Below are 57,671 nucleotides of genomic sequence, written 5' to 3'. Positions count from 1 at the left end.
AGCCTGGGCTTACGAATCCCTGAACTTTGGTGGCTACTGGGCATGGGACCCCGTAGAAAATGCTTCACTTGTCCCATGGATGGTATTAGTGGCAGGTGTTCATACACTGCTCATTTACCGACATACAGGTAATGCTTTACGGACAACGAACCTCTTTTTAATTCTGGCCTTTGTCCTGGTTCTATATTCCACTTATCTCACACGTAGTGGCGACTTGCAGGATACTTCAGTACATGCCTTCACGGGAGAAGGCATTACCAAATGGCACCTGCGGGGGTTGTTGCTGGTATTTCTGCTTCCTTCCTTTATACTTTTTTTCAACAGGTATAAACGAATTCCTTTTATTGCGAAAGAAGAGGAAGGTTCTTCCAGGGAATTCTGGATGTTCATTGGCTCGCTGGTCTTATTTCTTTCAGCTATTGTGATCATTGCCATGACCTCCATTCCGGTGTTTAACAAGATAGCTGGTTTATTTACCGGTAATGCAAAGACGTTTAAAGCTTTTGCTGTGGGAGAAGATGCCGCTTTTGCCTACAACCGCATCCAGATCTTTGTTGCGATTATCATTGGCTCACTTACAGCCATCGGTATGTATTTGAAATACAAGACCACAGGTAAGCCCTTTTTCAAAAAGATGGTTGTTCCTGCAGTAATCGGGTTGGTAGCAGGTGGATTGATCCTGGCATTTGGCAATATCGATTACAGGGAACATGGCATTGGCTATCTCGGAGCCATCTGGCTGGCTTTACTCGCTTCTGTTTATTCATTGATAGCCAACGGCAGTTATATTTTTACCGGTCAAAAAGGGGTGCTTAAAAAGGCCGGAGGCGCTATTGCCCACGTGGGCTTTGCCATGATGCTTACCGGTATCCTCATCTCTTCATCCAAAAAAGAGGTCATATCTCATAACACTACCGGCATCTTCCTGAACTTTGGTGAGGGAAGTAAAGAAAAACCAGGAGAAAACCTCACGCTGATCAAAGGTGTGCCCACAAAGATGGGAGAGTTCACTGTAACTTATGACAAGGACTCTGCGCATCCTAAAAAACCATTGTGGTTCTATCATCTGAAGTTTGAAAAAGATGGCAGGGAAAGCTTCTCTCTTGCGCCTAATGCATTCGTTAACTATAAGGGTAACGAAGGGCTGATGGCGAATCCTGATGCCAAGCATTACCTCACACACGACATATTTACCTATATCACATCCCTTCCGGATCCTTCAAAGGCAAATGAGGATACAACTTCATTCAAATCAAGAGAAGTGGCAATAGGAGATACTGTTTTTTATTCTAAAGGCTTTGCAGTACTGGAGGATGTTTCTTCTATTAAAAATATTCCAGGGGTAGAATTTGGAGCTAATGACAGCGCTTCCGTAGCAACCATTAAGGTGATCTCCAAGACCTCTTCCATTTTTACAGTAAAACCTACAGTCATCAACCTGAAAGGAACCGTTTTTACCCAACCGGATACGGTACTCCAGGAAAGCCTGGTGATGCAGTTGCAGAAGGTTGACGGTAAAAAGATCACACTGGGATTGAAAGAGTCGGATGCCATTATGCAATATGTTACACTTAAGGCCTATAAATTTCCTTTTATCAACCTTCTTTGGCTGGGAACCGTGCTTATGGTCCTGGGTTTTATGATCAGCATGGCCTGGGGCATCCAGAATAACCGGAAAAAACCTACCGGGAAGGAAAAAGGGGTAAAGATGGCAGGGGTACAGGAGCAGGCATTTGAGGCGTAAACCTCCATGAACGCATCATTCAATGCGAAAAAGATTATTCAAACTTCCAGGCTGATTACAGGGAAATTTAGCCTTTTTTAAACAGCGTTTCTTTTAACTTGCTTGTCTGTTTTAAAAGGCAAAATTCATTTGTATATTTAAATATGCCCCGGATCTTCTCCATACTCATTTTTTTTATCCTGGTAGGCACAACACAGGTTTGCAGGGCTCAGGAGGATTCCACTCATCCCAATCCTTCCAAGTGGGGCGCCAATGATACCATTATGGTTCCAGCGATCTATTACAATGGCGAGTGGATGCCTTATGGTGAAATGGATATGGTCTATATCTCCAAGCTTTCCCCTGATGACCTGGCCAAGGTATTAGCGGCGTATAACAGGTTACGAAATGCCGTATATGTTACGCTGCCTTATGCAAAATCTGCGGCCGTTATTATCAATGATGTAAATAATCAATTGGTGGGTGTGAACTCTAAAAAAGACCGGAAAGCTTATATTAAAACAAGGGAAAAAGAGTTAAAAGATAGATTTACTGAACCGCTTTCCAATCTTTCTGTATACCAGGGAAAAGTGCTCATGAAATTAATTTACCGTGAAACTGGTAATAATTGTTATGAGATCATCAAAGAATACCGTGGTGGTTTTAATGCACGGTTATACCAGACTGTTGCTTTCTTTTTTGGAAGTAGTCTAAAACAGGAATTTGATATCCAGACAAATCCTACCGATCGCCAGATCGATGCCATAGTACAGGAAATTAATGGTTCATGGTATAATAATGCTTACAAACCCGGATACCGGCCTGGGAGATAGGGTGGAAGTCAAAAGCAACATTTGCCCACAGGTCCTTTATACTATGCCGTTATTTTAGTATCAAATATGCCGCTCTAATCCAGTTCAAAGTCCTTCCTTCACCAGGATGACATCATGTTCGTTTATATATTGCGGTTAGGTTGCTACTTTGATAGGTATAGTAAAAGTAGCTTGAAGTAATAGCTTGCCTGCAACTAATAATGCTCTATGACCTAAAACCATTAATTGACCTAATGTATGATTGCACCCAATAGTCCTGCCCAGACCTAAAGAACCAGAAACGAAAAACTAAAAACCAGAAACGCTTAAACAGCATGTTTAAGGAGAAAAAACGGAATCATATAATCCGGTGGAAAATCTCCCTCAAACCTCACCTTCCAATCATAGTCATTCATGTATAGCTCCATGAACTCCTTGTCATCATCACTGAGTGGTGCCTGAACTTTAATATCCAGCTTATTCTTTAGCTTCTTTACCTTTTCGGGCTTTGGCTCTTTCAGCCTTTGATCCAGTTCCTGTTCAAAGGAAGAGAGCAATAGGGTAAACTGCTCCTGGGTAAGGGAGATACGCTTTTGCTCTTCCAGGAAATGGTACAGGGCAGTAAATACATCCCCTTTAGCCATTCCGTGCTTCAGGCAAACAATGGCTATGGTCCTTACCTGTTTAAACAACTGCCTGTACCTTCTTTTAACCGGTACAAAGTGGTAGATGATCGAAGACATGATATTGCCTGTACCAAACCTTTCTGCGCTTCTGCGGCTTCCTTCAAAGGCAGGATCACTCCAGTAGCGCTTTGAATCCACTCCGGGCAGCAGTCTTACCAGGTAGCCCCATTCAGGGTCATAATAAAAGTTCACGTTATCATCCACTGTACCTATTGCCTTGATGTAGCCTACTTGCTTTGCCATATGATATTGGTTTTATAGCTGCAAGTTTTTGAAAATCCCTCTCAGTTCAAAACCCCTATGTCCGTTTTGGCCGCTTTTGGCCGATTTGACCGGTTTTGTCCGCTTTTGGCCATATTGGCCGGTTTTGTCCGTTTTCCTCTCTAACCAATTGATCCTTACTTCTTTTTCTCTCATTGAACATTGAAAATTGAGCATTGCTCATTGAGCATTCTTCCTCCTTCAACCTAAGCCTAGACAGCTATAAACAATGCCTCTCCAACCTAACCCCACTTCATCATTCAATATTCCTTGTTCATCTGTTCGATATTCCCACCCTTCTTCCTATCTACAGTATACCAACGCTCTAGCTGCAGTATAGCTACGGTATAGATACTGCGTGATGATCACGCAGTATCTATACCGCAGATAGGGCGTAGATAGGGCGTAGATAGGGGGAAAGTCTACCTATAGCCCTAAAGTGATATGGGAAAGGGGATGTTAAAAAAGGATTAATAGGCAGCATATGAATTTTAGTAATTGAATTATTTTACTTCATGAACTTGTTTGGTAAAGATTTGAATTAACAGCTTGTTGTTTGTTTTGGTAATCTATAAACAGTCAAAAAAACAGGAAATACCAGTTTTCTTATCTTTCCGCCATGAAATTGGATGTCTTGGCGGTTGGATCTCACCCTGATGATGTGGAATTGGGATGCTCCGGAACTTTGATCAATGAAATAAAGAGAGGAAAGAAAGTAGGTATAATTGACCTGACCCAGGGAGAACTGGGAACAAGGGGAACCATAGAAACAAGGTACCAGGAAGCCGCAGATGCAGCCCGCATCATGGGCGTTTCGGCCAGGGAAAACCTGAAAATGCGTGATGGTTTCTTTGTGAATGATGAAGCACACCAGTTGGAACTGGTAAAAATGATACGTAAATACCAGCCAGAAATCGTCATTGGGAATATCCTTGAGGACAGGCACCCTGATCATGGAAAGGGTGGTTGGCTGACGTATGATGCCTGTTTCTTGTCGGGTTTGCGCCAGGTGAAAACAGAATATGAAGGGAAGGAGCAGGAAAAATGGCGTCCTAAAATGCTGCTGCATTATATACAGGATCGTTTTTATGAACCAGATATCATTATTGATGTTAGTGATGTTTGGGAACAACGCATGGAATCGATTAAAGCTTACAAAACCCAGTTTCACGATCCTGAAAGTACGGAACCCCAAAGCTATTTGTCCAAACCTGAGTTTATGGAAGCTATTGTTTCCAGGGCAAGGCTCCTGGGTAAAAGAATAGGAGTAAAATATGGGGAAGGATTTATATCCAAGAAAAGTATTGGCTTGTCTGGATTAGATGCGCTGGTCTTATATGAAACCTAAAGACTTTTGGAATATATGTTTTGAGTGTGATGGTAGCCGGGAAGATGATGATTTATCTTTAAAAATGCACTATAAATTCGGATGTAGTATTAAGATTTCTTTCTGTCATAGTGTATTTGCCATGAAGGTTTCCAGGTAAGGCCTCCATCAGAGGATGATTCCCAGCTCCAGTCGAATGAATCGGGACGAATATTGTAATAGACCATGCGCATCTGCTGTATGCCTTTTGGTTTTTGTTTTTCACCTGTTTTTAAGATCATTTTTCCTTCTTCCATTCCACCTGTCAAAGCGATGTAACCTCCTTTATCATCTACCCAGGTTTGGTTCCATTGTTTGGCAGAAGGATTGTAAACACTCCAGCTTTCTCCATGGAAATTGCTGTTGGGATCAAAAAAATTTTCGTGCACTGTGCAGTTACCAAACTTCTTTTCAATGGTATTGGTACCATGAATAGTGTCAGCCCAGGTGGCTATCCAGCTACCAATCCAAAAATCAAATTGAGAGGCTTCGGGTGCGGAACAGGGAATGGTTGAAGGATTTTGTGCCAGGACATTTGCTGCCAGCAAAGTTGAAACCATTAGTAAAAGGAATTTCATAACAGCAGTTTGTTATTCAATCTACCCAATACGATTAAGAAATAAACCGTTTATTACATGAATGGTATTAAGCCAGTTTCTTTTGCATTTTATGGTGAGCAATACCAACTTCAAAAAATTCGTTTCCAGCTATTTCATAACCACATTTTTCATAAAAACCAATTACAGGGTTTCTTGCATTCATGGTAAGAATTCTAAATCCTTTCTCCCTGGCAATGTTTTCTGCAAAGTTTATGATTTGTGCACCTATGCGTTTGCCCTGGTAGTCGGGCCTTACTGCCATTTGTCTTAATTGCACCTGTCCCTTACCGGGGGAAGTCAGGATGCAACAACCTATCAGTTCTTCTCCATCCAGGGCTGCTATCAAAATGTCATCTTTTTCTTTTTCAGGCACTATATAGTTTGCAGGAACTCCAATTGGTTCCAGTAGCGCCGTTATTCGTAATGCAACCATTTGTTGGTATTCCGCTGTGTCCTGGCTAATTATTCTGATAGTCATTTGGTTCTCGTCAAATTGCAAATGTATAGTTTTGCACAAGCTGTAACGCTCCTTGAACACGATTGCTTACCAAATTAAAACTTACTACTTATGTCATCCTTAACCGCATTTGCAGGCTCTGTGCCTGCCAATTACGATAGATACCTTGGCCCATTGTTGTTTGAACCTTATGCTTTAGACCTGGTTGAACGACTTAAAAATGATCAGTTGAAACAAGTGTTGGAAATAGCTTGTGGAACTGGAAGAGTTACCCGCCACTTAACGAAATTAGTAGAAGCGGACGGAAGGCTGGTCGCTTCTGATCTGAACCCTGATATGATAGCCCAGGCAAAAACGCAGGTATCAGATGAACGGGTGCAGTGGCAGGTGGCAGATGCACAGCAATTACCATTTGATGCGAATAGCTTTGATCATGTGATCTGCCAGTTTGGGGTCATGTTTTTCCCTGATAAATCAGATGCATTCCGGGAGACTTATAGAGTTATGCAACCTGGGGGCAAATATATTTTCAGTGTCTGGGATGACATGATTCATAATCCAAGGGTTTTCATATTGAACCAGGTTATGGATGAGCTGTTTAAAGAAGAAGCCCCGGATTTTTTAAAAAAGGGTCCCTACTCTTATTTTGATAAAGATGAGATCAAAAAAAGCCTTCAGCATGCAGGTTTTCATAATATTTCTATTGATATAGTTCCAAAGCTCACCCATTTAAATAATGTTGATGAAGTGATCATTGGATTTGTAGATGGATCTCCACTAAGTTCTTTCCTTTCCGACAAGCCACATGCCCTTCGGGACCAGGTGCGTTTAAGACTCCGGGAAAAATTAAATCAACAAATAGAACAGTATGGTTCAGCAATGCCTTTGCAAGCCCTGGTGATTGAAGCGGATAAGATAAAATGATATTGTGGTTCACTATTCCCCAATTTATGTACAGGCATTATTTTGGTAACTGTTATGGCATCAAAACCCATTTTTATGCGAATAGCAGATAAAGAGCATTTGGACTCCACAAATATAAAGGAGACAAGAAGTGAAAAATATACTGAGGCCAATGACAGTGCTACCGAAATGACGGATATGGAATCTTGCCTGAAACGACTGGAAACAAAAGGTTATACAGATCAGTTCAGGGTGGAGAAGGGGAAACTGTTGTCAATAAAGGACAGTAAAAAGAAATATAAGGCCAAGGATGTGATGGCAGCCAATTTTTTTAGGTTTGAAGGCATATCTAACCCTGATGATATGTCCGTATTATATGCCATAGAAACGGCAGATGGAAATAAAGGGACATTAGTGGATGCCTATGGTTTATATGCAGATGATGATACAGGGGAGTTTATGAAGGAAGTGGAGATCCATAAAAAAGTGACGCAGGGTAAACTTGATTAGTTTTCAGTGAGCAACAGGATAGCCATGTGTTCAGGGAATGCATGGCTATCTTTCTTTATAAGCCTCTTTCGTTTAAATATATCCGTTATTGAATTATTGTAATTCCTGAACTTTATGGTTACTTATTCGTTTCACCATAAAACCAATAAAATCAACGGTATGAAATTTTCTTTTGCCCTTTCACTGGGACTTACCATTTGTTTGTTATCATGTAATAACAATGCTAATACTGAGGAAAAGAATGCTGAGAATAAAAAGGATAGCATGCAGAAACAAATTTCAGATAGTGCCAACATCAAAGAGGAGGCTGTGGAATATACTTCCAACGGAACAAAATTAAAGGGTTATATAGCCTATGATGAATCAAAGCAGGGGAAAAGGCCAATAGTGCTTGTGGTGCCGGAATGGTGGGGGTTAACTGATTATCCAAGAATGCGTGCTAAACAGTTGGCGCAGCTGGGATACCTGGCGATGACCGCCGATATGTATGGAGATGGAAAGACAGCGGACAATCCTGAAGAAGCCCAGAAGGCAACCGCACCATTTTATAAAGATCCAAAATTGGGAAAAGAAAGGCTGGAGGCAGCCTTATCCAAAGCAAAGACCTATCCACAGGCTGACACTTCTCAAACAGCAGCTATTGGTTATTGTTTTGGAGGTTCTGTTGTTTTGAATGCTGCTAAACTGGGCTCTGATTTTGATGGGGTAGTAAGTTTTCACGGAGGTTTGGAAGGGGCTCCTGCAAGAAAAGATCTATTGAAAGCAAAGATCCTCGTATGTCATGGTGCCGCTGATAGCTTTGTTCCTCAATCACAGGTAGAGGCCTTCCGTAAAAGCATGGATTCAATAGGCGCCGATTACACTTTTAAAGCATATCCGGATGCCACACATGCTTTTACCAACCCTGAAGCCACCAAAAATGGAGAGCGGTTTAAAATGCCGATTAAATATAACGCTGCTGCGGATAGTGCTTCCTGGAATGATATGAAAGCATTTTTCGCCACAATATTTCATTGATAAATAATATCGGAAAGCTTATGTAGTGATTACAGACCATTACATAAGCTTTTCTTTTTTACCAGGTTGCTTAATAGCGTTTGCTTAAAGTATAATTGATATTATAGGTTCTTCCATTCACATTTACCTGGTCATAACCACGTAGGGTACTTCCATCGAATTGCGTAATGGTAAGATTGATATCGCCAGAAGGTATAGAAATATCAAGGCGATTATTAGAAAGTTGCCAGTTCATATTTTCAATTGGTGCATCACATCCCTGTCTTGACTGGCCATAACCACTTTGCTGGAAATTTAAAGAAATATCTCTTTGGCAGTAGCTATAGGTGCTGAAAATATCCGTTTCGGTATATCCATCATTATTCCAGTCATAAGGATAATCAGAATTGATCCCTGTGACGATCCAGGTTCCCTGGATCTGGTTGGTGTTAGTAACTGTATCCTGCTTGGTACAGTTGGTGAAAACAAATAAGGTGCTTAACAACGAAAATGTTAGTAAAATTGTATTCTTCCGCATATTCTTCCATTTAAGGCTTGGTTAAAGGATTATGACTTGCAATTAAACGGGAGGATTAATGTGACCTATTTCAACTCCTCTTTTTAACATTACTTCTTCATTTTAACACAATACCCTGCAGGTTAATTCTATTAGCTCATAGCTATATTAATTATCTCGCGCTACAGAGATGGGGTGCATTCAATAAAAAAACCCTGGTCATAGACCAGGGTCTTGATTTTATATGCAGAGGTGTATTATTTACTGGTAGTTTGTACTACATCCCAGGAACTGGTGGTTGTCTTTAAAATGATCTTTTTAGAAGCATCTTCTACCACAACAAAATATTTCACATCATCATTGTCCGTTAATTTATAAACATCTACAATAGCGTAATTGCTATAGTCTTTGTGCAGGTTGGCTTGTTGCTTTTTAGTTAACTGGTTAACGGTTAATGGTTCTGCAACTACAGTTAATTCACCTGCAGGATTAAAATAGGCATATTGTTTTTTGTCCTCCGAAGTAAATTCGGCAACATAAAATCCATTGGTCACAGACCAGGATATATTTTCTGCATCAGCAAACCTGGCTTTAAAGGATTGGATAACTGTGCTCGAAACTTTTACGTCACTGGCAAAACTATAGGTAGATCCCAGTGCAAATACTAGTGTAAGGGTGATAATGATCCGTTTCATAAAATTGAGTTTAGGTTGTTTAAAATTTGTTTGTTTAAATGTGAGACGTATTGTTCTCATATCTGGTTACAAAGTTTGTGTGGAAATAATCCGAAGTAAATAGAAGGATGGACGAAGTGTAGTTTTTTGCGGATGAAGCATGTTAATTCATTTAACAGTAAATTAGTGCTGCCGGTCATCTGTGAATATGACCATTTATAAGCCTCATCTGGGGTTGTTAAAATCTTGAGTAACTTTAAAATAAGAGCGAAATTGCAGGAACATAGATTAAGAATGCGGTTATTGGCGTATGAAGCTTTTGTTCAGTATATTTTTTTTAATTGTTGTTGCTTCTGTAAGTGCTCAATCGCTTACAGGATTTAGTGGTATTGACTGGAGGGTGGCAGCGATCGATGCACCAACACCAGATTCTTTGTCAAGGCTATTGACAATGCCCTATTCTAAAGAGATTGAAAAGGTCCGCGCTATTTTTAGTTGGGTAGCCCAACATATTTCTTATAATACATTGGTTCTTGGCAGCCAGCGCAGGAATAATTCAACCAAATATACACCAGAACCTGAAGACACGGCAATGGAATGGAAGACTGCCACAGAGATGACAGCCATTAAGGTGCTTAAAAAACGTACAGCTGTCTGTGATGGATATGCGAAATTGTTTAAAACCTTATGTGATTATGCCGGCCTGCGCTCTGAGATCATATCTGGTTATGCCCGGGCATATGGGCAAACTGATCGTAGGTTCAGGTCCAATCATTCATGGAATGCGGTGATGATTGACAGTGTGTGGCGATTGCTGGACGTAACCTGGGCAAGTGGTTATTTCACTTACTCTGATCAATATGTACAACGGATAGACGATACCTATTTCCTAACACCCCCTGAACAGTTTATTCGTGATCATTATCCAGAAGATTTAAATTGGACCCTGATAGACAACCCTCCATCAATTCCCGAGTTCCGGAAAATGCCGTTTCACTGCAAATCTTTTGTAAAGTACAGTATAGGAAGTTTTTACCCGTCAAATGGAATTCTGGAAGCATTTATGGGCGATACAATACATATAGAAATAACTGTTGGCAATAAAGCGAGGGATAAACATATTTCTCCTGATCCATTTTTTGATTCTTCCATTATCGGGCGGGTAGTTAATGCTGTCTACCTGACCGCATCTGATAGTACTGCCCATTCTTTGAAATATTCTTTCCATGTTGATTCTCCATTCGTGCAATGGATCAATGTGATGTATAACAATGATGTGATCATGCGCTACAGGTTACAATTGAAAAGCGCACTGGCTGTAAGAGCAAAAGGACAGCAAGATAATTAAATGATGCCCTGGATTTGTTGAAGCATCCTCTCATAATGTGATCCCTTCCAATACACTTTACCACAATCCTGGCATTGATAAAATTCATGGAAGAATAGTTTTGTCCGGGTAGGTAATACTTGCTCTACTTTTTCTTTTTCGATTGAATGGAGCAGGCCATTGCATAACAGACAACGAGAGAAAGCCTGCATATTTTTCTTTAATTGATACCTGTGAAACACTTCTTTGAGTTGTTCATAAGGATCCTGAGATCGAAGCCAGTATCCCCACAATACAACTTTGTGTTTTAATAAGCCTTTATCCCTTGTAAGAACAACTCTTTGTTCTTTTATAATAAAGTTGATAATGTCTTTATCCGAATAATGATTTTCATAAAGTACATCGAATCCCATGAGTCTTATGAGACGCGCCAGTTTGCCTAAATGAACATCAAGAATGAATTTATCCGGGGAATCCTGTATTTCATTAAAAGGGTATACTTCAATGTAATTTCCGTCATATAATTTTTCGGTTATAGATAAAGTATGTCCCCTGGTGGAAATTTCTTTTACCTCGGTGTGAGGTATACCAATTGATTCAATGGCGTCTTTAATAGATGGCCTACCCGTAAAAGAGTAATGAATGAGGCCTTTCTTTTCAAGTGTAGCAATAAAATCTATGAGATTTCCATGGAAATAAAAGCTGGCATTATTCATACTGCAACAAACTATGATATATGTAAGATCCTGCAAATAGTAATCCAGCAAATCCCAAAATTTTTTACCTGGGTTGGGTGTTGTTTTCGCGGTAACACCTATACGTCCTATAGGCTTATCTTTGTCGCCGTTACAATAAATTAGTATGAGTGAAGAAAAGCATTTGAATTTTATTGAAGAAATCATTGAAGAAGACCTGGAAAGCGGCAGGTATAAATCTATTGTTACCAGGTTTCCCCCTGAACCAAATGGCTACCTGCATATGGGGCATGCTACCAGCATTTGCCTGAATTTTGGCCTGACAAAGAAGTTCCCGGGGTACACCAACCTAAGATTTGATGATACCAACCCGGTGACGGAAGAAACAGAATATGTGGATAGTATCAAGGAAGACATCCGTTGGTTGGGTTTTGAATGGCAAAATGAACATTATGCTTCTGATTATTTTGATGAATTGTATGCATATGCGATAAAGCTTATTAATAAAGGACTTGCATATGTAGATGATTCCAGCTCTGAAGAAATAGCTTCCCTGAAAGGTACCCCCACTGAACCCGGGAAAAACAGCAGGTTCCGGGACCGCAGTATCGAAGAGAATTTGGATCTTTTTCAACGGATGAAAGCTGGTGAATTTCCTGATGGCAGCAAGACATTGAGAGCAAAGATCGATATGGCGCATCCTAACATGCTGATGAGGGACCCGGTATTATACCGGATTAAGCATGCCCATCACCACAGAACAGGTGATAAATGGTGCATTTACCCAATGTATGATTTTGCCCATGGTCAAAGCGACAGCATTGAAAAAGTAACCCATTCTATTTGTACACTGGAGTTTGTACCACACAGGGAGTTATATAACTGGCTGATTGAAAAACTGGAGATATATCCCTCGCATCAATATGAATTTGCCAGGCGCAATCTGACCTATACGGTAATGAGTAAAAGGAAATTGCTTCAACTGGTGAATGAAAAACATGTGGATGGCTGGGATGATCCAAGAATGCCTACCATCAGCGGGATGCGCAGGAGAGGATATACCCCCGAGGCTATTCGTGATTTTTGCGACCGTGTAGGCATAGCCAAGAGGGAAAATGTGAGTGATGTTGGCCTGCTTGAATTCTGTGTACGTGAACATTTGAATAAAATAGCATTACGACGAATGGTGGTATTTGATCCATTGAAAGTGATCATCACCAATTTTACCGGTGAAACACAATGGCTGGAAGGAGAAGATAACCCGGAAGATGAAAATAGTGGGTCAAGAAAAATTCCTTTTGGGAAAGAATTGTATATAGAAAGAGAGGATTTTATGGAAAATCCTCCCAAGAAATACTTCCGATTGTTTCCTGGGGGGATGGTGAGGTTAAAATACGCCTACATTATCCGTTGTGATGAAGTGGTAAGGGATGATACCGGAAAGGTGACAGAAGTGCATTGCAGCTATATTCCTGAAAGCCGGAGTGGGCATGATACCTCCGGTATTAATGTAAAGGGTACGCTCCATTGGGTGGAAGTAAAGAATGCTGTTACTGCAGAAGTTAGATTGTATGACCGTTTATTCAAGGTGGAGGATCCTTCCAGTGAAGAAGGCGACTTTAAAGAATATATCAATGATGATTCACTGCACACAGTGACTACAGCTTTTGCCGAACCTGCATTAAAAAATGCCCGGATCAATGATCGTTACCAGTTTCTTCGTAAAGGTTATTTTACCCTAGATAACAAGGATACGTATAGCAGGTTGGTGTTCAATAGAACAGTGAACCTGAAAGATTCATGGAAGCCTGGCCAGCCAGGAACTTCAAAAAGCTAGTCATCTAATTATCTCGAAAAATAAAAAGCACCCGGATCTCCGGGTGCTTTTTATTTTAATATTGATCACTTCTACAACTTAATCTTTTGGATTCAATGCTTCAGTAATACGATCCTGGACATCCATCAAATGTGCCCTGGTATTAGCATCTTTATAAGATGGTAAAGCTGCCTTGATTTCTGCTGAAAGCGTTCTTAACTGGGCTTTTGCTATAGAAATAGCATCAGAGGTTTTGCTGCTGGTAGCAGGTGATGAAAAACCAATAGGTGTCAGAATAAGTGATCCTCCGGACTGGTCCGGGTTAATAATCTTATTCAAACTCTCCACAAAGGATTTTTGAAGGCTCCTGCGGTAAATATCAACGGGGTGATGAACAGCTAGTTCACTCCAAATGCCCTTCCTAAGGTCCGTAAGCATATCTGTTGCTGTGTATGCATTTTTATTCTCTTCTTCAAAACGGAAAAGCTTATTGAATGTGTTATTATTTATCAGGCGACCTAATATGTTGTTTTGAACATTGCTGATGGTTGTGAGCCTGTTGCTTCCTGTATAATCAGAAATCGTATTGTCAACAATCCATTTAGGTGTTTGGAATAACTGTGACTGTAAAAACTGCATAGCTTCTTTTTGTTTACTGCGCGACACAAATTCCACGACAGTTCCCTGTTCTTCCACCATTTTAGGGGTGGTTTCTATACCGCCAATATTTTTGGCCACATGACCCATGTACCTGTTGAATTGGGTTACTACCTGGCCATATAATTCATTTAATCCTGAATAATCTTTATTAGGTTCTTTGGTCCATTCGGGTAATTGCACCACAATTCGCTTCAGGTTCTTTATTCCATAATTACTTGCGGTAATCGCATTATCACCAAGGTCTTCATTCTGGGCGCGTGGATCATCAGGATCTGTTTCTGTACCAAACCAATAGCGCTTGTCTTTTAGCTTTTCTATTGTTTTCTTGTTCATGATCGCCACTTCCTGGTCTGGTGAAACAGCAGGTGGTGTCCACCTGTAACCCCATTCAATAGCCCATTTATCATAGTCACCTATACGGGGAAATAGCCCAACTTCAGAAATATGATCTTCGGGTTGTGCCACATAGTTAAAACGGGCATAGTCCATAATAGAGGGTGTATGTCCGTTAGCTTCAACCCAGGCTTTGTTACGGAGGTTCTCAACGGGAACAGTTGAGGAGGATCCATAGTTATGACGTAAACCAAGCGTATGTCCAACTTCATGTGATGAGACAAACCGTATCAACTGACCCATTAATGAGTCAGGAAATCTCAGTGAACGTGCACGTGGATCAACGGCTGCAGTTTGCACAAAATACCAGTCACGTACCAGGTTCATAACATTGTGGTACCAGTTGATATGAGATTCCAGAATCTCACCACTTCTTGGATCATGAACGTGGGGTCCACTGGCATTGGCTACATCAGAGGGTTTGTAAACAATAGCTGAATATCCTGCACCTTCAAGGCTCCAGGAAGAATCATCAGTGGGGGGTAGTTTGGCAACGATCGCATTTTTCCATCCAGCCTTTTCAAACGCTGCATTCCAGTCATTCACACCGGCGATCAGGTAGGGTACCCATTTCCTGGGGGTAGCAGGATCAATATAATAAATGATCTGTTTTTGAGGTTCAACCAATTCCCCTCTTAAATATTTAGCTACATCTTCAGGTTTAGGTTCCAGTCTCCAACGTGTTACCATTTTAATCTCTTCCACTCCCTGGGGATTGGCATCAAAATCTGTGTAACCTGTGGCAAAAAAACCTACCCTTGGGTCAAAATAGCGGGGTTTCATAGCTATGGCAGGCAACAACACCATGGAGCTATTCAGTTCAAAAGTGGTAGGAGTGCCGGATGAAGGACCAAAGGATGCAGCCGGGGCGCTTCCAAAGGCCGGTGTTTGTGTGCGGATATAGGTCTTAACAGTCTTAATTTCTATATTCTTTGGAAAAGACCTTACATCATTGATATAAGAATTTTCTTTTTGATAGGCATTTAGGCCAAGTGCTCTTTTGGTGCGGGCATCAAAGAAAAGAACGTCATTATCGCCCATAATATAATCTGTCATTTCAATAACAGATCCTTTGGACTTCGTAACAGAATCCTGGGAAAAAGCCTTGATATCGAAAGAGGCTGCAATAGGCTGCAGGTTGGAGTTACGAACGGATTGAAACATACCGGCAGAATCTCTTCCCACTTCCTGGTACGAAATATTGCGAAGGAATATTTTGTTATTAGGACCTTTTTCAAAGGAAATCACATTGTCAGAGATCTGGTCGCCGGCATAACCAAGAAACCCTGCACGGGCACCAGCCGGTGCTTTGGATATACGGTTTACCACAAGGATCTCGCGGTTGAGTAAGGAGTCAGGAATATCAAAATAGTATTTGTCTTCCACTCTGTGCGTGGTAAACAATCCCTTGTCAGTTTTGGCTTTTGAAGTAATGACCTCGGCATAAGGTTTTGGACCTGTATTATTGGTGTTGTTCCTGCCTGAACCAGGAAAGTTACCCGGGGTTACAGTTCCTGACCCGGGACGCGAAGGGGTTTCCTGCGCAAACATTAGGGTAGATGAAAACAGTAAGCTGGTTGCAAATGCAACAGCAACGCGACGATTCATGTGCTATTTTTAATTGTTAGGTAAACGAGGCAGTCATATGAGGACGGAAATTTACAACAGTAAAAGCACTTAAAAATGCGATGACCAGGGATACTTTAACCATTATTAACAATAGTTTCAAATAAGCAGGATTGATAGGGAAGAAGTCGTATTCCATTTTGCTTTTAGTGTAATTTTCCATACGAAAAGGTTTGAAAATAAAGGAATACACTTAGTTGGATGCGATGGAAAGATTATAGGATTGATTTGGGTATACTAACTCCTGTCGAAAGAATCTAAACTTTATTATTCCTCTCTTCCTTTAGATTTGCAGCCCTTATAAATATATCCTATAATAAATGTGCAATGGAGCTTAAATACATACAACAAATTGCAGGAAAATTGAACTTGTCAGTGAAACAGGTCAATAGCATTGATCAGCTACAAAGCGAAGGAGCTACCATTCCTTTTATGGCCCGATATCGTAAAGAAGTTACCGGCAACCTGGATGAGGTAGTTATCGGTAACGTGGTGGAAGAGATCAGTTATTTCAAGGAACTGGATAAACGAAAAGAAACTGTTCTAAAGACGATAGAAGAGTTGGGCAAACTCACGCCTGAATTAAAAAAACGCATCGAGGATTGTTACAGTGCTACTGAACTGGAAGATATTTACCTTCCCTATAAGCCAAAACGCAAAACAAGGGCTTCACAGGCTATTGAAAAAGGACTTGAACCTTTAGCAAAACTCATTTTTGAACAAATGGCTTTGGATGTGGAGGCTGAAGCTTCTAAATTTATTAAGGAGGATGTAAAGGATTCAAAGGAAGCCTTGCAAGGTGCCAGGGACATCATTGCTGAATGGATCAGTGAGCATGAGCAGGCCAGGGCAAAGGTCAGGCAGCTTTTTACAGAAACAGCTGCAGTTTCTTCAAAAGTTATAACTACGAAGAAAGATGAAGAAGATGCTCAGAAATACAGGGATTACTTCGAGTGTAAAGAATCACTTTCTCAATGTCCTTCACACAGGCTATTGGCCATCAGGCGCGGAGAAAAAGAAGGTTTCCTGATGATGGATATCAGTGTTGAAAAACAATTGGCAATAGAAGAGTTGGAACGCATTTTTGTTAAAGCCTCTAATGCTGCATCAGCTGAAGTGAAAAAAGCCATAGAAGATTCTTATAACAGGTTATTAAAATCTTCCATTGAGAACGAATTCCGGTTATTAAGTAAGAATAAAGCAGATGAAGAGGCCATTCATGTGTTTACAGAAAATTTGCGCCAGTTATTATTAGCCTCACCACTGGGCTCTAAAAAAGTGTTGGCATTAGATCCTGGTTACCGTACGGGTTGTAAACTGGTTTGTTTAGATGCCCAGGGCAACCTGGTGCACAATACTGCTATTTACCCTCACCCGCCCCAAAGCCAGTGGCAGGAAAGTGTAGCTGAATTGAAGCGGCTCGTTGATAAATACCAGATCGAAGCAATAGGAATAGGCAATGGAACAGCTGGAAGGGAAACGGAACAATTGGTGCGAAGCATCGACTTTGGCAAGCATGTAATGGTATTCCAGGTGAATGAGAGCGGAGCATCTATATATTCTGCTTCAGAAGTAGCCAGGGAAGAATTTCCTGACCAGGATGTTACAGTACGGGGTGCGGTAAGTATTGGAAGAAGATTACTGGATCCTTTGAGTGAGCTGGTAAAGATCGATCCCAAATCAATAGGAGTAGGTCAATACCAGCATGACGTGAACCAGGTAAAATTAAAGCAGGCACTGGACAGGGTGGTGGAAAGTGCGGTGAACTTTGTAGGTGTGGATGTCAATACAGCTTCCAAACATTTATTACAATATGTATCCGGGATCACCTCTACACTTGCAGGGAATATTGTGCAATACCGGATGCAGCATGCAGCTTTTAAAAGCAGGGAGGAATTGAAGAAAGTTTCCTTAATGGGCCCTAAGACTTTTGAACAATGCGCAGGATTCCTGAGGATACCTGGCGCGCAAAATCCACTGGATAATTCTTCCGTGCATCCGGAAAGTTACACTGTAGTAGAACGGATGGCTAAGGATGTACAAGCCACACTGGAAGATCTTATCAAGAAATCCGAACTTAGAAAACAGATCAACCGCAAACAATATATAACTGAGACCATTGGTGAATTTACAATTGAGGACATATTGAAAGAATTGGAAAAGCCCGGGAGAGATCCCAGGGCACAGATTGAAGAATTCAGGTTCGACGAAACCATTAAATCTATAGGAGATCTTAAAATTGGAATGAAGGTTCCAGGTATAGTGACTAACATCACTAATTTCGGTGCATTCGTTGATATTGGTGTGAAACAGGATGGATTGGTTCATCTCTCGCAATTGAGCAATCGTTTTATTTCTGATCCGAATGAAGTAGTGAAACTGAATCAGAAAGTGTTTGTGACGATTACGGAAGTTGATGTAAATCGTAAGCGGATCGCATTAACTATGAAAGATGGTGACAGGCCGGAAGCACCGGGGAAAAAAGAAGGATTTGAAAGGAAGACTACACTTGTTAACAAGCCTTCACCAAAGAAGGCAGAACCATTGAACCCTTTTCAAAGCAAGCTTATGGAGCTAAAGAAAAAATTCAATGATTAAGATGGTTTTTTATTACAATGATATGCAAGAATGGCTCCCAACCGGGAGCCATACTAATTATACTGTTTACTTAGGGAATGTTTTAATTGAAAACCCGCATAATGGTAAAGGTTTTTCTCCCGGAAGGAACATCCCAGGCAACTTTTTCACCCTGCCTGAAACCCAATAAAGCAGTTCCTATAGGAGCCATAACTGAAATTTTTTTCTCTTTGATATTGGCTTGTTCGGGAATCACAACCATTAATTCCATTTGTTTTCCATCATCTTCCATGATAATTACCCTGGAATTAAGTCCTACTACATTTTCCGGGAATTGGTCAGTGGGGACAAGTTTTGCTTTTTTCAATTCAATTTCCAGCTCCTGGATATTTTGTTGATCAAAAGCAATCTTCCCATGGCTGCTCCTGATGCAGCCCATTAGTATATTATAATCATCTTTTCTGAGCAATAATTGATTTTTTACTCTTGGCATAATTGAGAATTTTATTTTAATTAAATCTTACAACTTCTTACGCTGTAAATTTTAAAGGAAAGAGATAATTGTGGTGTGTTCAGGCCCTTTCTCTTGCCTCTGTTTGTAACAGTTTGGAAAGCATTTTTTCCCAGTCCCGGGCCTTGAGTTCCAATTCGGACATTTCATAAATATGATTGGAAATGTTATCGTAAAATGAAATCTCAAAAGCATCCCTGTTTTTCCAGAACGAAAATTCCAGTGTAATGGATTGAAGAAAGGATTCGGGTTTATTGCCACCGCCAGTAAATGATACCTGGTTGTAGTTCTTTTTAACCGTACATTTTTTTACATCTTCCAGTTCTATGAGTGTATCAAGTATTTTATCTTCCCTGTATTCTATTATAAGTAATTTACGTGCGATTCCATCTACGCCAATAACCCGGCTCCCGGATACCTCCTGGCTGGAAAAATTCAAATTGTGCTCTGAAGCAATATGGCTGCAAATAGACAGGAGTGCGCCTGTTTTTTTCTTTTGATGTTGTTTACTGGTATAAATCAAAAAAAAGCTGACCGCTGCAATAATGGCAATGATGATCAATGCCACAAGTATTGTTGACATGAATAATAATTAAAAGGTTAATGAATCTGAATCCAGGCAATACACATATGCATATGCCGATAACCTTTTATTACCAGAAGTAATGATAGGGGAAAAGCAGAAGAAGACTTATAGGTTTATTGAATCCAATGCTTTCGGGAATTACAATTTTACGGGGGTCTTCCGGATGATCTACAAACGCTACTTCCTTCAGAAAATACTTTTCAAAGGGATGGTAACGGTAGGAAGAATAATGGATTCCCGTTTGCGGAATAGCCGTAAGTGAGGCAAACTGCTGTTGACTCAACCTGTCATTTCTAACGGAAGGCTGATCGCTAACCTCCTTAGATACTATTTTACCCTGTGTTACAGGGAGCACTCCTGCATTAACCTGTATAGGATTAATGACGTAAAAGGAAGCTAATAGTATATAAAGCAAAAACCGCATTGTAGCAAATGTAAGTATTTAAACAGGATGGATTTTTTTCTTATCTATTGTTAACAGATCCTTTTTATTGAAATCGTTTTTGAATTTATACATGGGATTCATAAGCAATTAATATTGCATAAGCCTTCTTTAATTTTACAGCTGCAATAGTATTAAGTGGAAGAGTCTCCTAAAATATACAGGAAAATCATTCATATTGATATGGATGCTTTTTATGCTTCTGTAGAACAGCGGGATAATCCTGAACTGAGGGGTAAGCCCATTGCTGTAGGCGGGTCTCCGCAAGGACGTGGAGGAGTTGTGGCCACGGCAAGTTACGAAGCCAGGAAATTTGGAGTGAGATCGGCCATGCCTTCAAAAACAGCTTTGCAGTTATGTCCAACTATTATTTTTGTCAAGCCACGTTTTGATGCGTATAAAGAAGTATCCAGGCAGGTTCGTGCCATATTTGAACGATATACAGACTTAATAGAGCCACTGTCTTTAGATGAAGCTTACCTGGATGTGACTATGGATAAACAAGCCATTGGTTCAGCTATTGAAATTGCAACAGCTATTAAAGCAGCCATAAAGCAGGAGTTAAAGCTGACAGCGTCTGCAGGTGTATCCATTAATAAGTTCATTGCTAAAATAGCCTCTGATATCAATAAGCCGGATGGCCTTACATTTATCGGACCCTCCAGGATTGAAAAATTTGTTTCAGAACTTGCAGTTGAAAAGTTTTATGGAGTAGGAAAAGTAACCGCAGAAAAGATGAAGAATCTGGGACTTCATACGGGCGCCGACATAAAAAAGCTTAGTGAACAGGACTTGAGAAAACATTTTGGTAAGGCAGGCGGTTTTTATTTTAAAATTGTAAGAGGCATAGATGAACGGCCTGTAGAGCCTGAACAGGAAACCAAATCAATAGGAGCAGAAGATACTTTTCCCTATGATCTGACCAGGCTGGAGGAAATGGAAGAAGCCCTGGATAAGATTACTGAAACTGTATGCAGGCGATTATCCAAAAATAATTTAAGGGGAAAGACCATAACGGTCAAGATCAAATACAGCGATTTTAAGATCATTACACGCAGCAAGTCCTTTCCAGAAAGTATTCATGATCATGTATCCATTTTCACTGCTGCAAAGGAATTACTTCAAAAAACAGATCCGGAATTTGCAAAGATCCGTTTACTGGGTATAACAATTTCAAACTTTCATTCCCATATGCCTAAACGAAATAGCAATGAGTCTTCCGGCCAGCTTTTTCTTTTTTAAATCTTGTTCTAACCTCCATGGCACACTTATGTCTTTTTTACTGAACTTTAGCAATCAGCACTTAACTTTTTACCATGCAAAAATTTTCCCGGTGTTTATTATTTACTGTGAGCATCTTAATATTATCAAAAGTGGTTACTGCCCAAAAAAATAATATTGTCTGGAAAACCGATCAGTATACAATCTATAGGGATAGTGTTGTCCAGGGTAAATTTGTTGCCAGGGCTATTTCAGAAAAAGAATTGGTATCTGACTATCAAAGCCCGGTGAATGAATTTAAGAGCCCTGCCATTACTTTTAAATTCAGCATTAATGGTAAGGATAATGAAATGAAATCTGGTGTAGACCATCATTTTGTTGTGATGCCCAAAAATGGCATAGCGGAAACGCCGCTAATAAAATTTGGTGTGCAGTTAAATGACACGACTACTGCCAAGAATTATTTGCCCCCCAATACGTCGCTCAGGATCAGGTTAGACATGCGGGAAGTGATGAATGCATTTAAATCACAAGGATATTATACAACATTCAATGGTGATAAGATCTATAAGGAAGATTTCAAAGGAGTATATGTTGCAGGCAGTACTTCGCCGCTTACCTGGGATTTTGATAATCTTGCCAATCATCCAAAATTGCAATTGCAGGACAAGGATGGTGATGGCATTTTTGAGTTGGATTTAAAACTGAATGAGCCAGGCGAAGCCAAGGGTACTGCCAGCCAATGGAAAGCTTCAAAAGATGTTTCTGCATTCCCTATGTATTCCTCTGGTTTCCCCATTTCAGACGTGTTATATAATATGGCATTGGAAGAGATGGTCAATGCAGTTGAGCCAGATAGTACGTTCAGGACTGGTAAAGAATGGGCAGGTGTGTGGACAAGGGATATCAGTTATAGTATCATATTGTCAATGGCATACCTGCAGCCCCGGGTAGCCATAAAAAGCCTGTTGCGAAAAGTATCATCCTCCAAAAAGATCATCCAGGATACTGGAACAGGTGGAGCATGGCCAGTGAGTTCAGACAGGATGATCTGGGCGGTTGCTGCATGGGAAATTTACAAGGCTACAGGGGATAAGGACTGGCTGGAACAAGCTTACCTGATAGTAAAGAATTCTATTGATGATGATCTCAATACCATTTATGATGAAAAGACCGGGATGGTAAAAGGAGAGTCCTCCTTCCTTGACTGGAGAGAGCAAACCTATCCCAAATGGATGCAGCCGGTGGACATTGCGGAGTCTGAATGCCTGGGAACAAATGCTGTCCATTACCAGGCCAATATGGTGTTAAGTAAAATGGCAACAGAATTACATAAAGGCCCGGTAGCAGAAAAATACTTTTCCATAGCACAAAAGATCAAAATGGGGATCAACCAGTATCTATGGATGCCTGGTAAAAATTACTATGGGCAATTTTTGTATGGTAGAAATAGCATGATCCTATCTCCAAGATCCGAGGCTCTTGGAGAGGCATTAACTGTTTTATTTGGGATCGCCGGAACTGACAAGGAAGGGAAAATTATTTCGAGTGCACCAGTTACAGATTTTGGTATCAGTTGTATCTATCCACAGATACCTAATATTCCCCCCTATCATAATAATGCTGTTTGGCCCTTTGTTCAGACTTACTGGTTATGGGCGAGTGCTAAAGCCGGGAACGAAAAGGCCGTGATGGAAAGCATTGCAGCCATCTACAGGCCTGCCGCATTATTTGTTACCAATAAAGAAAACTTTGTTGCTGATAATGGTGATTTTGCAGGCACCCAGATTAATTCCAGTAATATGCTCTGGAGTCTTGCAGGTAATCTTAGTATCGTACACAAGGTTCTATTCGGAATCAGGATGAACGAAGATGGTCTTGACTTTCAGCCCTTTGTGCCGGAGGTGCTTAAAGGAAAAAGAACACTGAATAATTTTAAATACAGGAGAGCTGTATTGGACATTGAAATGGAGGGATATGGAGACCAGGTAAGCCAGTTCATGATAGATGGCAAGCAATCGGCACCAAAAATTCCAACCAGCCTGGAAGGGAAGCACCAGGTAAAAATAGTACTGAAGAAAACTGCCGCAGTACATAATGACATTAATAAGGTTGCTAACTCCAACAGTTTGCCTGCCCCGGATGTAACCTATGCTGATGGAAAATTGCAATGGCAAAATGAACCTGGTGCAAAACAGTATAAAATACTAAAGAATGGTGAATTGCTGGCCTCTGTTCCAGCTTCGCAATTCCAGGTTAATGAAGGAATGTTTGCAGAATACCAGGTAATTGCAGTTGATAAAAAAGGAATTGAATCCTTTGCCAGCCAGCCCATCCCTGTGGTTGATAAAAAATATAGCAAGATCTATGAAATTGAAGATTTTGTTTCAAAATCCGGAATGGCATCAAGTGGATTTTCAGGTGCAGGGTTTGTAGAGATAAGCAAAACTAAAAATACTGAACTCAACATCCCGGTAACTATCCAGGAAAATGGTGTCTACCTTGTAGACTTCAAATATGCCAACGGTAATGGTCCTACCAATACAGAAAACAAATGTGCAATCCGGACTTTAATGGCAGAGGGTAAAAAGGTGGGAACTACCCTTTTCCCTCAAAGGGGAAAGGAAGTATGGTCTGATTGGGGCTGGAGTAATGCCATTCCAATATTCCTGGAAAAGGGAAAACATACAATTACACTGGTTTTTAAATCATGGAATGAAAATATGAATATAGAAATCAACCAGGCTATGGTAGATGTGATGAGAGTTATTAAAACCAACAGGAAGAAGATGCCATAATGGCTAAATAATTACTGATCAAGGTTAATGGTAAGTATGGCTTTTGTGGTTCATGCTGTTTTGCCCATTGTAGTTTCGAGGTATGATTTTAGTATTGTGTACATGGTACAAGAATAAGCCGGTCAATTAAAAAGGTTCATATCTTGTAACCATAACCATGCGACCCGATTTCCCCTTCAAATATTTTAAAGACGAACGTACCTCGTATGTTTACCTTATAATGTCCCTTGCAGGTGACCTCTGTTAATCTTCTTTGCAAGTGCCTCCATATTACGCTCATTTAGCTGTTTCCACCAGCAGCCTTAACCTATTTAAACGATTGCTCTATGCTAACAAAAAACGTTGTCCAACTAGACCAGGTTGGTATGAAGGATATTGACCTGGTGGGCGGAAAGAATGCTTCTCTTGGTGAAATGCTTCAAAACCTCGCAAGCCTCGGTGTAAGTATTCCTGGTGGATTTGTTATTACCGTAAATGCTTACCAGGAATTCATCAGACATAATAACCTTGATCAAAAGATCCGGGCTTTAGTAAGCCAGATTGATTACACTTCGGTGGAATCATTGCGAAGGGCAGGGTTGCAGATACGGAATGTCATACGCAATGGCCGCTTTCCCTCCGGGCTTAGCCAGGAAATCATTGATTCTTATTATGATCTTTCAAAAAAGTATGACCAGGATGGAACAGATGTGGCTGTGCGGTCTTCAGCAACAGCCGAAGATTTACCAGATGCTTCGTTTGCCGGTCAACAGGAAACTTATTTAAATGTGCGGGGACCTGCCGCATTGATGGATTCTGTGCGGAACTGTTTTGCTTCTTTATTTACAGACAGGGCCATTTCCTATAGGGAGACCTTCAGGTATGATCATTTTGACATTGGGTTATCTGTGTGTATTCAGAAAATGGTTAGAAGTGATTTGGGTGCCAGTGGGGTTGCCTTTTCAATTGATACAGAAAGTGGATTTAAAGATGTTATTGTTATTAATGGATCCTATGGCCTTGGTGAAATGGTAGTTCAGGGAAGCGTTTCTCCTGATGAATTCATTGTTTTCAAACCAACGTTAAAAACCGGTTATGCATCTATCATTGAAAAGAAACTAGGGGTAAAAGACCAGATGATGGTGTACGGTGATGATCCGGATGAAAGAGTGAAGATCATTCCAGTTGATAAGGGTGCTCAAAAACAGTTTTGCCTTACGGAAGAAAAAATACTTCAATTATCAAGGTGGGTACTGCATATTGAAAGTTATTATTCTCAATTAAAAGGGCATTGGTGTCCGATGGATATTGAATGGGCCCTGGATGGTTTATCCGGGCAATTGTTTATTGTCCAGGCCAGGCCCGAAACCATTCATTCAAGGAAAAATCATGATACTCTTACTGAGTTTGTGATGCATAATAATACTGCACCAGTTTTGGTAAGGGGTATTGCCGTTGGAGATAAGATCGCGTCAGGTAAGGTCAGAATCATGTATTCACTTGATAAAAGAGTGATGGAAGGGGAAGAGTTTAAGGAAGGCGATGTACTGGTGACAGATATGACAGATCCTGATTGGGAGCCTATCATGAAAAAGGCTTCAGCTATAGTAACAAATAAAGGTGGCAGAACCTGCCATGCAGCAATCGTGGCAAGGGAAATGGGAGTTCCAGCTATTGTTGGTTGCGGGAATGCTACCAGTATTTTAAATGATGAAGATGAAGTTACCATTTCATGTGCAGAAGGCGATGTTGGTATGGTGTACGAGGGAAAGGTGCCCTACGATGTTATTGAGACAAGGCTCACTGACCTTCCCCAGGTAAAAACACAACTGATGCTCAATGTTGCCTCTCCCTCACTGGCCTTTCGTTTTTCTCATATTCCTAATAAAGGTGTGGGACTGGCCAGGGAGGAGTTTATAATTAATAATTATATAGGCATTCACCCCTTAGCCTTATTAAAGCACCATGAGCTTAACGATAAGGAACTTTCGCAAACGATAAAAACCAGGATACGGGGTTTTGAAGACGAGGAAGATTTCTTTATTTCCAACCTGTCTTTTGGCATTGCCAAGATAGCAGGGGCATTTTATCCCAATAAAGTGATCGTTCGCTTTTCTGATTTTAAGTCAAATGAATATTATAATCTTTTGGGAGGAAAATATTTTGAGCCACAGGAAGAAAATCCTATGATAGGATGGAGAGGAGCAAGCCGGTATTATTCGGATAAGTACAAAGCAGCATTTGGATTGGAATGTAAGGCTATCAAAAAGGCGAGGGAAGAAATGGGTTTGACAAACATAGTAGTGATGATACCTTTTTGCCGCACGGTAGAAGAATTGATAAAAGTGAAGGAAGTGATGGCTGAATATGACCTTGTTCCGGGAAATGATGGGCTTGAGCTCTATCTTATGGCAGAAATTCCATCTAATATTATCCTTGCAAAAGAGTTCGCCGCTCATATTGATGGATTTTCAATAGGATCCAATGACCTTACCCAATTAACCCTGGGGCTGGACAGGGATTCCGCATTGGTTGCTCATTTATATGATGAAAGAAACAGGGCAGTTAAATCCATGCTTTCTCAATTGATTATTACTGCACAGGAATGTGGTGTCAAGGTGGGTATCTGTGGCCAGGGACCTTCTGATCATCCTGATTTTGCACAATTCCTTGTTGAAATGGGAATAGATTCTATTTCCGTAACTCCTGATTCAGTAATTAAGACCATGAAAGCTATTCATGCTATTGAACAGCAAACAACCAAAAGAAAAGAATTGATTTCTTCATCTGAAGAATTGATCAGTTAAAAGCTAAGTAAAAAAAAGAGGCTGTTTGCCGGCATGAAAAACGGTGAACAGCCTCTTTCTACTTGGTATAATACATGCCTCTGGCAACCTGCTTCTGTCTTACTATTTGCTTAAAATTTTTATGCGTGGTGATTGAACTTTTGCTGATGTTGATTTTTCCAAATCAGGCACAAGGGATTTTGTATTTGATTTTGACAGGTTGATCAATAGTACACTGGTAAGAATAATTGCCAAACCGCAAACCTGGATAAGGGTCATGTGCTCGCCAGCAAACAGAACTCCAAGGATAACAGCAACAACCGGGTTTACATAAGCATAGGTACTTACCTGGGTTGCAGGCCTTACTTTCAACAGCCATACATAAGCGCTATAAGCTGCCAGAGATCCCATAAATATCAGGTAAAGTATAGAAAGCCATGCACCTGTGCTTACTGAATTCCAATGAAAGGCGGGCCATTCGTTATCTAAGAAAAGCGCTGGGAGAAAAGCCAGTCCTGCCGCCAGCATCTGCCAGGTGCTGTTAACAATTGCAGAACCCCTGGAGTGATATTTTGCATACAATGAACCACCGGACCAACTTATGGAACCAATAATAAGTATGATGAGGCCAAAAACCTGGTTTCGATTACCCGTTGCTGAAAAAGCTTGTGAAGTTTCTTCACTGAATAATAGAATAACACCGATAAATCCAATGATCAGGCCAAGAATAGTTTTCCGATTGGTCAGGTTTTCTTTCCATTTGGGTTTATCTAATAATACAAACCATAATGGCGCGGCAGATACCAATACAGCCACTAATGAGCTGGCTAGTGTTTTTTCAGCCCAGATAACAGCTCCGTTGCCCACAAAAAGAAGCAATAAACCACTTATGGCCGCAGGTTTAATTTGTTCCCAGTTCCAAAGTTGTTCCCCTTTGATAATGCACCAGGTCATCATTAAAAGACCGGCAGCAAGGAAACGAAGCGCGCCTAATAGCAAAGCAGGAATATCCTGTATAGCTTTCTGAATAAAAAAATATGTGGATCCCCAAACAATATATACTGTAGTAAAGGCAAGAATAACCATGATAGTGGAAGTCTGTGCGTTGGTATTTGGTTTCATAGATCAATTTTTAGGAATGACCAGTTTTTGATTCTCTTTTACAGTTTCTAAAACAATTACAGTTTTTGTGGAAGCTATATTTGGTATTTTCTGCAGTGAATTTCTCATCAGGTGCATCAACGAAGCAGCATCTGCAGTACGAACCTTCACGAGGAAACAATCCTCACCTGCAATGTGATGCACTTCCTGGATCTCGGGAACCTTAGAAAGGGCTTGTGCCGTTTTTGTACTACAGGTAAAACCTTCAGACGAACGAATGAATATAAAAGCCAATAGTTTCTGTCCTATCGCAGAGGCATTGATATGTGCACTGTAATTGTTGATGACATTTTTTTGTTCCAGTTTTTTCACCCTTTCTAAAACAGCAGAAGGAGCAAGATTCAGTTGCCTGGCCATATCTGCATTCGTAATTCTGCCATTGTTTTGCATCAGGTCCAGAATTTCAAGATCTATATCATCCAGGGTATGCTCCATAAAATATTTGTTTCTATAAAATTACATTTTTGGTGAACTATATTCTCTAAATAATTATATATACGGAATAAAATTCTGTGCATGCGGTTGTTTATTATTATAAACAATAGAAGTTGCGGGACATTATTCGTAATTACAGAATAAAATTTTTATATACAACATATAGTTCCATTCATTAAAAGCCAATTAGAATAAAACGGTGCATATCTCAAGCCATACACTTGAGGTAACTTTATATTCATTTAATTGTACTACAACAGTTTAAAGGAATTGTAATATGAAATGGACCTCAATACTTTTATTTTTTTTGTTTGTAACCATCTCCGGATGCGACCTGCAACAAAAGAAAAGAGAATTAAATGAACGGGAGATACGTTTAAACGAAAAAGAACAGAGGCTTAGGTTGAAGGAAAAGACCCTCTGGATCAAAGAGCAGGAACTATCAAAAAGAGAACAAAAGTTGGACGCCCTTACAACAGATTCCTTAAGAAATTTCAATCCGGTGATCTTTGGAAAATGGGCTGTTAAAATGACCTGCACTTTAGCCAGCTGCCCTGGTTCAGCAGTAGGCGATACAAAAACGGAAATATGGGATATTTCTTACCAGGCTAATAAAGTAATCATCAATGCATTGGCCAGTGACAAATTGGTAAGGGTTTATGCAGGAACCATATCAGGTAACAGTATTGAATTGGAAGAAAGCCAGGGTGACGAGACTGCTAATGGAACAAAAATGTCCGTGACATTGCAATTGGCAGACAATTTCAACATGGAAGGAAAAAGGGAAATTGAAAGAAATAGTGGTTGTAAAGTTGTTTATGATCTGAAATTAGAGAAACAATAACGATTAAGAAGTAGTGATATGTATTTACTGAAGAACCTGGACTTCACGTTGCCTTTAAATAATCCTGTGGTAATTTTCTCACTGGTGCTTTTTATTATTCTTTTTGCACCAATTGCCTTGAATAAAATCAAAGTGCCACACATTATAGGGTTGATAATTTCAGGAGTTATCATTGGTCCCTATGGTTTAAACTTATTAAGAAGGGATAGCAGTATAGTATTATTTGGAACAGTCGGACTTCTTTATATCATGTTCCTGGCAGGTTTGGAAATTGATTTGTCAGAATTCAAAAAAAACAAGGGGAAAATCATCTTTTTTGGCTTAACAACTTTTATTCTACCCCTCGTTTTTGGAACCCTGGCCAGTTATTACATTCTTGGATATCCAATACTCTCATCTTTACTGCTGGCGAGTATGTTTTCTACCCACACCTTGGTTTCTTATCCAATTGCCAGTCGTTATGGAATTACACATAATAAGGCTGTTACGCTCACGATCGGTGGAACTATGATCACTGACATTCTTGCCCTTTTGATTTTAGCTGCAGTGGCGGGGGTTTCAAAAGAAGAAGTTTCATCTTCTTTTTGGATCACGCTTGGTTTGTCTTCAGTGCTCTTTGTTGGAATAGTTTTTTTTGTTTTCCCTTTGATCATTAGGGCGTTTTTTAAACGATTTGATGATGCTGTTTCCCAATATATATTTGTCCTGGCAATTGTTTTTTTGTCTGCCTTCCTTGCGGAGGCGGCAGGGTTGGAGGCTATTATCGGGGCTTTTTTTTCCGGGCTGATTTTAAATCGCTTTGTACCTAATTCTTCGCCTTTGATGAATCGTATAGATTTTGTGGGGAATGCCCTGTTTATTCCTTTCTTTTTGATCAATGTTGGAATGCTGGTAGATATAACTGTCCTTGTTAAAGGATTTGGGGCTTTAAAAGTGGCGGCCGTTATAGTAGTCATTGCAGTGGCTACAAAATACCTGGCGGCACGCATAACACAAAAAGTGTTCAGGCTAACCGATGATGAGGGTAAAATAATTTTCGGATTAAGTAGCTCTCATGCTGCCGCCACTCTTGCGATCATTTTAGTTGGATATAATATCATTATTGGGGAGACCGTAACCGGAGAACCAATAAGGCTGTTAAATGAAGATGTACTGAATGGTACAATTTTATTAATATTAATCAGCTGCGCTATAAGTTCATTTGTAGTTGAGAAATCTGCCCGGGTACTGGCACTGGAAGACGAAAATAAAGCTTCAGATAATGCTAGTGAAGAGAAAATTCTTATATGCCTGGCGTATCCGGAAACAGTAACAGAACTGATTGACATAGGACTAATGCTAAGGCCTAAAAAAAGTCTTATTCCTGTGTATGCTTTAAATGTTATTACGGATAGTGCGGAGAGCAATAAGACTGCATCTGTTGGCAGGAAAATGATGGAAAAGGCTGTCAGTCATGCTGCAGCTACAGAGCAATCGATAATACCGATTACAAGGTTTGATATCAACATTAGCAATGGCATAATATATACCTTAAAGGAACAGAATATCAGCGACCTGTTGATTGGCCTTCATCAACAGGCTAATCAACATAATTTTTTGGGCCCGACAGCTGAACAGATATTAAGGCACACCGCAGAAACTGTATTTATATATAAATCAGTTCAACCTTTGAATACTATCAAAAGGATGGTAGTTGCTGTTACGCCAAAGGCTGAATTCGAGCCTGGTTTCTGTCATTGGTTTAGCAAACTTTATACTATTGCAAAAGAAGCCGGTTTAAGTATTGATTTCTTTGCCGGGAAGGAAACCTTGCTTGAATTGCAGGATCTTCAGAAGGACCAGGTTTCAGAGGGAAAAATGACATTTAACCAATTCTGGAACTGGGATGACTTCCTGATTTTTACCAGGGAGGTTAAAAAAAATGACCTGTTGGTGATAGTTTCATCCCGCAAAGGCCAGGTGTCTTACCAGCATCAACTGGAAAAATTGCCTTATTATCTTTCCAATTACTTTACTGCCAATAGTTTTATCATGCTCTATCCCCAGCAGGTAGAAAAAGGGATAAAAATGGACGATGTACAATATTTTGATAGTACGCTTGCAGAAAGAATTGCAGAAGCAAAAGTGGTAAATAAAGCAGGAAATTATTTGACACGATTATTTGGTAAGAAAAAAACCAGGGAATAATTCAAATAAAACGCATGTAATTCTTTTCTCCAGTCTTTACATTAAAATCAATCTAACCCCAACAAGCAGTAGTGCAAAAGCTAAAGATCGTACTATCCACACTGCCTTAATTTTATGTGAATAATAAGCGCCTAATTGCGCCCCTAAAATTATACCCGGAGCTATAGCCAAAGCAGTTTTCCAGCCTCCTCCTTTAAAATTTCCCTGGTATATATGCACTATTGTTCCTGATAAGGCCATGATGGCTAATATAAGGTGTGAAGTAGCTGTAGCTATATGAATGGGAAAGTTTAGTAATGAAGTAAGAGCAGGAACATGAATTATTCCTCCTCCTATGCCTAAAAGGCTGGAAAGAAAGCCCACAAAAAAGCTAAGAATAATTCCGGTCCATATGTTGAATGAATAGGAGTAATGCTGGCCACTATTATCCGTTAGCTCCCTGTGCACATGATTTTCATTTAAATTTTTACCGGCAAACGCACCCTGTTCAGGCTTGATTAACAGGAAAATGGAAATGATCAGTAATAATATACCAAGTATCAGGTCAAAAGTATTTCTCGGAATATAGCTAGTAAGAAAGGCGCCAATAACGGAGCCGGGCAAGGTAGCAAGAGCGAAAGTAATGGCTGATTTATAATCAATTCGCTTCATCCTGGCATAGGCAATAGATCCTGAACTGGCATTTAGGAACACTACTCCAAGGGAAATGCTTGTAATTACTTCTGGTTTAAAGTTGGGATAAAGAATCAATAAGATCGGTACTAATATAAAGCCTCCACCGGCACCTATCAATGTTCCTATAAATCCTACCAGTAATCCTAATCCAGCCATCAAGGCCAGGTGTGTAAAATCCATATAACCAATCTATTTGGTCAAAAATAGATAGTTTGCTTTTTATAAGTCAAGAGTTATTGAAAAGATATCAGACTGGCTCAGATCATCAATCAATTTATGGTAACAAAGTCCGGAGAAATAATATTGAATATAAAATGCCAGGGTTGTTTCTTTGACCCCGTGTTGGGCTTTTTGCTTAAATTGAACTCTAACGCTTTACTTCAATTTTTATGACAGAACAGGAAATAGCCAAGCAGTATCCTTCCCTGGAACCGGAGTTAATCGGGGAGTTGGTTCAGGTGGCAGATGTAAAAGTGTTCCATGAAGGTGAGCTTTTGATCCGGACGGGTCAGAATATCCGTTCAGCCATGCTGGTATTAGATGGGATGGTAAAGATCTATCGCGAAGATGAGCAGGGGAATGAATTCTTTATGTACTACCTGGATGCCGGAAAGGCTTGTGCAGTTTCACTGGTATGTGCATTGGGCAGAGAAACAAGCGGTCTTATGGCCAAAGCCATTACGAAGGCAACTGTATTAAGTGTACCTGTTCAGTATGTAGATGAATGGATGGGAAAATATAAAGGTTGGGCGCAATTTGCTTTAAGTACCTATCGCGAAAGATTTGAAGAATTACTGGAAACGATCGATCATATTGCATTTAGAAATATGGATGAACGATTGATCTTTTACCTTAAGCGTCACCAGGAAAAATTCCACACCAACATTGTTTCTATATCCTTTACAGAAATTGCACAAGATCTTAATTCTTCAAGGGAAGTCATATCCAGGTTAATGAAAAAGCTTTCAGAAAAAGGCATAGTTCAATTACACCGTTCTCAAATAGAGATCATTGATTTACAAAAAGCATTGTCGTGACCTCTGTCACGAATAAAACAGCTCCGGCTATCAAGCTTTGCATAAAATTGAATACATGGAGGTAGTTGGCTATTTGGCAGCAGCGTTGATCGGAATTTCCCTTGGACTTATTGGTGGAGGAGGTTCTATATTGACCGTGCCGGTGCTGGTTTATTTGTTTGGCGTACAGCCTATGTTAGCAACTTCTTACTCCTTATTTGTTGTAGGGTCTACAAGCCTTGTTGGCGCGTTTAACAATTTCAGGAAGGGCATGGTAAATATAAAAACAGCCTTTTTATTTGGTTCAGCATCAATAGTTACTGTTTTTATAACACGGAAATTTATAATTCCTGCCATACCCCATGATCTTTTCACCATTGGAAATTTTACAATCACACAATCGGTTTTAACCATGGTTCTTTTTGCTATACTTATGGTGATAGCAGCTGTGGCCATGATAAGCAGGGAGATGCCCCAACAGGAATCAGGTAAGAATATGGAACATGGATCAAACCTTACCAAACTTTTATTGTATGGTATTTCCATAGGTCTCGTTACAGGCATATTGGGGGCGGGAGGAGGCTTTTTATTAATTCCAACCCTGGTTTTATTGCTCAAACTTCCAATGAAAAAAGCTATTGGCACATCCTTGCTCATCATTGCTTTGAATTCACTAATCGGTTTCACCGGTGATATTGGACATTTTATGATGGATTGGTTTTTTTTATTGAAAATCACGTTGATTGCAATAGGAGGAATATTTATTGGGGGGATATTGGGTAAAAAGATCCAGGGAGAAAAGTTAAGAAAAGGATTTGGGTGGTTTGTCCTGGTAATGGGAATATATATTATTTTAAAAGAAACGTTATTAAAATAGTACCCTGTAAGACCGTGACCACTGTCACGATGTTTCAAGTAATTCTTACGGAAGTTTACTCAATAATTGTTTAGCAATGAAGATTGAACAAATTTATACTGGTTGCCTGGCTCAGGGAGCGTATTACATCCAGAGCGAAAATGAAGCTGTTGTCATAGATCCTCTGAGAGAAGTCTCCCCATATATTGAAAAAGCTAGGATCAATAATGCAACTATAAAATATGTCTTTGAAACGCATTTCCATGCTGATTTTGTATCCGGTCATATTGACCTTGCCAGGGCTACAGGAGCAACTATTGTATATGGTCCTGAAGCTAATCCTTCATTTAGTGCCTACATCGCAAAAGATCATGAGGAATTCAGAATAGGCAAGGTTAGCATTAAAGTGCTTCATACACCGGGGCATACTATGGAAAGCACATGTTATTTATTAAAAGATGAAAACGGAAAGGATGTTGCACTTTTCTCGGGGGATACTTTATTCATTGGTGATGTAGGAAGGCCTGACCTTGCTCAAAAAGCAGCACATATGTCACAAGATGAACTCGCAGGTATATTGTATGATTCGTTAAGAACCAGGATCATCCCTTTGGCAGATGATATCATCGTTTACCCTGCCCATGGTGCAGGGAGTGCCTGCGGAAAAAACATGAGCAAAGAAACCTCCGATACTTTAGGACACCAAAAGCTTACCAACTATGCTTTAAGGCCAGATATGACGAGAGAGGAATTTATAAAAGAAGTTACCGAAGGATTGGCTTCGCCGCCAGCATATTTCCCTTTGAATGTAATGCTCAATAAAGAAGGATATGAAAATATTGAAGCTGTGATGAAGCGCGGGCAACATGCTTTAAGCCCCGAAGCTTTTGAAACTGCAGCCAATGAATCACAGGCTCTGGTACTTGATACAAGAGATCCAGAGGAATTTGCCAAAGGTTTTATTCCCAATTCAATAAATATTGGCATTGATGGAAATTTTGCACCCTGGGTGGGGGCCCTGATACCAGATATTAATCAGGAAATATTATTGGTTACTGAGGAGTCAAGAGAGGAAGAAGTGATTACAAGATTGGCAAGGGTAGGATATGACCAAACCATTGGGTTTTTAAAAGGTGGCTTCAATGCATGGAAGACTTCGGGGAAAGAAATTGATACAATCAGGTCCGTATCTGCTAATGAACTGGAAGAAATTTTAAAATCTGGCCCACAAAAAATAATAGATGTACGCAAACCAGGAGAATATATGAGTGAGCACCTTGAGAATGCAAAGAATATGCCTTTGGATAACATAAATGAACATTTGACTGCTATTAATAAAGAGCAGCCTTATTTTGTTCATTGTGCGGGTGGTTATCGCTCAATGATTTTTAATTCAATATTAAGAGCAAGGGGATACACCAATCTTATTGATATTAAAGGTGGTTTCAAGGCGATCAAAGAAAACACTTCTATACCTCTTACAGATTATGTATGCCCAACAACAATAAAATAAGCCAGGTAAGATTAATTAATACCATTTAAAAAATAGAATGCTATCAATAATCAGAAAATTATTAGGTACATCTAGATATATGAAAAAATTTATTTCAGAAGGCGCCGTAATAATAGATGTCAGAATTGAATAAAAGCTATTGAGTGTTCAGGCTTGCACTATCAGTTAAAATTATTAATGGTCAACCGTTAAATAAATTGAATAATGAAAGGTCAAATAGCTCAGTATAAACTTTATTTAATAGGATTTCTGCTAGGCGCTGTTGCGGGCTTCCTATATTGGAAATATATAGGTTGTTTGTCAGGTACCTGTGCCATTACATCAAACCCTTTAAGAAGCTCTGTGTATTTTGGCATAATGGGTGCCTTATTAACTGGATTATTTCAACAGCAAAAGATTTCAAAGGCAGGGAAGCAGGATAAACCTGATTAAAACTTTTTTTGGGCTTCTGTAATAGGTTTGTACTTTAAATCAATTAACTCCCTTCATGGACAATGGTACTACAAGGAGAAATTTTTTACGCTATTCCACATTGGCGGGTTTGGGCTTAACCAATCCTTTTTCCGGTTATGTGCTTATGGATATGGATGATTTACCTACTCAACCACTTGAAGATTTGAATGAGGGACAACAAAAACTAACCATTCTTCAAACTACAGATATTCATTGCCAATTGCACTCCCATGATGAAATGTTTTGGGAAAATAATCAAATGGTATTCAGGAAAGCTGGAGGATATGCGCACCTGGCAACTTTTTTCAGGCAAATGCGCCAGGATAATCCCAATACTTTCATTATTGATACAGGCGATATGTTCCAGGGTAGTCAATTGAGTGTAGAAACTACAGGAAAAGCAATTCAGCCTGTGTTGAATGCAATAGGCTATGATCTTTATCTTCCCGGCAACTGGGAAGTTGTTTATTATAAAGAAGCTATGCAAAAGCTCCTGGGTGGCTTATCAGCTCCCAAGATATGTGCGAATATGTACCATGACCTTGGGGAAGGCAGGCGAGGAGAGTTGATATTTCCGCCTTATTATACGTGGTCTGTAGCGGGCATCAAAATTGGATTTGTTGGATACACTGATCCGCTGGTCCCCATCAGGCAATCACCGGCATATAGTAGGGGGATTATTTATACCAGGCCTGAAGAAAACCTTGAGCATTATATTTCTGTACTGCGAGAACAGGAACAATGTAATATGGTTATTCTCCTGTCACATCTTGGGTTGTCACAACAGATAGCTTTGTCTAATTCAAGGGAGTGCAAGGGCGTGGATTACATTTTTGGAGGAGATACACATGAAAGGGTACGGAAGCCGATTATTGGGAAGTATGCTAAAGTGGTTGAGCCGGGCGCTTTTGGTTCCTTTGTTGGCAAATTGGATCTGGTAGTTGAAAATGGAAAAATCATTAGGGAGCATTACTCATTGATTGAAATAAATTCTAATAACTATATTCCTGATAAAACAGTTGAATCAATCATTCTCCATAATGAACTGCCCTATAATAGAAAAATGAACCAGGTTATAGGCTATAGCAAAGTGCCATTATACAGGTATTTTGTAGTTGAGAATACTATTGATACCCTTATTATCGATGCGTTGAAATGGAAAGTGCAAACAGATATAGTTTTATCCAATGGTTTCCGGTTTTGTCCGCCATCAAATACCAGAGATAGCAGCGGCAATATCCCTATAACGGAAGGATACCTATATGATATGTTGCCGGTGGATGCCCGGGTACGTACAGGTAAGGTTTCCGGAAACCAATTAATTGATTGGCTGGAAAGAGAATTAAACAATGTCTTTGCTTCGGATGCATCGCAGCGAATAGGAGGATGGATGGTCAAGTTCAAGGGCATGAAAGTAGAATTTAAGGGCTTTGAAGAGACAGGAAAAAGAATTCAGTCTGTAATGATAAATGGTGAACCTGTTGATAATTCCAGATATTACACGGTTTGTGCCTGCGAGCGGGAAGGAGATCCGCCAGATATGCTTTGCAGGATGACGAACGTATCAGAAGCACAGAATACCGCTTATAGTCTTCATACTGTCATCAGAGATTACCTGAAAATGAACTCTCCTGTTTGCCCTTTACCCGAAATGAATGCAGTGATCCTGGATGCTCCTCAGCATTTGTTGACCCAGGTAATCGGAGTGGATTATCATTTCAGTTAGTTAAATCAGATCAAAACATTCTGATGAATTGAATTGTTTACTTAAGTTGCATTTGCTCTACCTGCTTGTAATAAATTAAAATGAAAGCAATACTATGATTCAAAGAATAAGGATAATGGTAACTGTGTTTGTAATAGTTGCATTGATGGCCTGCGGAGAAAATTCTGCGAATAAGGTTGGCAGTCTTTCAAGAATTGAACAATCCAATACTGAAAACAATACTGCAAGCGCTGTAAAAGCAGTAATTCCAGAATTTGAATTGCTGGATGTGAATGGTAATCCAGTCAATTTGAAGAATTTTAAAGGCAAAAAGCTGTTTGTGAATATGTGGGCGAGTTGGTGCCCTCCTTGTCGTGCCGAAATGCCTTCTATTGAAAAGCTATACAAATCCTCAGATTCCAATAAGGTAGCTTTCGTTATGGTATCCCTTGATGATAATTTTGAAAAAGCAAAGAAGTACGTTTCCAAAAAGAAGTTGAAACTGCCCATTTATTATCCACAACGAAGCCTTCCTGGCATGTTCAATGTCCAAAGTATTCCTGCCAGTTTTATTTTTGATGAATCCGGCAATTTGATCCAGGCGATTGAAGGATCGGCTGATTATAATACTTCACATTTCAGAGACATGTTGAAATGAATTTTCTATTGAGCTCCTTTCACTTTCATTTGTAATATATAAATACCCCTGGATGCAGTAATGAAAAGGATGTGATTATCTTTTCCTCCAAAAGTTACATTGGCGGTCCAGTCTTCAGGCAGAATAATATGAGCAATTTTATATCCAGCCCTGTTAAATACAGTTACTCCATTTCCAGCCAGGTATATATTCTCTTTATCATCGATTGTCATACCATCTGCAACTGCCTGTGTGAAGAGTTGAGCACCGGATAGCGTTCCATTCTTCCGGATCAGGTATTTATAAATCTTACCTTCTTTGATATCAGAAACGAAAAGAGATCTTCCATCAGGGGTGCCAATAATGCCGTTAGGTTTTTTCAGTGATTTAATGACTGGAATTATGATCTTATTACCCGGATGCAAAAGGTATACATATTCAGGTGATGTCCGGGGAGCTTTGTTTTTCCAATAATCACGTGGGTATAATGGATCCGTAAAATATATATTACCACCAGGATGCACCCATACGTCATTAGGCCCATTCAGATGCCTGCCTTTAAACTGGCTGGCCAATATTTTAACCTTACCCCGACAATCAATAGACCATAGTTGATTGAACAGGTCCGCGCACGCAATCAGGTTTCCATTTTTGTCAGAATATAATCCATTTGATCTGCCTGCCTTATCCATAAATGTGGAGAGGTTTCCGGAAGTATCATACTTCCAGATTTTATTATTAGGCTGATCAGTGAAAAAAATATTGCCATATTTATCCCTGGCCGGTCCTTCAGTGAAAGCAAATTGCCTTGATACCAGTTTTGGTTTCGATCCAGTAAACATTATAGAAGTATCAACAATGTCAATATATAAACTATCATTTTTTTGATAACCATAAACCTTATTGGTGAAAAATAAGGTTAGAATGATAATTATATGTAAGGCATGTATTGAATTGATCATTTAGTCTGATTTGAAACTATAACCAGTTGTAGATTAAATGTAGTATATTAGGATTAAATCTTCCCCTCACCAAAGCTATTCTGTGCTTTTTGATCACCATTGATCATTTTATTCATTACCAAAACGTTTTATTATGAAATTTCCAGCAACGCTATGCATTGTTCTGTGCATGTTATTAACTGCTTCCTACGGTTTCTCACAAGGCAATAAATCCATGAAGGGCGCTTACGCTCTGACCAGGCAAACGGTAAATGACACCGCTATGCCTATCCAGCAAATGAAAATATATACAGAAAAATACATGATCTATGCGCATCCATTAACTGGTGATTCCCTGGCCGATTATGGTATTGGCACTTACAAAATGGATGACGGAAAAGTAATGGAATATGTATTCTATACGAGTACTGGAGGTGCGCATAACGATACAGTACAACTAAATATTACTAAAAAGGGGAACGGGTATTCTCAATTAATAAAATTTCCTTCTGATTCAGGCCAGCCGTTTATTCTTGTTGAGGACTATGATAATGTCAGTAAAGCTGTGAAAACTCCTTTAGATGGTGCCTGGAAACAAACCGGGATGGTTTACATGCCAAAGAATGGTAAGGCTGAGACCAGCCGGCCTACTCAATTTAAAGTATTTGAATCCGGTCATTTTATTTGGGCGAATACTGTCCAGGATTCTGTTACTCAAAAGCCCAGATCTGCATTTGGTTATGGAACATTTGTCATGAAAGGGAATAACCAGACAGTTGAAACAAATGCTAATTCTACTTTTAAATCTGACCTTGTTCAAAAACCTGTAACCTTACAAATTGAGCTTTTGGGTAAGGATGCTTTTAAGCAAACCATAGTTTGGCCTAATGGAGATAAATCAATTGAATCTTATGAACGGATGAAATAGTCTTCATTTATTAATTGCATAAAAGCCACAAAAGGTAGGCTTTTATGCAAATATTCAAAAATGATTTTTTCTAACCCTACTGGATTAATAGGTGAATTAACTTTCATAGCATCTGTTATCAGATGTAACCATAGGTGGTAATAATTCAATTTGTTGCATTCCTGATAAGTTGGATCACTTTATTATTGCAAGACTGTATGCAGCGCGGAGATATCAATGGAAAAAATCTTTACAGATGGAGCTTTTCCCTGAGTCGAACAATTTTTACTTTGTGTATGGTCCGTTTAGATCTTAAAATTACAATATGAAAAATATAGGTGATCAATACCCCAATTACGCATCCCAGTATTGTTCCTCCTGCACGTTCCAGGGCAACATCCCAGAAATACTTTCCCGGTTCGTGTATAGTGATAATGAGCACCGCAACGGTAGCTGACCTTGTCACTGCCTGTAAGTTCAATAATTCGCAAATAACTACTGCAATCGTGATCCCTATGCATATCATGATCAGGTTAACAGGATGAATTGAAAATAAAAGCAGGCCTACTGCAGCTCCAATAAGATTGGCTTTGATTCGGTTAACTGCCAGATTCATTACATCCTTTCTTTCCGGGGACAGCACCAGTAAAATTGAAAATAAACACCAGGTACCCATAATTGTAAAGGTCCTGTATATCATATAGCCTATCAATGTGCCTATGAGGCACTGGATAATAAATAATATTAAAAGGGTTTGTTTATTAGGAATCATCAATTAGTTGCTTTGAATATCCTTTTAAAATTTATCTGAGCTAGCGTTAGTTATTTAAAAAGGTGGCTATACCTATGTATTAATACAGATAGCAAATCTCCGCAATCTTTTACAAAAGCAGGCAATTACAATTTTGCGCCTTTGTCTATGTATTAAACTCAATTTTGTAAGTTTTCAAAAACCGTCGACCCTAAAAAATGGATGACAATGTCCTTAAAGTATTTTTCATAGCATTTTCCTCTCTTTTCCCTATCGGCTTCCTATCTTAGGTATGGCTACTCTATACTTTTGCTACCACTTTATATGCTTAAGCTATATGCCATTCTGATAGGAAGGATAGTTTTAGGTGCTATACAAGCCCATGTTTTTATAATCGTGTTAGCCTTAGTGGGGAACTGTAGTAGTATTTAATAATTTCCGGGATTACGTTATAACTATTTAATGTAAGGAAGGGTATTGAAATTTATAATGGGCTTTATGTGGGTCATAGGCCTTTCGAAAATAGAATTAAAAGGCGTATATCGGTCAAAAAAGCCGCAATTTTTTAAAAAGAAATTTCCGTGAATCATTCCGCCTGCAAAATCCATTCTATATCTTTTTAATCCGGTATTGTCGCATGTGAAGCGGGCTTTATTCAACTCATACCATTGGCCCTTATTGTCTGCTATCCATTCATTCCCGAAGGTTACCGTTCGCTCTATATTACCTTGTTCAGGTACAAAATTTTCCAGGAAAGAATGAAACCTGGTTAAATAGTGATTGGTTTGAGGCCGTATAAAGGAAGCTATAATTCGCCACCTGTGAATTAATGGGTCGAAAAAATAGGCGCTATATGTTGTGTTATTATTATCATCCGGTTTGCCTCTTACAAGGAATTTATACGTAGTGTTGGCTTTCCAGTTATACCGTAGAAAGCTCTGGCCGCCAGCACCTTCATTGCCAAACGTTCCTGCCTGAACCCCTTCGCCTTTTTTTAATAAAGTAATACGCATATCCCAGGGAATGGTTTTTGGATCGTCGGTATTAAAAGGGCTCCAGATTGAAAACAGGATCCTTCTTTCAGTTTTTGAATTTACCTGGATGCCAAAATATCCGTCAGTAAACCCAATAGCCATAAAGTAAGATCCAATGATATCCTGGTGTTCGGGTACTGTCAATTCATTGTAAAACCATTCGGCTTTAATAGTATCAGCAAAAGGATAATTCAAATGAACTGACGGTCCACGGCGACCCCAATAGAAAAAATTGCCATCATTGTTTTTTACAAAGGCAGTCCTGTCATTGATAGGAGAACCACTGATCTCGTAATCCGAAACATCAGCAATCCGGATACCTGTTTTTGAACTGCAACTCAAATGAAGTTTAATATATCCTGTATCGCTGACACTCCATTCGCCAGCATCGTACCATTGGTAATTTCCTGAACTTATGGTGATGTTCTTACTGATGCCACAGACATTTAATTTTAATATGCTGGTACTATTAGTTCTTGCTTTTAATTGATTTTTATTGACCCTGTACTTTCAATACGTAGGTAGCTATCAAAACCAACCTGTTTATCGTTCCAGTTTATTATGCCTTGGTTGGTGATATAGGTTGATTTACTGGACGAATGTGTTGGCCAGGAGTTGCCACCTAAGGGAAGAATTATAGTAGAATCAGAGCCAGTTTTCTGATTTGAATTCAACCGGTTATTAATAAATGAAACAGTTGCAATAAAATAAATGACCAGGACTATATTAATAATTTTTCCTGCATTCATATTAAAACAGTGGCTTTATCCAAAAACTGTATTGTTGTTCCCTGTAAGGAATTATATATTGTTTCAATGGCTGCGAGCCCCAGCTATCGATGCCCTGGACGCCAGTTTGATTGAAGTCCATATGCATATAAATTTGATTCCTTAATATCAATTCACCAGAGTGGTATTGTTTCTTATTCACTTCCGGATCCAGGTCATCCAGGCTATAGGGGAGTGCTGAAAAACTTAAGCTGGTGTCTGCCATTTCAAATTTGATTCCTTTTCCTTTTTTGTTGGTTAGGGTTACCCATCGTATGCCGGATTTATTTCCACTCTCCTGCGGCCTGGCATAGGGATAATATTGCTGGCCAAGTGTTTGCTGGTAGATTGCTACAAAAGAGGCGGTTCTTCGGTCCCAGTAATTTTCCCAGGGACCACGACCGTAAAATTTGATTTGATCCACCTTTGAATTTAATATCAGGTCATTGCCAAAACGCATAAGTAATTTATACGTATTTTTTATGGGAGTAAAATGCGTTTTTACTTCAACGGATCCATCGTTGAAAACAGAAAACAACTGTTCCACGATTGCCTCACTATCCAGCAGATCTTTTTTGAAATATAGTTCATAGCCTTGTGTAGTTTCAGTGATCCTGGAATCTAATAACCTGCCTTCCTGGTAAGCATTGCGCCATTTACGCATGGAGCGATTAAATCCTGCCCCCATATCATTGTCAGTTGGTGCCCTCCAGAACGAAGGCTGAGGACCCTGTTTTATCAGTAAATCACCTTTCAATGAATATGCATCCATGAAGCCCTGGGTCATATCAAATGTTATGGAAAAATTTTTACCATTGAACTGTTCTTTACCTTCCCGATGAACTCTTTTTAACCTGGAATTGGTTCCTGCACTTTTTGCGGCATTATATTGACCACTCCAGTGAAATTGTTCTGCAGCAATTTCATAACCTTTATCAACGAATGGTTCATCGTTTTTTAATGTGTACCTGACAGTCAAATAATATTCCTTTGTGTCTTTGGGTTTCATTTGTACAGGTAATGAAAGGTTGACAGATTGTTGGGCCTTTATATCTATCTGGGGTAAGATTCCGTGTTCAATTATTTTTCCATTCTCCAATAATTCCCATTGCATTGTTATATTGCTCAGATCGCGAAAGAAATAGGCATTGGTAATTTCAATAGTGTTTTGCCCTTTGTATTTTGTCTTAATGGATTGATATACCTTTTTAATTTCGATTGCCATTGGGGTAAGATCTCTGTGGGCTGTTACCACACCCTTTACGCAAAAGTTATTATCGCTATAGTCTTCATTTACCGGCCCGGATAATGGGAAGTCCCCACCATAAGCCATGATGCGTTTGCTGTTTTTTATAGTATCTATAGCCTGGTCTATCCATTCCCAAATGAAACCACCTTGTAGGTAAGAATGTGATTCAATTTCATCCCAGTACTCCTTAAAGTTTCCCAGGCTGTTGCCCATGATATGAGCATATTCACTCATGATCAATGGCCGGTCGGGATTAGATAATGCATATTCTGCCAACCAGTTGGGATCAGGATATTGTGGAACAATGATATCTGTGTTGTAATCATTTTCTGCCCGTTCGTATTGAACCGGGCGGCTATCATTTTTTTTGAGCCAGTCATAGGCTTCATAAAAATTAGCACCATTGCCTGCTTCATTTCCAAGCGACCATGTAATTACTGAAGGATGATTCTTGTCCCTCTGATACATTCTTTTAATTCTTTCAAGATGTGGTATGCGCCATTCCTTGTCATTACCAAGTGTATAGCCGAGATCGTAATAACGACCATGTGATTCTATATTGGCTTCATCAATTACATAGAGACCATATTCGTCACAAAGTTCCATCCAGTAAGGATCGGGAGGGTAGTGGGAGTGCCGGACAGCATTAATGTTTAATTTTTTCATCATTTCCATGTCCTTTCGCATATCCTCCCTAGTTAGCACATGGCCCTGGGTGGCATTATGCTCATGCCTGTTTACCCCTTTTAGCAAAACCCTTTTCCCATTTACTAATAATTTACGGTCCACCAATTCTACAGACCGGAAACCTACCCGTTGGGGGATCACTTCCAGAATATTTCCTTTTACGTCTTTCAGGGTGATCAATAAATTGTACAGGTAAGGTATTTCGGCGGACCATGGATGAACATTTGGGACCAGGGTAGTGAATGATATGGTTTTATTATAGTTGCCTAATACAGTTTCAGTGTTTTTGGAACTTTCTTTCGCGATAATGATTCCTTTAACATCAGATAACTCAATTTCTACAGCAAAGGTGTCTGGAATGGAATGGAGGGTATTCTGGTCGATCTTATAATTATTCAGCTTAAGATCCAAATTTAAAATCCCATTCGTATAAGTTGTATCAAGGTTTGACGTCAGCTTGAAATCACTGATGTCTAATTTTGGAGTGGAATAAACAAATACATCTCTTTCTATTCCGCTAATACGCCACATATCCTGGCATTCCAGGTAGCTGCCATCACTCCATCTATACACTTGCAAGGCTACAAGGTTTTCGCCAGGGCTTATATATTTTGTAATGTCAAATTCCGCAGCCAGTTTACTGTCCTCGCTATAGCCTATCTTACTTCCATTTACCCATATAAAAAATGCAGATTTTACAGCGCCAAGGTGAATAAATACCTGTCGTCCATTCCATTCAGCAGGTATGATAAACTTTTTGCGGTAAGATCCTACCGGGTTGTTGTCTTCAGGAATATCAAACGGAGGGTTGAGTTTTTTACCTGTTTTTTTTCGGCCAGCAAATTCATAAGGTTGGTTAACATAGATGGGCAAACCATAACCATTTAACTCCCAGTTAGCCGGAACTTTGAAATTATCCCATCCAGAATCATCATAAGTTGTCTTGAAAAAATCTATGGGTCGTTTTTGTGGATCCTGTACCCAATTAAACTTCCAGGTTCCATTTAATGAAAGAAAATATTTTGATTTTTCCCTGGTATGAAGTTTTGCCAACTCCCGTGATTCAAATGCAAAAGCTGAAGCTTTCATCGGCTGCCGGTTTAAGGAAACTATTTCCGGTGTTTGTAATTCATAGGGTAGATGTTGGGCATCGATAGTATAAACAACCAGAAATGACAAAAGGAATGCAAATATTTTCATGCAATAAATGGTGTTAAACTGATCACATTAACCTAGTAATGTGATCCTGGATTTGGCTTGTTACCGATTATATGGTCTTAGGTTTTTTAAAATTCATTACCCAGTGCAAATACGGGTTTGCGATACATCCACTGACCACCCGTGAAATCGGGAAACTCCACGGTTTCATTGCCCAGTTCAATGGACTGTTCACTAAGCGGTGTAATAGCGCTCCAGGTAGCTGCATCATAGACATCCATTGGTGTGGGCATTTTCCTTTTGATGGATTCCACAAATGAGTGAATAACAAAGAAGTCCATGCCTCCATGACCTGCGCCTTCTGTTTCCTTGCTCCATTTTTCCCATAAAGTGTGATCATATTTATCCAGCCATGTTTTGGCATCATCCCACTGGTGTGGTTTGGCTGATTTGTCCTGTATATATATCCCCTTATTCACATCCATCCACAGGCCCTCAGTGCCCTGCACCCTGAATCCTAAAGAATAAGGTCTCGGCAGGTTGGTATCGTGCTGCAAGAGTACAGTTTCGCCGTTGGCACAGTTGATATGTGTAGTAACTACATCACCCAGTTTAAATTTTACTTTGGCATTAGGATGGTTCTCTCCACCTTTTTTTACAATGTAATCATGCAGACCACGGGTCTTGGTTGAAAAAGAATTCAGTGACAAAAAGCGGTTGCCCCTGTTGATATCAATATAATGGGCAATTGGCCCGATGCCATGTGTGGGATAGAGGTCTCCGTTGCGATGCACGGAATGTTCCGTTCTCCAATGTGCTTCAGAATAACCCTTTTCCCCAAACTCCACACCGTTGCCATAATAATGAATTCCGTCATTGAACTTCACTTCGCGGAGGTCATGCTGGTAGCCACCTTGCAGGTGAATGAGTTCACCAAACAATCCCTGGCGCACCATGTTGAGAACGGCCATTACATCGCGGCGGTAGCAAACGTTTTCCAGCATCATCACATGCGCATTATTCTTTTCAGCGGCTTTTACCACATCCCAATGATCCTGCAGGGTGATGCCGAGAATCACTTCAGTAGCCACGTATTTTAATCCTGCATCGAGTGCACCCAGGATCATAGGTTTGTGCCATTCCCATGGGGTGGCAATGATCACTCCATCCAGTCCGCCTTTTACCTCCAGCATTTTTTTCCAGGCATAGTCATCGCCTGTGAATACCTGTGGCATCTTCCTGCCACTTTTATTGATCATATCTTTGGCCAGTGCCAGTGTGCGGTTGTCAACATCACAGATAGCTACAAGATCCACATCCTGCCTTCTCAATACAAGTTCCAGGTGGTTCAACCCCCGGGCACCTACTCCTATAATGGCAAGTTTTACCTTACTTTCAGCTGATCCGATTGCAAACATGCTGCCTGAAGGCAATACAGCCAATCCTGCGGCTGCCAGCCCTGCTGTTCGTACAAAATCTTTTCTATTCATTGGTTTTAATTGTGTCTTTAAAATAATTGAAACAGATAGAAAAATCAGGTTTTTTAATTTGGGGGAAGAATGAATAAAAGTATTCAACAGTTGCCAGGAAAATGAAAGTGATCTTTTTTAATTGTCGGAAATTATGAATTAGAGCTTTATTCAAACAGCCGTGCAAAATGGTTTTCAAGGTGGTTTCGCATGGCGTTTCTAAACTGTTCCGGTGTTCCATCTTCAAGTATGTCAACCAGTCCTTTATGAGAAACGAACATTTTAAGTAGTGGCTGTGTTCTCAAAAGGCCGCTATTATGTACGTAATCAAAAACTGGTAATAACATTTTTTGAAATTTTTTCAAAGTGTTATTGCCGGTGATCTCATAAAGTTTTCCATGAAAAGCGATCTCGTGTTCTATATTGAATAAATGATATTGAGTGGCAGGAGGTTCATTACTTACTATTTGTTTCAGTTCTTCTATATCTTCTTTTTTGATGCGGTGAAATATAAGATCGGCCATGCCTATTTCTAAGACTAACCTTATTTCAAATATTTCTTTGAGCGTTTCCTGGTCAAGGATATGAGGATTCATGCTTTTGCTCATCATGCCAAAGAGATCAGGACTGGTGATGACTGATCCCTTTTTCTTTTTTGATTCGATGAGGCCCATAATTCTAAGACGAGTCAATGCTTCCCGAATTACAGTTCTGCTAACGCCAAGGGCTTGTGAGAGCTCGATTTCTTTAGGGATTACATCTCCCACTTTGAACTTTTGTTCCTGTAATAGTTGAACCAGGCTGGCTTCAACTTTATCTACCAGGGAACTTGTATCAACGAATTTTAGGTTATCCTTAATGGCAGGAAGATTCATGGTGAGAATTTTATTATGTAGTACTTAATCAAAAGTAATATTATTTGCTGAGGATTAAGTTATAAAATAAATATGTTTATATAAATACTTGCTTTATAGACTATTATAAAATTTTTAAAAAATATTTGGATGGAAATATAATTTCCTGTTACCTTCATTATGTCATACATAATACTTCATCCTACTTAAAATTGCTTTGCATGAAATCTGCTTTTTTGAAATTTTTGCTCTTAGTAACCGTGTTACTGGCAGTACATTCCGGATGGTCACAGGCCAATAAAATATCCGGGAAAATTGCATCTGAAGAAGATAAACTTCCTCTATCAGGAGTTAGTGTCACCGTTAAAGGAAAGAATATAGGTGCACAAACCAATTCTAATGGAGAATTTACTATTGAAGCCAGCCAGGGCGATGTCCTGATTTTTTCCTATTCAGGCTATGTTTCCCAGGAAGTGATAGTGGGTAATTCAACAACCGTTGACCTTTCTTTAAAAAGCAGTAACAGTAAATTGGATGAAGTAGTGGTTATTGGTTATGGAACTGCCAGGCGTTCCAAGGTGACATCATCTGTGGCAAAACTGGACCCAAAAATCCTGGAAACAGGTTTGCGTTCTAATCCTGCTCAAGCACTGGCCGGAACAATATCCGGATTAAGGGTATCTACCGGTACGGGCAGGCCAGGTTCCTTGCCTTCAATCGTTTTAAGAGGAGGAACCAATTTTGATGGTTCGGGTAGCCCATTAATACTGATGGATGGACAAGTAAGAGGATCGCTTAGTGATATAAATCCTGAAGATATAGCCAGCATGGAAGTATTAAAAGATGCTTCTGCGACAGCTATCTATGGAGCAAGAGCCAGTAATGGTGTAATACTAATAACTTCTAAAAGAGGTAAATCAGGTTCTTCTTCTATCAGTGTGAAAGCCAACAGGGGAGTAAGTTATTTGAATGTTCCTTACAATTTCCTGAGTGCAGAAGATTATATTAAGTGGACCCGTCTAGGTGTAGTCGAAGCCATCAAAAATGGAACAAGGACACCTGGTGATTTGGCGGCTGTCGGGCCAAGAGGAACCGGTAATTTGTATAAAGATGCAGCAGGAAATATATTGGATGGCAACTATGACAACCGGGCTATCTGGAGCACAATGCGCCTGAGTGACATTAATAAAGAATTATTGAGTCAGCCAGGGTGGAAAACCATGAAAGATGCTGTACCAACGGACGTTTCCGGTAAATATGATCCTAACGGCACTTATGCCGACCTGATATACAAAGATTTTAATTATGGCGACTACGGTTTATATAATAAAGCTACTGTACAGGACTATAATGTAGGTATGAGTGGAGGCAATGAGAAAGGTGGTTATTTTGCAAACATTGGATATTACAATGAAGATGGTTTGTCGCTGGCCACCTTTTACAAGCGCTTAACATTCACATTAAATGGTGATTACAAAATCAAGGACTGGTTAAAGTCCGAAAGTAGCTTGCAATTTAATAAGGCAAACTGGAGAGATCAGTCTCTTCAAAATGGGGAGGGCAATTATTGGGGTCGAATGCTTTCAGCTCCTCCTACTATGAGAGGAGTGAATGCAAAGGGTGAATACATATTAGGCCGTGATGCCAGCGATGGTAATCCCATTGTTAATATTGATAAATACAAAAGGTCTAACCAAACAGATAAATTCACCTTAGGCCAATCTTTCCGTGCCGATATATTGAAGAACCTATACCTAAAACTAGGCGCCATTTGGATGTACGATGAAGGTGTTGGAGAGTCATTCAACAAAGATTTTCGTACCGGCTTATTGAGTTTAACCAATCCTAATACAGGTTGGAACAGAACAAGATTTACGGAATCTTATTTTGACAGAACTATTCGTCAGACGTATAATGCCATAGTGAATTATCATACTAATTTCTTAGGAAAAAGTAATGTGGACGCAATGGCAGGATTCGAATATTATAATGCTTATGCTAAAGGAGTGTATGCTTCTGGTAGCCAGGCACCTACAGATGATTTCCAGGACCTGCAATACACTTTGGACAATGCTACTACCCAAACCCGCAGTACAGATTCTTATCATAATCAAGACCGGATTATGTCTGGATTTGGGCGTTTACTTTATGATTGGGATGGTAAATATCTTGCAAGCTTCACCGTTAGAAGAGATGGTGTTTCCCGGTTGGTTGGTGATAATCAGTATGGAACTTTCCCCGCTGCCTCAGTAGGTTGGATGGTACATAAGGAGAACTTTATGGCAGCGACAAAGGACTGGTTATCTTATTTAAAGCTCCGTGCGAGTTGGGGTAAGAATGGTAATATTGGTATTGGCACAAGCAATGCTGTGGGTCTTTACGAAGTACAGGGTTCTTACAGTTCGCAAACTGCTTACAACGGTGCCATAGGATTCTTACAAACCAGCATTGCCAATCCTTCATTAAAATGGGAAAAAACAAATACTACTGAAGTTGGAGCTGACCTTGGATTTTTCAATAGCAGGCTAAATTTTTCAGCTGCTTATTATAATAGAATTACAGACGATAAACTGGCATTTGTAAACCTGCCTACTTCTTCCGGTGTGTCCAGCATCAGAACTAACAATGGAAGCATGAGAAATCGCGGAGTAGAGCTGGAGGCTAATTATAAAATTATTCAGAATAGAGATTTTATATGGCAGGTAAATGCTAATGCAGCATGGAACAAAAACATGATTCTCAAACTTCCCTATAACGGCAATGAAAGAAACAGGCAGGGTGGTCAGCAAGTTTATGATCCAAAGACGGGGCAATTGATTTGGGTAGGTGGTTTACAGGAAGGCCAGGAGTGGGGTGATATATTTGGTTTTGTAGCAGATGGAATTATCAGGGATAGTAAGGACCTGGCGGCTTATAATAAGGTAGATCTTGCAGCCGGCCAGGTTTGGCAAAATGGTGCAGCAGGTAAAAGGGTAGCAAGTCAAACATTAATAACTGAGAAAGGATTGAGCGGCTTTATTGCTACACAGCTGGGTGATGTAATGTGGAAGGATATCGATAAAAATGATACTATTGATTACCGTGATATGACTTCTCTTGGGCGTGCACTTCCACGGTGGAGTGGCGGTTTCAATACTACAGTCTCCTGGAAAGGATTTTCCTTATTTGCCAGGTTTGATTTTGCCTTAGGTCATATTCAGCAGGATTTCCAACACCTATGGTCGCTGGCGAGCGCCCAGGGTGAGTTCAACGCTACAGATATTGTAAAGCAAACCTGGACTGCTGAGAATCCCAATGCAAAATATCCAAGGTATACATGGGCTGACCAATTAAATACAAAAAACTTTGACAGACCTAGCAGTATGTTTTATGTGAATTCCAGTTACCTGGCATTCCGGGAAGTTTCATTGAGCTATTCACTGCCCTCAACATTACTGAAAAGGGCTAAAATAAATGGCCTGAAATTTACAGTAACGGGTCAAAATTTGGGTTATCTAACTAATGAATTATTAAACTTACCAGAGCGTACTGGTTCTCAAAACAGTGCATATACCATTCCCACTCAATTAGTCTTTGGTGCCAACCTCACTTTTTAATCATCTTATTAAAAGCATTATATAATGAAAAAGTTGAAGTATATATTAATTGTGACAGCATTGTCAATTGCTGTTGCATCCTGCCATAAATCGCTCGATATTGCCCCGGAAGATTATTATGGTGATGGTAATTTTTGGAAAAGCGAAGCCCAGGTTACCAATTTTATGGTGGGCTTGCACAAGCAATTTCGGGATAACCAGTTTATGTTTATCCGCCTTGGAGAAATGCGTGGGGGTAGTTTCAGTAATGTGGACAGGCAAAGTACTTCTTTAAACGAACTGCCCATTATTGAGCAAAGGATTGATGAAAATTCATCTGGTGTAGGCAGTTGGGCAGGCTTTTATGGACCTATTCTGCAACTCAATCTATTTATTCAGAAAGTGGAAGGTGCTGATTTTATTGCTGAAACAAAAAGGAACTATTTGTTAGGGCAGGCTTATGCTATGAGAGCATATTACTATTTTCATTTACTACGCACCTATGGTGGCGTTCCTTTACGATTGGAAGCCGAAGTATTAAATGGTACTACGGATGCTGTAGCCTTGCGAAAGGCAAGAGCATCTGAAGCTGAAGTTCTCGCATCAATTAAGACTGATGTAAACAAATCACTTACCTTATTTGGTACGCAAACTGGAACAGCTGATAAAAGTCAGTGGAATCCTTCAGCTGCATTAATGTTAAAAGGCGAAGTATATTTATGGTCAGCAAAAGTGTATAATACAACAGCAGACCTGGCGGAAGCCAAAACAGCACTGAATGCAATAACGGGCTATTCTTTACAAAACAATTTTGCTGATGTATTTAGTTACAACAAGAAGAATAACAATGAGATCATTCTGGCAATCCGCTATCGTGTTGGTGAAGCAGAAATGAGTAATTATGCCACCTTTCTTTATTCCACATTCAATTTTGATAATCTTCATTACAAAGATTCTTCAGGATCCGGCTCTACGTTGGTTGATCCATTAGTAATAGCCGCAACTAACTCGATGCAGATCATTCAGAGGTATGCTTATACATTTGATTTATTTCAATCTTACGATGTAGCTGACAAAAGAAGAAATGCCACATTTTATGATTATTATAAAGTAGATAAGAGTGTTACACCTGTGAAAGTAACTATTCGAAATACTGCGCTTGTAAAATTCCCGGGAACTATTGATGCCAATAAAAGGTATTTCTCCGATGATTGGGTAGTTTACCGTGAAGCTGACAGATTGCTGATGTTAGCTGAAATTGCAAATGCTGAAGGTAGTGATCCCTCAATGTATATCAAGCAAATTCGGGATCGTGCATTTGGTGGCCCGGGAAATGATCCTACACCATTTGTAAATAGCTCAAGAGATGCAAATGAACTGGCTATATTTTCAGAGAGAAGTAAAGAGTTTGTATATGAAGGAAAGCGTTGGTATGACCTTCGCAGGATGAAATATGGAAATGATCCTCTTGTATTTATCAATCCCAATCATCCTTATGGTGTTTTGGATAAAGGAACACAAGCATTTAAAATCCTTTGGCCTATCGAACCTGGTATATGGACGAATGATCCATTAGTAAATCAAACGCCAGGTTATCCAACTGCCAAACCTTAAATACACACGAAAGATTATCAATATACTAGTGTTTTATAAACTTTTTCTATTAGCAGTGTTAGCAATCGTACACCGGGGATATTCCTATCCCTGGTCTTTTATCTCATTTTCTTAATTTTCATATTTTAATTATGAGTAACTTAAAAAGAACGCATTTGCAGGGATTGATTGCCGCCCCGTTTACACCAATGCATGCAAATAGCAGTTTGAACCTTGCAGTTATCCCCGAATACTATGAAATGCTGGTATCCAACGGGATTACCGGAGCGTTTATATGTGGTTCTACAGGAGAGGGTGTTTCTATGAGCACAAAAGAGAGGATGCAAGTGGCAGAAGCATGGGCTAATTGTTCAGGATCCAATCCGGATTTCAAAGTAATGAGCCTGTTAGGAGGTACCAGTATTCCAGATTGTAAGGAACTGGCCATTCATGCCAAAGAAGTTGGATTATATGCAGTATCATTTACAGCGCCTTTTTATTTCAAGCCTGCCAATGTAGATATGCTGGCGGCAACATGTGCTGAAGTGGCATCGGTTGTACCAGGCATGCCCTTTTACTACTACCATATTCCTGTATTAACTGGTGTGAATTATCCGATGTATGATCTTTTGCAAGCTGTTGAAAAAAATGTTGAAAATTTTGCAGGAGTAAAATATACACACGAGGATTTCATGGATTTTTTATCCTGTCTTCATTTTAAAGATGGAAAATATGATATGCTGTGGGGCAGGGACGAAAATATGTTATCCGCCCTGGTGCTTGGAACTAAGGGCGCTGTAGGAAGTACTTTTAATTATGCTGCTCCATTGTACTATAGCCTGATCAATGCCTATAATAAAGGAGAAATGAACAAAGCTCAGCAATTACAGCAAAAATCCATCGACATGATTCGCTTGTTAGGAAAATATGGTGGAATAGCAACCGGTAAAGCCTACATGAAAATTATGGGTATTGATTGTGGTGCATTCAGGCTGCCTGTAAAAAATATGGCTGCAGAACAATTTGAAGCTTTTCAACACGATGTTGAATCCCTTGACTTCCAAAGTTTTTGTTCAAAGTTGCCCCATATGATAAGTGTATAGTGACAAATGAAAGACTTATTGGTTATTTTATTGATTGTGATGTTTATTTCCTGTTCTTCTCTAATTCAAAAGAAGCCAGTCATTTCTATGCAATGGAAGATAGCGGGACAGATTCCTGCAAATTCAGGCCAAACACGGCAAATCGGTATTGCAGGTCCGATTGCGGGTTTCCATAATGATATAATGATAGTGGCAGGTGGTTCTAATTTCCCGGGTTCCATGCCCTGGTTGGGTGGAAAGAAGGCCTACTATAATGATTTGTTTTCTTTCAAAAAAATAGGGGATAGCCTTATCAGTACAACTTTGGTCCAGAGGTTACCCTACAAGGTTGCTTATAGCGCTAATTGTTCAACATCGGAAGGCATTGTCTGTGTCGGGGGTGAGAATGAGGACGGGATTATCAATAAGGTATTGCTTATTCAATGTAATGAATCAAACGGTGAAGTTAATTTCAGGCAGTTGCCAGACCTGCCAATAGCAGTGTCAAATGCGTCATTAGCAAATTTTGGTGATGTAGTCTATTTAATTGGAGGTGAAAGTACACCAGCTGTTTCCAATAATTTTTTTAGCCTCGATTTAAAAAATACAAAGCAAGGCTGGAAACAACTTCCATCAATGCCTATGGCAATTTCGCATGCAGTGGCAACCATTCAGTCAAACGGCAATAATGAATGCCTGTATGTTATGGGCGGGAGAAGGAAGAATATCCATGGGGTAAGCGACTTATTCTCTAATGTATTTGAATTTGATATGCAAGCCAACGTGTGGAAACAAAAAACCCCATTGCCCTACCCATTGTCTGCAGGGACCGGGATCTCAGCAGGTAATCATCAAATTCTTTTATTTGGGGGTGACAGGGGTGAAACATTTCACAAAGCAGAACTGATCATTGATTCTATCAATCATACGCAAGACAGTATGTTGAAAGCGGCACTCATTCAGGAAAAGACTGTTGTTCAATCCTCTCATCCCGGGTTTGACAAGACAATACTGGTATATGATACCCAACAGGATAAATGGTCATCAATCAGTATGATTCCTTTTGAATGCCCGGTAACTACAACCGCTGTAAGGTGGAAGGACCGGGTATATATACCAGGTGGTGAAATAAGAGCTGGTGTCAGAACACCACATATTCTTGAAGGAATATTGGTCAGATAATTTCGCCAGGAACACCGCAAAAGGGAAAATGTGACGAATAAATGTAGCATTCAAAATGAATAAGACCCAAAAATATTACCCGTGGATAGTTGTTGGCTTGTTATGGGTTGTCGCCCTGCTCAATTACATGGACCGTCAAATGTTGTCGACCATGAAGCCATCCATGCAAATGGATATTGCGGAGCTTCAATCAGCAACGAATTTTGGTTACCTGATGGCTATTTTTTTATGGATCTATGGATTTATGAGCCCCGTATCCGGAATCATTGCGGATAAATTCAACAGGAAATGGTTGATAGTTTTTAGCTTATTTGTTTGGTCTGCAGTCACCTATACCATGGGATATGCCACCACATTCAATCAACTTTATTGGTTAAGGGCTGTAATGGGGGTCAGTGAAGCTTTATATATTCCCGCAGGGTTATCACTTATCGCAGATTTTCATACCGCAAAATCAAGGTCATTGGCTATTGGAATTCATATGACCGGCCTATATGTTGGGCAAGCCCTTGGTGGTTTTGGCGCTACCATAGCGGATAAGTTTTCCTGGCATGCGACTTTTCATAGTTTCGGAATGATTGGCATTGGTTATTCCATCATATTGATGCTATTTCTAAGAGAAAAAAAGATTTCCGATTTTAATGGTCAAACCGATAAGATAGTTGTTCCCGACAAATCTTCCTGGTTAAAAGGCATGGCATTATTGTTTACAAATGTATCGTTCTGGATCATTTTATTCTATTTTGCTGTTCCCAGTTTGCCTGGCTGGGGAATTAAGAATTGGCTTCCAACATTGTTCGCAAATACATTGCATATTGACATGTCTCAGGCAGGTCCATTGTCAACATGCACGATTGCCGCTTCATCGTTCCTTGGAGTCATTTTTGGAGGGATCCTTTCAGATAAATGGGTGCAGAAAAATATCAGGGGGAGGATTTATACAAGTGCAATCGGCCTGGCATTAACGATCCCTTCTTTATTGTTAATTGGTTATGGAGATACGCTATTTCATATCATTACGGCGGCTTTTTGTTTTGGATTTGGTTATGGTATGTTCGATGCCAATAATATGCCTATACTTTGCCAGTTTGTCTCTGCCAGAAACCGTGCAAAAGCGTATGGCTTGATGAATATGGTAGGTGTATTTGCAGGGGCATTTATAACAGATTATTTAGGTAAATCGACAGATGCCGGTAATCTGGGAAAAAGCTTTGCCATGTTATCATCCATAGTGTTGGTAGCATTGATTGTTCTGCTTTATTTTTTAAGGCCCAAAGCCAATGATTTTGTAGACCTAGAGGAAGAAAAAAAATATACAGCTGTTGCAGAAGTATGATTTCTGGGAATGATGCTTTTGAACAAACCATCTGTCCTTAATAACATCAAATTATCAGTTGAAAAATTTATCATTTGCAATATCATTTGAAAGATTCCAGGCACAATCAATCTGCATATTTCCAGGATCGCCTTTTCTGATTGTTTATGCACAAAAGAATCATTATGGAATAAATTATATAAAATATTTTGCTGTATTTGTACTGTGTTTATTCAAACTGAGCTCCTCTGCACAGAATATTAAAGTTGCCTGTATAGGGAATTCTGTAACTTTTGGATTCACACATAAAAACCCTCAATCCACATCTTATCCTACTCAACTGCAGGAATTATTGGGTGCTAATTATGAGGTTAAAAACTATGGCATAAGTGGTTCAACGCTTTTGAAAAAAGGACACAATCCGTATTATAAAACGGCGGCATATACAGATATGCTTACTTTCAAGCCTGACATAGCAATAATACATCTTGGATTAAATGATACCGATCCCAGGGACTGGCCAAATTATGGTGATGAGTTTATGGCAGATTATTCATGGATGATTGAAACCGTAAGAAAAACAAATCCTTCCGTAAAAGTTTTCATTTGCAGGCTTACACCGATTTTCAATGGCCATCCGCGTTTTTTATCTGGAACAAGAGAATGGTATTGGCAAATTCAAAAACTCATTCCGCAAATAGCCA

47 protein-coding genes and 1 pseudogene (2 of these 48 cut by a window edge) are annotated in these 57,671 nt (G+C 39.7%); 26 read left to right on the top strand and 22 right to left on the bottom strand.

Annotated elements, in window-relative coordinates:
- Nucleotides 1–1,744: the 3' portion of a cytochrome c biogenesis protein CcsA gene (gene ccsA / locus BP74_RS09350; RefSeq protein WP_496373380.1), read on the top strand. 830 nt of this gene lie to the left of the window's left edge; 1,744 of the gene's 2,574 nt are visible here — the last part of the coding sequence; its start codon lies beyond the left edge, outside the window; its stop codon occupies nt 1,742–1,744.
- 143 nt (nt 1,745–1,887) lie between these two features.
- The gene (locus tag BP74_RS09345) at nt 1,888–2,556 is read left to right on the top strand and encodes a DUF4294 domain-containing protein (RefSeq protein WP_496373378.1); all 669 of its coding nucleotides are present in this window, start codon (nt 1,888–1,890) and stop codon (nt 2,554–2,556) included.
- 305 nt (nt 2,557–2,861) lie between these two features.
- Here BP74_RS09345 and BP74_RS09340 read toward each other — a convergent pair whose 3' ends face one another.
- Nucleotides 2,862–3,464 carry a hypothetical protein gene (locus BP74_RS09340; RefSeq protein WP_496373376.1) on the bottom strand — a complete coding sequence of 201 codons (603 nt, stop codon included), beginning with the start codon at nt 3,462–3,464 and terminating at the stop codon, nt 2,862–2,864.
- A 637-nt stretch (nt 3,465–4,101) separates the two neighbouring features.
- Between BP74_RS09340 and bshB1 the strand changes: the two genes are divergently transcribed.
- Nucleotides 4,102–4,830 carry a bacillithiol biosynthesis deacetylase BshB1 gene (gene bshB1, locus BP74_RS09335; protein WP_496373374.1) on the top strand — a complete coding sequence of 243 codons (729 nt, stop codon included), beginning with the start codon at nt 4,102–4,104 and terminating at the stop codon, nt 4,828–4,830.
- A gap of 89 nt (nt 4,831–4,919) precedes the next feature.
- Here bshB1 and BP74_RS09330 read toward each other — a convergent pair whose 3' ends face one another.
- Both BP74_RS09330 and BP74_RS09325 read right to left on the bottom strand, forming a co-directional pair.
- Nucleotides 4,920–5,426: a hypothetical protein gene (locus tag BP74_RS09330; protein WP_496373372.1), complete on the bottom strand. Its 507-nt coding sequence runs from the start codon at nt 5,424–5,426 to the stop codon at nt 4,920–4,922.
- 67 nt (nt 5,427–5,493) lie between these two features.
- Nucleotides 5,494–5,925, bottom strand: coding sequence for a GNAT family N-acetyltransferase (locus BP74_RS09325; protein ID WP_496373370.1), 432 nt, complete (start codon nt 5,923–5,925; stop codon nt 5,494–5,496).
- A gap of 90 nt (nt 5,926–6,015) precedes the next feature.
- Between BP74_RS09325 and BP74_RS09320 the strand changes: the two genes are divergently transcribed.
- The 3 genes from BP74_RS09320 to BP74_RS09310 all read left to right on the top strand — a co-directional run bounded on the left by BP74_RS09320 (nt 6,016) and on the right by BP74_RS09310 (nt 8,334).
- Nucleotides 6,016–6,828: a class I SAM-dependent methyltransferase gene (locus tag BP74_RS09320; protein ID WP_496373368.1), complete on the top strand. Its 813-nt coding sequence runs from the start codon at nt 6,016–6,018 to the stop codon at nt 6,826–6,828.
- 75 nt (nt 6,829–6,903) lie between these two features.
- On the top strand, nt 6,904–7,317 hold the full coding sequence (locus tag BP74_RS09315) for a hypothetical protein (RefSeq protein WP_496373366.1): 414 nt from the start codon (nt 6,904–6,906) through the stop codon (nt 7,315–7,317).
- Nucleotides 7,318–7,476: 159 nt separating this feature from the next.
- Nucleotides 7,477–8,334: a dienelactone hydrolase family protein gene (locus tag BP74_RS09310; protein WP_496373364.1), complete on the top strand. Its 858-nt coding sequence runs from the start codon at nt 7,477–7,479 to the stop codon at nt 8,332–8,334.
- Between the two features lie 70 nt (nt 8,335–8,404).
- Here BP74_RS09310 and BP74_RS09305 read toward each other — a convergent pair whose 3' ends face one another.
- Nucleotides 8,405–8,851 (bottom strand): DUF5004 domain-containing protein, encoded by a 447-nt coding sequence (locus tag BP74_RS09305; protein WP_496373362.1) that lies wholly within the window; start codon nt 8,849–8,851, stop codon nt 8,405–8,407.
- Between the two features lie 236 nt (nt 8,852–9,087).
- A complete protein-coding gene (locus BP74_RS09300; protein ID WP_496373360.1) occupies nt 9,088–9,525 on the bottom strand; it encodes a hypothetical protein in 438 nt (145 codons plus the stop codon).
- A gap of 289 nt (nt 9,526–9,814) precedes the next feature.
- On the opposite strand from BP74_RS09300, the gene BP74_RS09295 reads away from it, so the two are divergent.
- The gene (locus tag BP74_RS09295) at nt 9,815–10,852 is read left to right on the top strand and encodes a transglutaminase domain-containing protein (RefSeq protein WP_496373358.1); all 1,038 of its coding nucleotides are present in this window, start codon (nt 9,815–9,817) and stop codon (nt 10,850–10,852) included.
- On the opposite strand, the gene BP74_RS09290 is transcribed toward BP74_RS09295, so the two are convergent.
- On the bottom strand, nt 10,849–11,598 hold the full coding sequence (locus tag BP74_RS09290; protein ID WP_496373356.1) for a Mut7-C RNAse domain-containing protein: 750 nt from the start codon (nt 11,596–11,598) through the stop codon (nt 10,849–10,851). The two genes, BP74_RS09295 and BP74_RS09290, sit on opposite strands and share 4 nt — an antisense overlap.
- 94 nt (nt 11,599–11,692) lie before the next feature.
- Between BP74_RS09290 and BP74_RS09285 the strand changes: the two genes are divergently transcribed.
- Nucleotides 11,693–13,363 carry a glutamine--tRNA ligase/YqeY domain fusion protein gene (locus BP74_RS09285; RefSeq protein ID WP_496373354.1) on the top strand — a complete coding sequence of 557 codons (1,671 nt, stop codon included), beginning with the start codon at nt 11,693–11,695 and terminating at the stop codon, nt 13,361–13,363.
- A gap of 78 nt (nt 13,364–13,441) precedes the next feature.
- Here BP74_RS09285 and BP74_RS09280 read toward each other — a convergent pair whose 3' ends face one another.
- Entirely contained in the window at nt 13,442–16,003 is a 2,562-nt protein-coding gene (locus BP74_RS09280; RefSeq protein WP_496373352.1) for a zinc-dependent metalloprotease, read from the bottom strand.
- 16 nt (nt 16,004–16,019) lie between these two features.
- Nucleotides 16,020–16,184, bottom strand: a complete 165-nt coding sequence (locus tag BP74_RS09275; protein ID WP_496373350.1) for a hypothetical protein — start codon at nt 16,182–16,184, stop codon at nt 16,020–16,022.
- 164 nt (nt 16,185–16,348) lie between these two features.
- Here BP74_RS09275 and BP74_RS09270 point away from each other — a divergent pair, with 164 nt between their 5' ends.
- Nucleotides 16,349–18,619, top strand: coding sequence for a Tex family protein (locus tag BP74_RS09270; RefSeq protein WP_496373348.1), 2,271 nt, complete (start codon nt 16,349–16,351; stop codon nt 18,617–18,619).
- A gap of 82 nt (nt 18,620–18,701) precedes the next feature.
- Here the strand turns inward: BP74_RS09270 and BP74_RS09265 are convergent, their stop codons facing one another.
- The 3 genes from BP74_RS09265 to BP74_RS09255 form a co-directional block, all read right to left on the bottom strand.
- A complete protein-coding gene (locus tag BP74_RS09265) occupies nt 18,702–19,091 on the bottom strand; it encodes a GreA/GreB family elongation factor (protein ID WP_496373346.1) in 390 nt (129 codons plus the stop codon).
- 79 nt (nt 19,092–19,170) lie between these two features.
- Entirely contained in the window at nt 19,171–19,692 is a 522-nt protein-coding gene (locus BP74_RS09260) for a hypothetical protein (RefSeq protein ID WP_496373344.1), read from the bottom strand.
- Nucleotides 19,693–19,762: 70 nt separating this feature from the next.
- The gene (locus BP74_RS09255) at nt 19,763–20,119 is read right to left on the bottom strand and encodes a hypothetical protein (protein ID WP_496373342.1); all 357 of its coding nucleotides are present in this window, start codon (nt 20,117–20,119) and stop codon (nt 19,763–19,765) included.
- A gap of 156 nt (nt 20,120–20,275) precedes the next feature.
- Here BP74_RS09255 and dinB point away from each other — a divergent pair, with 156 nt between their 5' ends.
- From dinB to ppsA, 3 genes are all read left to right on the top strand, one after another.
- A complete protein-coding gene (gene dinB / locus BP74_RS09250; protein WP_496373340.1) occupies nt 20,276–21,379 on the top strand; it encodes a DNA polymerase IV in 1,104 nt (367 codons plus the stop codon).
- A 74-nt stretch (nt 21,380–21,453) separates the two neighbouring features.
- On the top strand, nt 21,454–24,156 hold the full coding sequence (locus BP74_RS09245; protein WP_496373338.1) for an alpha-L-rhamnosidase-related protein: 2,703 nt from the start codon (nt 21,454–21,456) through the stop codon (nt 24,154–24,156).
- Nucleotides 24,157–24,482: 326 nt separating this feature from the next.
- On the top strand, nt 24,483–26,942 hold the full coding sequence (gene ppsA / locus BP74_RS09240) for a phosphoenolpyruvate synthase (RefSeq protein ID WP_496373336.1): 2,460 nt from the start codon (nt 24,483–24,485) through the stop codon (nt 26,940–26,942).
- A 102-nt stretch (nt 26,943–27,044) separates the two neighbouring features.
- Here the strand turns inward: ppsA and BP74_RS09235 are convergent, their stop codons facing one another.
- Nucleotides 27,045–28,043, bottom strand: coding sequence for an EamA family transporter (locus BP74_RS09235; RefSeq protein WP_496373334.1), 999 nt, complete (start codon nt 28,041–28,043; stop codon nt 27,045–27,047).
- 3 nt (nt 28,044–28,046) lie between these two features.
- The gene (locus tag BP74_RS09230) at nt 28,047–28,517 is read right to left on the bottom strand and encodes an Lrp/AsnC family transcriptional regulator (protein ID WP_496373332.1); all 471 of its coding nucleotides are present in this window, start codon (nt 28,515–28,517) and stop codon (nt 28,047–28,049) included.
- Between the two features lie 277 nt (nt 28,518–28,794).
- Here BP74_RS09230 and BP74_RS09225 point away from each other — a divergent pair, with 277 nt between their 5' ends.
- Entirely contained in the window at nt 28,795–29,361 is a 567-nt protein-coding gene (locus BP74_RS09225; protein WP_496373330.1) for a hypothetical protein, read from the top strand.
- Between the two features lie 18 nt (nt 29,362–29,379).
- Nucleotides 29,380–31,548, top strand: a complete 2,169-nt coding sequence (locus BP74_RS09220) for a cation:proton antiporter (protein ID WP_496373328.1) — start codon at nt 29,380–29,382, stop codon at nt 31,546–31,548.
- Nucleotides 31,549–31,584: 36 nt separating this feature from the next.
- Here the strand turns inward: BP74_RS09220 and BP74_RS09215 are convergent, their stop codons facing one another.
- On the bottom strand, nt 31,585–32,403 hold the full coding sequence (locus BP74_RS09215; protein WP_496373326.1) for a sulfite exporter TauE/SafE family protein: 819 nt from the start codon (nt 32,401–32,403) through the stop codon (nt 31,585–31,587).
- Between the two features lie 209 nt (nt 32,404–32,612).
- Here BP74_RS09215 and BP74_RS09210 point away from each other — a divergent pair, with 209 nt between their 5' ends.
- From BP74_RS09210 to BP74_RS09190, 5 genes are all read left to right on the top strand, one after another.
- On the top strand, nt 32,613–33,260 hold the full coding sequence (locus BP74_RS09210; protein ID WP_496373324.1) for a Crp/Fnr family transcriptional regulator: 648 nt from the start codon (nt 32,613–32,615) through the stop codon (nt 33,258–33,260).
- A 55-nt stretch (nt 33,261–33,315) separates the two neighbouring features.
- Nucleotides 33,316–34,116, top strand: coding sequence for a sulfite exporter TauE/SafE family protein (locus tag BP74_RS09205; protein ID WP_496373322.1), 801 nt, complete (start codon nt 33,316–33,318; stop codon nt 34,114–34,116).
- Between the two features lie 76 nt (nt 34,117–34,192).
- Nucleotides 34,193–35,608, top strand: a complete 1,416-nt coding sequence (locus BP74_RS09200) for an MBL fold metallo-hydrolase (protein ID WP_496373320.1) — start codon at nt 34,193–34,195, stop codon at nt 35,606–35,608.
- Nucleotides 35,609–36,095: 487 nt separating this feature from the next.
- Entirely contained in the window at nt 36,096–37,787 is a 1,692-nt protein-coding gene (locus tag BP74_RS09195; RefSeq protein WP_496373318.1) for a bifunctional metallophosphatase/5'-nucleotidase, read from the top strand.
- A 94-nt stretch (nt 37,788–37,881) separates the two neighbouring features.
- The gene (locus BP74_RS09190; protein ID WP_496373316.1) at nt 37,882–38,424 is read left to right on the top strand and encodes a TlpA family protein disulfide reductase; all 543 of its coding nucleotides are present in this window, start codon (nt 37,882–37,884) and stop codon (nt 38,422–38,424) included.
- A gap of 5 nt (nt 38,425–38,429) precedes the next feature.
- Here BP74_RS09190 and BP74_RS09185 read toward each other — a convergent pair whose 3' ends face one another.
- Entirely contained in the window at nt 38,430–39,365 is a 936-nt protein-coding gene (locus BP74_RS09185; protein ID WP_496373314.1) for an SMP-30/gluconolactonase/LRE family protein, read from the bottom strand.
- Nucleotides 39,366–39,498: 133 nt separating this feature from the next.
- On the opposite strand from BP74_RS09185, the gene BP74_RS09180 reads away from it, so the two are divergent.
- Complete coding sequence (locus BP74_RS09180; protein ID WP_496373312.1) at nt 39,499–40,272, top strand: hypothetical protein; 774 nt, start codon at nt 39,499–39,501, stop codon at nt 40,270–40,272.
- A 229-nt stretch (nt 40,273–40,501) separates the two neighbouring features.
- Here the strand turns inward: BP74_RS09180 and BP74_RS09175 are convergent, their stop codons facing one another.
- The 7 genes and pseudogenes from BP74_RS09175 to BP74_RS09145 form a co-directional block, all read right to left on the bottom strand.
- Nucleotides 40,502–41,023 carry an FUSC family protein gene (locus tag BP74_RS09175; RefSeq protein WP_496373310.1) on the bottom strand — a complete coding sequence of 174 codons (522 nt, stop codon included), beginning with the start codon at nt 41,021–41,023 and terminating at the stop codon, nt 40,502–40,504.
- Nucleotides 41,024–41,457: 434 nt separating this feature from the next.
- Nucleotides 41,458–42,309 (bottom strand): DUF3472 domain-containing protein, encoded by an 852-nt coding sequence (locus tag BP74_RS09170; RefSeq protein WP_496373566.1) that lies wholly within the window; start codon nt 42,307–42,309, stop codon nt 41,458–41,460.
- A gap of 15 nt (nt 42,310–42,324) precedes the next feature.
- Nucleotides 42,325–42,510, bottom strand: a pseudogene (locus BP74_RS09165) (DUF5077 domain-containing protein); the annotation flags it as partial.
- A gap of 8 nt (nt 42,511–42,518) precedes the next feature.
- Nucleotides 42,519–42,785, bottom strand: coding sequence for a DUF5077 domain-containing protein (locus tag BP74_RS09160; protein WP_496373308.1), 267 nt, complete (start codon nt 42,783–42,785; stop codon nt 42,519–42,521).
- 1 nt (nt 42,786) lies between these two features.
- Nucleotides 42,787–45,939 carry a beta-galactosidase, LacZ type gene (lacZ, locus tag BP74_RS09155; RefSeq protein ID WP_496373306.1) on the bottom strand — a complete coding sequence of 1,051 codons (3,153 nt, stop codon included), beginning with the start codon at nt 45,937–45,939 and terminating at the stop codon, nt 42,787–42,789.
- Between the two features lie 86 nt (nt 45,940–46,025).
- Complete coding sequence (locus BP74_RS09150; RefSeq protein WP_496373304.1) at nt 46,026–47,387, bottom strand: Gfo/Idh/MocA family protein; 1,362 nt, start codon at nt 47,385–47,387, stop codon at nt 46,026–46,028.
- Between the two features lie 146 nt (nt 47,388–47,533).
- Nucleotides 47,534–48,241, bottom strand: a complete 708-nt coding sequence (locus tag BP74_RS09145; protein WP_496373302.1) for a FadR/GntR family transcriptional regulator — start codon at nt 48,239–48,241, stop codon at nt 47,534–47,536.
- Nucleotides 48,242–48,441: 200 nt separating this feature from the next.
- Here BP74_RS09145 and BP74_RS09140 point away from each other — a divergent pair, with 200 nt between their 5' ends.
- From BP74_RS09140 to BP74_RS09115, 6 genes are all read left to right on the top strand, one after another.
- Complete coding sequence (locus tag BP74_RS09140; protein ID WP_496373300.1) at nt 48,442–51,816, top strand: SusC/RagA family TonB-linked outer membrane protein; 3,375 nt, start codon at nt 48,442–48,444, stop codon at nt 51,814–51,816.
- Between the two features lie 24 nt (nt 51,817–51,840).
- Nucleotides 51,841–53,409, top strand: coding sequence for a RagB/SusD family nutrient uptake outer membrane protein (locus BP74_RS09135; RefSeq protein WP_496373298.1), 1,569 nt, complete (start codon nt 51,841–51,843; stop codon nt 53,407–53,409).
- A 131-nt stretch (nt 53,410–53,540) separates the two neighbouring features.
- Nucleotides 53,541–54,491, top strand: coding sequence for a dihydrodipicolinate synthase family protein (locus BP74_RS09130; RefSeq protein WP_496373296.1), 951 nt, complete (start codon nt 53,541–53,543; stop codon nt 54,489–54,491).
- A 6-nt stretch (nt 54,492–54,497) separates the two neighbouring features.
- Nucleotides 54,498–55,652, top strand: a complete 1,155-nt coding sequence (locus tag BP74_RS09125) for a hypothetical protein (RefSeq protein WP_496373294.1) — start codon at nt 54,498–54,500, stop codon at nt 55,650–55,652.
- A 55-nt stretch (nt 55,653–55,707) separates the two neighbouring features.
- A complete protein-coding gene (locus tag BP74_RS09120) occupies nt 55,708–56,988 on the top strand; it encodes an MFS transporter (protein ID WP_496373292.1) in 1,281 nt (426 codons plus the stop codon).
- A gap of 58 nt (nt 56,989–57,046) precedes the next feature.
- A protein-coding gene (locus BP74_RS09115) for a GDSL-type esterase/lipase family protein (protein WP_496373290.1) crosses the window boundary here: on the top strand, nt 57,047–57,671 show its 5' portion. 1,562 nt of this gene lie beyond the right edge of the window; only the first 625 of its 2,187 coding nucleotides appear in the window; the start codon lies at nt 57,047–57,049; its stop codon lies off the right edge, out of view.

The organism is Flavisolibacter ginsengiterrae DSM 18136 (genome assembly GCF_059568575.1).
The sequence above is the reverse complement of the archived record's forward strand: the minus strand, read 5'-3'. Positions and strand labels throughout refer to the sequence as shown.

Coding starts and splice junctions, on each gene's coding strand:
- BP74_RS09345 (WP_496373378.1), top strand. CDS start 1,888: ATGCCCCGGATCTTCTCCATACTCATTTTTTTTATCCTGGTAGGCACA.
- BP74_RS09340 (WP_496373376.1), bottom strand. CDS start 3,464: ATGGCAAAGCAAGTAGGCTACATCAAGGCAATAGGTACAGTGGATGAT.
- bshB1 (WP_496373374.1), top strand. CDS start 4,102: ATGAAATTGGATGTCTTGGCGGTTGGATCTCACCCTGATGATGTGGAA.
- BP74_RS09330 (WP_496373372.1), bottom strand. CDS start 5,426: ATGAAATTCCTTTTACTAATGGTTTCAACTTTGCTGGCAGCAAATGTC.
- BP74_RS09325 (WP_496373370.1), bottom strand. CDS start 5,925: ATGACTATCAGAATAATTAGCCAGGACACAGCGGAATACCAACAAATG.
- BP74_RS09320 (WP_496373368.1), top strand. CDS start 6,016: ATGTCATCCTTAACCGCATTTGCAGGCTCTGTGCCTGCCAATTACGAT.
- BP74_RS09315 (WP_496373366.1), top strand. CDS start 6,904: ATGCGAATAGCAGATAAAGAGCATTTGGACTCCACAAATATAAAGGAG.
- BP74_RS09310 (WP_496373364.1), top strand. CDS start 7,477: ATGAAATTTTCTTTTGCCCTTTCACTGGGACTTACCATTTGTTTGTTA.
- BP74_RS09305 (WP_496373362.1), bottom strand. CDS start 8,851: ATGCGGAAGAATACAATTTTACTAACATTTTCGTTGTTAAGCACCTTA.
- BP74_RS09300 (WP_496373360.1), bottom strand. CDS start 9,525: ATGAAACGGATCATTATCACCCTTACACTAGTATTTGCACTGGGATCT.
- BP74_RS09295 (WP_496373358.1), top strand. CDS start 9,815: ATGAAGCTTTTGTTCAGTATATTTTTTTTAATTGTTGTTGCTTCTGTA.
- BP74_RS09285 (WP_496373354.1), top strand. CDS start 11,693: ATGAGTGAAGAAAAGCATTTGAATTTTATTGAAGAAATCATTGAAGAA.
- BP74_RS09280 (WP_496373352.1), bottom strand. CDS start 16,003: ATGAATCGTCGCGTTGCTGTTGCATTTGCAACCAGCTTACTGTTTTCA.
- BP74_RS09275 (WP_496373350.1), bottom strand. CDS start 16,184: ATGGAAAATTACACTAAAAGCAAAATGGAATACGACTTCTTCCCTATC.
- BP74_RS09270 (WP_496373348.1), top strand. CDS start 16,349: ATGGAGCTTAAATACATACAACAAATTGCAGGAAAATTGAACTTGTCA.
- BP74_RS09265 (WP_496373346.1), bottom strand. CDS start 19,091: ATGCCAAGAGTAAAAAATCAATTATTGCTCAGAAAAGATGATTATAAT.
- BP74_RS09260 (WP_496373344.1), bottom strand. CDS start 19,692: ATGTCAACAATACTTGTGGCATTGATCATCATTGCCATTATTGCAGCG.
- BP74_RS09255 (WP_496373342.1), bottom strand. CDS start 20,119: ATGCGGTTTTTGCTTTATATACTATTAGCTTCCTTTTACGTCATTAAT.
- BP74_RS09245 (WP_496373338.1), top strand. CDS start 21,454: ATGCAAAAATTTTCCCGGTGTTTATTATTTACTGTGAGCATCTTAATA.
- ppsA (WP_496373336.1), top strand. CDS start 24,483: ATGCTAACAAAAAACGTTGTCCAACTAGACCAGGTTGGTATGAAGGAT.
- BP74_RS09235 (WP_496373334.1), bottom strand. CDS start 28,043: ATGAAACCAAATACCAACGCACAGACTTCCACTATCATGGTTATTCTT.
- BP74_RS09230 (WP_496373332.1), bottom strand. CDS start 28,517: ATGGAGCATACCCTGGATGATATAGATCTTGAAATTCTGGACCTGATG.
- BP74_RS09225 (WP_496373330.1), top strand. CDS start 28,795: ATGAAATGGACCTCAATACTTTTATTTTTTTTGTTTGTAACCATCTCC.
- BP74_RS09220 (WP_496373328.1), top strand. CDS start 29,380: ATGTATTTACTGAAGAACCTGGACTTCACGTTGCCTTTAAATAATCCT.
- BP74_RS09215 (WP_496373326.1), bottom strand. CDS start 32,403: ATGGATTTTACACACCTGGCCTTGATGGCTGGATTAGGATTACTGGTA.
- BP74_RS09210 (WP_496373324.1), top strand. CDS start 32,613: ATGACAGAACAGGAAATAGCCAAGCAGTATCCTTCCCTGGAACCGGAG.
- BP74_RS09205 (WP_496373322.1), top strand. CDS start 33,316: ATGGAGGTAGTTGGCTATTTGGCAGCAGCGTTGATCGGAATTTCCCTT.
- BP74_RS09200 (WP_496373320.1), top strand. CDS start 34,193: ATGAAGATTGAACAAATTTATACTGGTTGCCTGGCTCAGGGAGCGTAT.
- BP74_RS09195 (WP_496373318.1), top strand. CDS start 36,096: ATGGACAATGGTACTACAAGGAGAAATTTTTTACGCTATTCCACATTG.
- BP74_RS09190 (WP_496373316.1), top strand. CDS start 37,882: ATGATTCAAAGAATAAGGATAATGGTAACTGTGTTTGTAATAGTTGCA.
- BP74_RS09185 (WP_496373314.1), bottom strand. CDS start 39,365: ATGATCAATTCAATACATGCCTTACATATAATTATCATTCTAACCTTA.
- BP74_RS09180 (WP_496373312.1), top strand. CDS start 39,499: ATGAAATTTCCAGCAACGCTATGCATTGTTCTGTGCATGTTATTAACT.
- BP74_RS09175 (WP_496373310.1), bottom strand. CDS start 41,023: ATGATTCCTAATAAACAAACCCTTTTAATATTATTTATTATCCAGTGC.
- BP74_RS09160 (WP_496373308.1), bottom strand. CDS start 42,785: ATGAATGCAGGAAAAATTATTAATATAGTCCTGGTCATTTATTTTATT.
- lacZ (WP_496373306.1), bottom strand. CDS start 45,939: ATGAAAATATTTGCATTCCTTTTGTCATTTCTGGTTGTTTATACTATC.
- BP74_RS09150 (WP_496373304.1), bottom strand. CDS start 47,387: ATGAATAGAAAAGATTTTGTACGAACAGCAGGGCTGGCAGCCGCAGGA.
- BP74_RS09145 (WP_496373302.1), bottom strand. CDS start 48,241: ATGAATCTTCCTGCCATTAAGGATAACCTAAAATTCGTTGATACAAGT.
- BP74_RS09140 (WP_496373300.1), top strand. CDS start 48,442: ATGAAATCTGCTTTTTTGAAATTTTTGCTCTTAGTAACCGTGTTACTG.
- BP74_RS09135 (WP_496373298.1), top strand. CDS start 51,841: ATGAAAAAGTTGAAGTATATATTAATTGTGACAGCATTGTCAATTGCT.
- BP74_RS09130 (WP_496373296.1), top strand. CDS start 53,541: ATGAGTAACTTAAAAAGAACGCATTTGCAGGGATTGATTGCCGCCCCG.
- BP74_RS09125 (WP_496373294.1), top strand. CDS start 54,498: ATGAAAGACTTATTGGTTATTTTATTGATTGTGATGTTTATTTCCTGT.
- BP74_RS09120 (WP_496373292.1), top strand. CDS start 55,708: ATGAATAAGACCCAAAAATATTACCCGTGGATAGTTGTTGGCTTGTTA.